Raw genomic sequence first — 55,200 nt, 5'->3', positions numbered from 1 at the left:
CGACCTGGTGAAGGTGCAGGAGGGTGTCGACAAACTGAAGACCGACCTCGGCGGGGCGAGCCGGGGCCCTTCGGAGGACTGGATCAACGGGCTGTGGCAGATCGCCGACGGCGCGGGCGGCACGACGGTGTTCCGTGACGGGTCGAGCCCGGTCGTGGTGCTCGTCGGGGACGCCTCCAGCCACGCGCCCAGCAACGGCCACACCATCGACGACACGATCTTCGCGCTCCAGGACAAGGGCGTACGGGTGATCGGCGTCGATGTCGAGAGCACGATCGGCGACGGCCTCAACGGCAACGGCGACGCCGGAAACCCGGACTACGTCGAGGACCCGCCCACCACGCCGGGCCAGGCCACCCGCATCATCGAGGCCACCGGCGGCCGACTGCTCGAAGGCATCGACGGGGACCGGGTCGCCGAGGCGATCATCGACGGGTTCGACAACCTCCCCACCTCCGTCGGCTACCGCCTCGACGCCTGCGATCCGCATCTGACCGTCGCCCTCGCCCCGCCCACCCGCCAGCTCACCAGCGGGGAGACCGCGCACTTCGCGGAGACCGTCGATGTGTCGGAGGACGCCCCGCAGGGCACGACGCTGACCTGCACCGTGCAGTTCCTGCTGGGCACCCAGGTGCCGGGGACGGACACGGTCGGGCCGGCCGCGGTGCCCGACCCGGATTTCCAGCAGCAGATCAGCATCGCCGTGAACGACGTCGACGTGCCCGTCGTCACCGTGGACGACCGTACGGCCAGGGCACCCGACGACGACGGCGTCCGCATCGACTACACGGCCACGGCGACGGACCCGCAGGACGGCGCACTGCCGGCGACCTGTACCCCGTCGTCCGGATCGCTCTTTCCGGTCGGAACGACGACGGTCACCTGTTCCGCCACGGACTCGGCGGGCAACACGGGGGCGGACACCGCCCGGTTCGAGGTGCTGGAACCCGTCGTCCCGCCGGACCCGCCCGCTCCGCCGCCGCCTCCCCCGCCGCCGGCTTCCGACCTCGCGGTCCGGGCCGATGTCAGCCCGGACCGTACGTACGTGGGGCGGCCCGCCGCCGCCCGGTTCACGATCACCAACGCGGGCCCGGACACGGCGACCGGTGTCGTCCTCGGGGCAGCCTGGCCGAGGACGGGCGAGTCGAAGGACCGGAGCCTGTCCGGCCTGAGCCGGTGCACGGCGGCGCGGCCTTGCGCGATCGCCGCCGGGGACCGGGTCGTGGTGACGCAGACGGCGACCTACCGGGCGGCGGTCACCGGTGACGTACGGGCCACGGTGCGCGGCACCCTGCCCGACGGGCGGTCGGCGAACAACCGGGACATGGACCGGCTGAGGGTCCTCAAGCCCTCGCTGACGGTCACCCCGCAGGTGGCGAAACCGGGGCAGCCGGTACTCGCCCGGGGCAAGGACTATCCGCCGGGCGAGACCGTACGTTTCACGTGGAACATCGGCATCACCGCGGACCGGTCCGGCGTACGGGTCGGCCGGGACGGCACCTTCGAGGTGCAGGTGCTGGTCCTGCGCAAGGACACGCTGGGCCCGCGCGTCCTGCGCGCCGAGGCCCGCGATCTCCCGCGCCTCCGGAAGCCGGTGCTGGTCGTCCAGCACAACCTCCAGCCCCCGGACTTCGCGGGCCGGTCATGAGCGGGCTCTTCGCTTCGGAGGCGGTCACCGGATGATCCATGAGGTGGACGACGTCCTGCGCGCCCTGATCCGGGCCGAGGTGCTGGAGGGCCGCCAGATCGCGGTGGTCTTCGACGCTCCGACCCGGGAGTGGGCAGCCAAGGTCAACGCCCCGATGGTCAACCTCTACCTCTACGACATCCGCGAGGACATGCGGCGGCGGGAGCGCGGCCTGCACAACGAGTACGACGAGCACGGGGCGATCGTCGCGCGCCGCCGCCCACCCCGCTTCTTCAAGCTGTCGTACCTGATCACGGCGTGGACGAAACGCCCCGAGGACGAACACCGGCTGCTCTCCTCCCTGCTGGCCTGTCTGCTGCGGTACGAGGCGCTGCCGCCGGAGCGGCTGGCGGGCTCGCTCGCCGAGGTCGGGGCCGCCGTCCCGATGTCGATCGCGTTGCCTCCCCCGGAGGACCGGTCGTTCGCCGATGTGTGGAGCGCGCTCGGGGGCGAGCTGAAGCCCTCGCTGGACCTGGTGATCAGCGTTCCGGTGACGGCCTCGCCGGTCTACGCGGCGGGCCCGCCGGTGGGCGACGAGGGGCTGCGGGCGCAGTTCGGGGACGTACCCGCGATGGTTTCCGGGGAGCGGGCGGGCGTGGGTGCCACGGAGGCGCAGCCGGGCCGGCCGGGGCTGCCGGTGTACGGGTCGCGTCCCGGGCGGCCGGCCCGGGAGCCTTCCTCCGCGCCCTCGGGCGGGGCGCACGGACGGGGGGTGTCGCTGCGGATCACGGAACGGCGGGGCACGCCACCCGGGAGACGGGACACGCCACTTGAGAGACGGGGAACGCCATCTGAGGAAGGGGACGTGTGACGGCGCGGGACGTCGCCGTCCTGGACCTCCGCCATCTGCTCTCCCGGGCGGCGGCCGTGGAGCGGCGCATCCGGGACGCGGTGGAGCTGCGGCGGAGCACCGATCCGGACCCGGACGACGACTTCCGGGGGCTGTACCTGACGGACGAGAACATCGTGCGGCTGCTGGACGAGGAGGGGGCGAGGGGGTTTCCGGCACTGGGCGGCCCCCCGGTCGAGGGTTCGCCGGCCGGGGAGGAGACGGGCTCCCGACTGGCGTCGCTCGCGCGGGAGTTCGGCCTCACACCGCTGGACACGGAGATCCTGCTCATCGCGCTCGTACCGGATCTGGACGACCGCTTCGAGGCGTTCTACGGCTATCTGAACGACGACGTTTCCCGGCGTCGACCGTCCATCGGACTGGCCCTGGGCCTGTGCGGCGCGGCCCTCTCCGATCCCGCCGCCCGTGCCCGGCTGGCCGCGGGGGCGCCGCTCCGGGCCGGCGGGCTGCTCCTGGCGGAGGACCTGCACCGCCCGTTCCTGAGCCGGGCGCTGCGGGTGCCGGACCGGGTGGCCGCGCACCTGCTGGGCGACGACACCCCGGACCCGCGACTGGCGGACCTGCTGGCCCCGTGGCAGGCCGTGCCCGGGGTGGGCGACCCGGCCCCGCTCGCCGCAGTCCTCGCCGACGGCGTCCGGCTGGCCTACCTGAGCGAGGACCAGGGCGGCGCGGGCACGGCGCTCGCCGCGTCGGCCCTGACGCGGGCGGGCCGGGGGGTCCTGGGCCTGGACCTGGCCCGGCTGGCGGAGGACCCGTCGCCCGCCGAGGCGGTGAGCGCCCTGGTCCGGGAGGCGCGGCTGACGGGGGCGGGCCTGGTCTGCGCGCCGCTGGACGCGGTGTCCCGGGAGCGCCCGGGGCTGCTCAGGCTCCTCACGGCCACCCCGGTCCCGACGGTCCTGGTGGGCCGGGCGCCCTGGGACGCGTCCTGGTCGGTCGCCCCGCCCCTGCTGCTGCACGCACCCCGGGTGGAGCCCTCGGCGCGCGGGGCGCTGTGGCGGGACGCGTACCGGCTCAGGGAGGACGCGCCGCTCCCGCCCGCCATCGCCCCGGACCAGCTGCTGGCCCCGTTCCTCCTCACCCCGGAACAGATCACCGGAGCCGCCCGCTCCGCCGCCCAGGCGGCCCGGCTGTCGGGCGGCGAGCTCACCGCGGACCATGTACGGCGGGGGGCCCGCGCCCAGAACGCGGCGGGCCTGGACCGGCTGGCACGCCGCATCGAACCCACGGTGACCTGGGACGACCTGGTCCTCCCACCGGACACCCACACCCAGCTCCGCGAACTCACGGCCCGCGCACGGCACCGCGACCGGGTGCTGGGCGAATGGGGGATGCGGCCCGGCGGGGGCCGGGGCCGGGGGGTGTCGGCGCTGTTCGCAGGCGACTCCGGCACCGGCAAGACGATGTCGGCGGAGGTGATCGCCGCCGACCTGGGACTGGACCTGTACACGGTCGACCTGGCGACGGTGATCGACAAGTACGTGGGCGAGACGGAGAAGAACCTGGAGCGCATCTTCACGGAGGCGGCCGGCGTGAACGGCGTGCTCCTCTTCGACGAGGCGGACGCGATCTTCGGCAAGCGCTCCGACGTGAAGGACGCGCACGACCGCTACGCCAACGTGGAGAGCGCGTACCTCCTCCAGCGCATGGAGTCCTTCGACGGCCTGGCCATCCTCGCCACCAACCTCCGCGCCAACCTGGACGACGCCTTCACCCGCCGCCTGGACCTGGTCATCGACTTCCCGGTCCCGGACCCCGAACAACGCCTGCTCCTCTGGGACCGCTGCCTGGGCCCGACCCTCCCGCGCGGCACAGACCTGGACCTGCCCTTCTGCGCCGAGAACTTCGAGCTGGCGGGCGGCAACATCCGCTCGATCGCGGTGACTTCGGCGTACCTGGCGGCGGAGGCGGGGGGCGCGGTGACGATGGAGACGGTGATCCACGCGATCCAGCGGGAGTACCAGAAACTGGGGCGGCTGACGCTGGCTTCGGAGTTCGGGCCGTATCTGGGGCTGGTGACCTGAGGGCGGGAACGGGGGCCCGAGGGCTGGGATCAGACTTTGACGATGCGCACGCGGTCGCCGCAGAGCGTGGTCAGATCCTCGGGGTCGGATGTCAGGACCACGGTCGGCTTCGGGGCGTGGAGCGCGGTGGCGGCGACCACGGAGTCGATGGCGTACTTGTGCCCGTGCAGGCCCGCATCGACGAGCAGGGCCATCGCCGTACGCCCGATTTCCTCGGTGACCGGCTCCACGTTCAGCCGGGACACGGCCCAGTTGAAGCGGGCTGAGTTCACTCGCGCGTGGTGTGCCTCGATGAGGGTGAGGATGCTGGTCACGACCCGCATGTCCTCCTGCTCGGCCCCGCGCACCAGGGCCATGACGTGGCGGTCGTCGGCGACCACCTTCGACAGCCCTTCGCTGTCCAGGACGAGGGTGCCCGGCCGGTTCATCAGGCCGCGCTCCCCACGCCGCCGTTGGCGTCTCCGCGCAGCAGGGCGCGGGCGGCGTCGATCTCCGCCTGGCTGAACTCACCGTGCTCCGCCTCGTGGGCGGCGGTCAGCTCGGCGAGGTTGTCCCGCTCGATCTGCCGCTGCACGGCGGCGTCCACGTACGCGGAGAACCCCCGCTTCCCGACCCGCGCGCGGACGGCGGCGATGTTGCCGGAGTGCAGGCTGACGGAGACGTTGGCGGTGGGGCCTTCGCCTGGTCGATAGATGGGCTCTTCGCTCATGGGCTCATTCTAATACTCTCTCTAGCAGAGGGGCTGCCCGGCGATGGACACGGGGATGACGCTGATGCAGAGCCGTGGATCCAGCCCGTAGGCCGGCAGTTGAGCCAGTCGGTGTCCGCTTCGGAGTCGGGCCGGGCCCTGCTTTCGGGTTGGTGCGGGCGTGAGGTGTGACGTGCAGTTTCAGGGGCCGGTCACGGAGTCTCGCAGGCCCTCCCAGTCCTCTTGGTGGGCGGCCTGCCCCGTCGGCGCTTCGAGCGGACGGACGGCCACCGGAGCGCCGGAAAGATTGATTTCCGCGCCTTGGGAGTGACGCCAATGAACCGGCGGAGACGCCTTGTCGAAGTCCTCCTTGTAGGATGCGACGATCTTCAACTCGCCCTCTACCTCGGCTGCATGCAGTAGGCCGCCGTAGGACTGGGTTGTCCTGGTCCTGTCACCGCTCGTGAAAGCGGCATAGAGGGTTTCTCCATCAGGCCTTCGGTATTCTGCGACCATAAACAGTGTCCGCCGTGCCAGATTCACGCTGCGAGCCAAAGTCGCAAGCTGATCGGGATGCATTCCCATGGGTCGCCCAAAGCTTGGCGACAGAGTTGTACCTGGCGATGCATGCCAGAACCCCATGCTCTTGGTTCGGAGTTCGTTCACCACCTCGTCCGACGCCGAGTAAGTGGCTACACTTCCCTCGTGCTCGATGTCCAAGTAGGCGTTGAAGAACTTCACGGCATCTTCCATAGGTGTCACAGTTGTGCGCTCCTTTTTATGAAAAGATGGTCATCGGACTGAATGAGTCGCGAGTCGCCCTCGGGTGGTATGTCTGAAACCCTGGACGTGAACGTGTACTCGTAGACGGCGCCCATGACGCGCCTCACCGGTGGATTCATAAGTATGTTTATGAGCTTCTTCAGTTGGGCCTCCGACGTAGCCTCACCGGGTGTATACCATTCCTGATTCTGGATGTTTCTCAAGAAGACGTCCTTGAGTAGCTCTCCGAAGGTGACAGTGACCTTGAGGTTCATGGAGACCTGTGATCGAGTCAGGCCATGCTTGGTGGCGAATGCCACCACTTCCCCTGCGATGTCGGATTCGGCGTCACCCATGATTCGCTTGTTGTAGTGATCGCTCGCTGTCACCAGATTCAAGGCGTCCCGGTAGCCAGATCCTCCGAACCAGTCGGCGATCACATGGGAACGATTGAGCTGCTGATTCGCAATGAATCCCGGGGAGTCCTGGGTTACTCCTCGTGGGTCGCCAGGCTCCTTGAGATTCAGATCTTTCCCTTCCACGGTGAGCTTCAGGCCGGACTTGATGTCCTGGGTGACGGTGAATTTCTTTCCTGCGGCCGTCGTCACCGTGGTCACCCTCGTTTCTGCCGTACTTCTTCCTTCATCCAGATCCATAGAGACGGGGCGGAAATCAGTGTGCTCGCTCTCGGAGGCAAACTCGGGGAAAGGGTCATATTTGCCATAGGTTTCCTGCTCGGAATGGAAGCTCATTGAGTTAAGAGTATTGAGCGTATCGGGAATGTCGTGGGCGGCTGCTATTCCTTTTGTTTTGAGCTCTTTCAGGGCCCCCTCGCCGAGGAGCTTGATGAGCTCTTTCCGTAGGCCGCTGTTCACGCCGAAAACGTGACCTTTGAATGCATCGGCATTGATCTTGCGATTGTTTCCGTCGTAAAATTCTCTCTTCACATCGAGTGCGGTGCTTTCTTTTTCCAGATGGTTTTTGGCCTGGCTGTCGGTCTGGTTGAGTACGGTGTCGTCCCACAGTTGTCCGGACGCGATTTTTGGTCGCCTGATCTGCGATTCCCACCAGTGAGTGTGTACCTTCTTTATGAAATCCGGCCCGAACTTCCTCAGTTGATTCCTTATGGCCTCTGTCTCGCTGTAAGGTCCCAGTGGGTGGTGACTGGCTCTCATGGAAAAATTTGATCCGGTTGCCGACCTCGTCGTATTAAAGCCCTTGATCCAGGAGAATCTTTTCCGCAGTGTCATCAATTCTGCGGTAACCGCTTCGGCTGGTGAGTTACTCTTCTCGTGCTGATCGATGATGGACTTCGCCTGATATATTGCATCGGGTAGCTCTTTCTTCTTTCGTTCATCCTTTGCTTCTTTGCTCTCTTTTTCCTTTCTGTCGGTGCCCTTGCTCTTGAGTTTCCGCCACAGCGCCCTCCCCTTCTTCGCTATGAAGTCGACGATCTTGTCGATCGCCCGGGTGACGGGCCGTGACACCGACTGGAAGACCGACTTGACCTTGTTGGCGAGGCCGCCGATGCCCAGCAGGGCGGCGAGGAAGCCGATCAGGAGCGGGATGCTGGTGGCGAGGGCGGCTTCGATGAGTTTGGGGACGCCGGCCTGGCCGCCGTTGGCGATGGCGATGACCGCGTCCAGGACCGCGTTGACGAAGTCCGCGATCTGGGCGCCCTGCGTCACGATGAACGTGACGATGTCGATGATTCCCTTGACCGCGCGGACGAACGCTGAGGCGGGGTTGAGCAGGGAGATGATCCAGGTGATGCCTGCGATGAGGACGGTGGGGATCAGGTAGGTCGTCAACTTGCCGAGGATGGTGGCCTTGAGGTCGCCCGCTTCCGCCTGGATCTCCTTGACCGCGCCGGCCGGACCTTCGGCGGCGAGGTTCTTTGCCACCGGGACCGAGGTTTCGACCGCGCTCATCGCTTCGTCGGGGACGCCCTTGCGGGCGACGCGGGTGCGGATGTTGTCCCAGGTCAGGCCGAGCATCGAGCCGATGAGCTGGATGATGCCCTTGAGGTCGAACTTGGCCGGCAGGTCCAGGCCCGCCTTCACCGCCGTGCCCAGCAGCCAGGAGACGACGCCGGTCTTCAGGTGGTCGGCGATGTTCGTGATGAAGAGGTTGAGGCCCGCGCCGACCGCTTTCACCAGGTTGCCCAGGAACCCGATCGGGTCCTTGATGATCTTCATGATCGCGGAGGCGGCCTTGGCGAGGATGCCCAGGAGCAGGTTCTTCAGCTCGTTGATCGTCTTGATGACGCCGACGATGGCGTCCTTCGCCTTTTCGATCAGGCCCTTGTTGGCCTCCTGGAGTTTCTTGATCTCCTCGTCGATCTTGTTGAGGGCGGCCGTGTACTTCTGGGCCAGGTCCTGGACCAGCTGTTCCGACTTCTCGTTGACCGTGGCTTCCAGGTCGTCGAACTTGCCCGCGAAGTCTTTCGCCGCCTCCTCGCCGAACTGGCGGAGGTCCGCCGGGAGTTTGTCCACCTCCGCCTTCAGCTCGGTGCGGCCCTTGGCTATGCGGGCCTTCGCCTTGCCGAGTTCGGCGCCGATGATGTCCGCGACCGAGGAGATGACCGTCTGCATGCGGGAGACGTAGAGCTTGCGGGACTCCTGGTAGAGGTCGTTCGCCGCCTTCGGCAGGCCGGCGAACTTGTCCTTGATCCAGCGGCCCTTGCCCATGAGGCCCGAGTACCGCTTGTCCTTGTACTTCTTCATCCGGCTCTTGTGGTCGGCCGTGAACGCGTCCCGCGCTGACTTCTCGCCCGACGTGAACGCCGAGTCCACCTTCTTGTCCAGGCCGGACAGGGTGTCCTCGACGTCCTTCTTCGTGCCGTCGTAGACCTTCTGGAGTTCTGCCGTGACCTCGGCGCGCTTCTTCTCGTCCTTCGACTTCGTGTCGTTCTTGCCGCCGTCGACCTGTTTGCCGGCTGTGGCGCGCGTCGCCGTGAGTCCCGCCATCGCCTGGGCTCCGGAGGCCGCCGCGTTCTGTCTGGCGGTGGAGAGCTGCTGGTCCTCCGCCGCCTTCCCCTTCGCGGGGGCCTTCGCCGCGTCCGCCTCCGACGTCTTCTTCGCCGACAGTGCCTCGTTGAACTCCGGTTCGTTGCCCTTGGCCAGCTGTTCCTCGGTGACCTCGGCGTCCGCCATCGCCTTGTCGTTCTCGGCCGGCCCCTCGGAGAAGTCCGTGACGGCCGCCGGCTGCTTCTCGGGGACCGCGTCCGTGGCGGACGGTGCGCCCGGGTTGCCGGGAGCCTGGTCGGGGGTGAGCGGGGTGACCTCCTTGTCCTTGGCGGCCGAGGTGTCGGGCGGGGCCTTGGTGGCGGTGTCGATGTCCTTGGCGGAGGACTCCTTGCCGTCGGTGACCTTGCCGTCGACCTCCGCCTTGACCTGATCCGCCTTGCCGGACTTGGCGAACTTGTCGGCCTCGTCGAGGTTCTTGGGGGCCTGGGAGTCGATCGCCTTGTTCACCGCGTCGATGAACGCCTTCTTGTCGAACTCCCCGGGCTTCGCCGCGTTCATCTTCTCGGCGTTGGCCGCCTTGCCCTGGGCCTCCTTGTCGTCCGGCGGGGCTACCGCCGCGTCCTGCGAGGCCTTCGACTCACTGGCCGCCGGGGCGTGCGCGGCGAGCCGGGTCTTCTTCCCCGCCACGTCGGCCTTCACCTTGCGGAAGCCCGCCGACTGAGCCGGGGGCGGCTTCACCGGTGCCGTGTACCGCTGGGCGACCAGCCGCGAGACCGCCCCGTTCCCCGCCATCCGCTGGAGCCGTTGGATGGAGCGGCGGTCGGGGCGGCGGTCAGGGCGGGGGTCGGGGGGCGGGGCTGTGGCCACCCGCTCCGTGCGCGGCGCTTCCGAGCGGGAGAGTTCGAGGGCCGGGGGGACTGAGGAGGAGGAGGAGGAGTCGAGGGCCGGAGTGTGTGCCGTCCCGTGGTCCGGGGCGTGTACGGCGTGGGGGTTCGGGGTGCGTGCGGCGTCCTGACGCGGTGGCGTCGCGGAGGGCTTTTCCGGAACCGTCTTCATCCGCCCTCCCGCCCCTTCCGCCCCTCCCGCCCCCGCCGGCCAGGAGGCCGCCCGGATGACCCGGACGGCCCGGATGGGGGGCATGCGTGGTGGTCGCCACCGTGCCGGGGAATCCGGGGACGTACACAGCGCGCGCGGACCGCGTACGGGGCAGGGCGGGGCGGCACCCGTGGCGCGGTCGCGTTGCCTCATCGGGCAGCCCTCGATGCGCGGCGGGGCGGCCGACCGTCCGTTCCCGGTGATCGCCGCAGTGGCGAGAATGACCCGCGTCCCACGGTCGAGCAGTGCGTCCAGGAGTGTGTCGAGGAGAGGCCTTATGCCGTCGTACCTGTCCCCCGGCGTCTACGTCGAAGAGGTCGAGTCCGGATCCCGGCCGATCGAAGGGGTGGGCACCTCGGTCGCCGCCTTCGTCGGCTTCGCGCAGAAGGGGCCGTTCGACGAGCCGACGCTGATCACCAACTGGAGCCAGTTCGTCGCCACGTTCGGCGACTTCGTCGACGGCGCCTACCTCGCGTCCGCCGTCTACGGCTTCTTCGCCAACGGCGGCGGCGTCTGCTACATCGTGCGGGTCGACGACGGCACGGCGGACGCGGAGGACGGTGAGCCGGGCGAGGGCGCCGGCGGCGGGGTCGGGGCGGCCGGGGAGACCGGCGAACTGCCCGTCGGCGCCGAGGTCCCGGTCGGGCCCTACGCCGTACGGCCCCGGCCCGGCGTGAGCGGCGAGATCAGCGTGGAGGTCGCCCCGGTGGAGGGCGACGATCCGCCCGCCGACGTCTTCCGGTTCCTCGTGAAGCGCGACGGACAGGTCGTGGAGACGTATCCCTCCGTCACCACCAAGCGCAGCAAGGACAACGTCGCCACCCGCGTCAACGCGAAGTCCGGGCTGATCGAGGTACGGGAGTCGGGGCGCGGCGCCGCCCCCGCCCCGCCCGCGCCGCAGACGGTGATCCTCGCGCCGGCCGCCCCCGCCGCCGGCAGCTCCGGTGCGATGGCCCCCGAGGTGTACGTGGGCGACGCCGACCGCCGTACGGGCCTGGGCGGCCTGGAAGCGGTCGACGAGGTCACGATGATCGCCATGCCCGATCTGATGAGCGCGTACCAACGCGGGCTGCTGGACCTGGAGTCGGTCGTCGCCGTCCAGCAGGGGCTGATCTCCCACTGCGAGCTGATGGGCGACCGGGTGGCCATCCTCGACCCGCCGCCCGGACTCACCCCGCAGCAGATCCGTGGCTGGCGCACCGGGCAGGCCAACTTCGACTCCAAGTACGCCACGCTCTACTACCCCTGGATCAGCGTCGCCGACCCCGCGTCCGGCCGCGCCACCCTCGTACCGCCCAGCGGGCACATCGCCGGGGTCTGGGCGCGCAACGACGATACGCGCGGGGTGCACAAGGCCCCGGCGAACGAGGTCGTCCGGGGAGCCGTCGCGCTGGCGACCCAGCTCACCAAGGGCGAGCACGACCTCCTCAACCCGATCGGGCTGAACTGCATCCGCGCCTTCCCCGGCCGGGGTATCCGGGTGTGGGGTGCACGGACGCTGGCATCCGACCCCGCCTGGCGGTACCTGAACGTCCGGCGGCTCTTCAACTACCTGGAGGAGTCGATTCTCGCCGGTACGCAGTGGGTCGTCTTCGAGCCGAACGACGACGCCCTGTGGGCCCGTGTCCGGCGCACTGTCTCGGCGTTCCTCGTCAACGAGTGGCGCAAGGGCTCGCTGTTCGGGCTGACCCCGGAGGAGGCGTTCTACGTGAAGTGCGACCGCGAGACGAACCCGCCGGAGAGCATCGACGCCGGTCAGGTCATCTGCGAGATCGGGGTCGCCCCCGTCAAACCGGCCGAGTTCGTGGTGTTCCGGCTCTCCCAGCTGACCGGCGGCAGCGGTGGTGTCGACGAGTGACGACCTGCCGAGGACGCGTTGACCGCCCCGACCGTTGACAGCCCGTTCCTGAGTCCGGCGTAAGGAGTCTGCTGTGCCACTTCCCGATCTCGACAGTTCCGTCGGGCATTCCTTCGGCCTCGAATTCGACAGCGTCATCATCAAGCAGATCACCGAGGTCAGCGGTCTGAAGATGGAGCAGGACGTCATCGAGCTGAAGCAGAACACCTTCGACGGCAAGTACGCCATCAAGAAGCTGCCCGGCCGCCCCAAGGCGGGTGAGGTCACCGTGACGCGCGGGCTCACCGAGGACAACAGCTTCGAGCGGTGGATCAAGGACTCGCGGTTCGGCCGCATGACGAACGCCCGCCGCAACGGCGCCGTCATCGTCTACGACTACGAGGGCCTGCCGATCAAGCGCTACAAGCTCATCAACGCCTGGCCGAAGTCCCTGGAGATCGGCACCCTGAAGGCCGGCGACACCTCGGTGCTGACCGAGAAGCTGGCGATCACCTACGAGAGCATGGAACTCGACTGATGCGCCGCTCGGTCCAGTTCCAGAGCCCGGAGCAGGTCGAGGCCGGGGCGGCCGGAGCGAGGGGCGGTGCGGCGCGCCAACAGGAGACGTTGCGAACGGAGTTCGGCTTCGAGCTGCCGCGCGGTTACGTCGACGAGTCGGGGACCGTCCACCGTACGGGCGTGATGCGCCTCGCCACCGCACGCGACGAGCTGGTCCCCCTGCGGGACGACCGGGTCAGGGAGAACTCCGCCTATCTGTCGGTGGTCCTCATCTCCCGGGTCGTGACGCGCATCGGCACGGTCGAGGACATCCACCCCGGTGTCATCGAGGATCTGTTCGCCTCCGACCTGGCCTTCCTCCAGGACTTCTACCGCCGGATCAACGCCGAGGGCCACACCCGCGCCGCCGTCACCTGCCCGTCCTGCGACGAGGAGTTCGCGGTGAATCTCGCCGGTGGCCGCCTGGGGGAATCGTGACGTACGCGGCCGACCTGCTCTACGAGGAGGTCGCGTACCTCGCCTACCACTTCCACTGGCCGCTGGACGACCTGCTGGACCTGGAACATCCGGAACGTCTGAAGTTCGTCGCGCAGGTCGCCCGCCTCAACGGGCACTAGCCGGCGGCCGGGCGGGACACACCGTGCAGGGGAGGACGAGGAGCTCATGGGGTTGATGTCCTGGCTGCGGGGCGGCCGCGGCGGTGCGGACCGCTCCGGCGATGCACCCGCCCCCGCGCCTCTGTTCGTGGCCGATCGTGGCGAACGGGTTGACGTGAACCGGCTGGAGCCGATCCAGCGGGTGGTGTCCGGGCAGCAACTGACGGTGGGGCCCGCGGAGTTCGAGGCGTCGCTCACCACCCGCCAGGACCCTGCGCTCGGGACCCCGCTCGGGCACCTGGTGAGCCCTGATGCTCCGGCCGGGCTGGTGCGTGGTGTCGGGGTCGGGGTCGGTGTCGCGGAATCCGCCGCGTCGCCGTCGCCGTCGCCGTCGCCGTCGCAGTCGCAGTCGTCGGTCGCGGCTCAGCGGTCCGTGGACATGCCGGTGCGGGGGTCGGTGACCCACTTCGGGCGGGCGGGTGGGCCTGTGGCCGTACCCGGGACGGTGTCCGCGCCCGTACCCGTACAGCGTCTGTACGGCGGCGAGACCTCCGCCATGACGTCCTCCGCCGGGGCGGAGAGCGGTCGCGGGGGCGGGGAGGAGCTGCCCGTACGGCGGCTGGTGGGGGAGCGGCCCGTCGTGGCGGAGCCCGCACCTCTGGTTCCGTCGCCCGACCCGCCACCCGCCCCGGCCTCCGGCAGCGTCGGCGTTCAGCGGGCTGCGCTGCCTCCGGCGGGGGAGCGGCCCCGGCGGGCCCCCGGGCTCGGTGCGCCTCTGCCCGGTCTGCCGCCGACCGCCCAGCGTCGGGCCGCCTCCGGCCCGGAAGCCTTGGGGGGCCAGGTTCCGCCCGTGGCCCCGGCTGTGCCCGGCCTGTCCGATGACGTCCGGCCGGGGGCAGCGGACCAGCCCACCGCCCCCTTGCTCGGTGACGATCCGCTGGTGGGGGAGGTGTCCCGGAGCCGTCCCGATGACCTGGCAGGGGGAGCGCCTGCTTCTGCCGGTGGGGCGAGTGATGTCGGTGGGGCGAGCGATGTGGGTGGGGCAGGCGATGCGGGTGAGGCCGGAAGTACCAGTGATGCCGGGAGTACCGGTGATGCCGGGGGTATCGCAGGTTTCGTGCAGCGGTCGGACGGTCCGCCTGCCCTCTCCGGTCGGTCCCCCGCCCTGCCCGCCCCGTCTGCCCCGGCTGACAGCGGGCCCGTCGTCCCCCTCCTGGGCGATCGGCCCCTGGTCCCGCGGAACGTCGACGTACAGCGCGCCGCGGAGCCGCGTTCCGGGCCCGCCGGGGGGTCCGCGCCGGACCCGGGCGGGTCCGCCTCGCCCCCCGAGGGCGTACCGGTCCGGTGGACCGGGGCGGAGGGCGGGGGGCCGGTGGCCGGTCCCGGTGTCTCCGTGGGGCCCGCGCCCGCGTTGTCCGTCCCCGCAGGTCCGCCCTCGGCGGCCTCCGGGCCCTCCGCGTCCCTTCAGCGGCGGGCAGTTGCAGGGCCTCCGGTGCCGGGCTCGGTGGCGCGTTCCCTGCCGGGTTCCGGCAGTGTGCGCCGGTTGCCCTCGGCCGGGGCGGTGGCGGTGGCGGCCGGGGTGGCGCAGCGGATGGCCGACGGCAGTGTCGTCTTCGCGGGCGCGCCGGTCTCCGGTACCTCGCGGCCGGTCGTCCAGCGGGACTCCGTCGTCGCCGAGGTCGCCGAGGAACCGCCGCCGCCCGAGCCCGACCCCGTAACGGAACCGGAGGACGGCGTGGTGCCCGGGCCCGGCCCCGGGACGGAGACGGAGGGTGGAGCCGGGGCTGCCCCGAAGGACGGCAGGGGGGCTCCCGTCGTCACGGACGAGCTGGTCCGGGCCCTGTACGCCCCGCTGAGCCGGCTCCTGAAGAACGATCTCCGGCTGGAACGCGAACGCGCCGGTCATCTCATCAACACCCGCCACTGAACGCCCGATCGCTGAACAGCCCGACCGAACTGAGAGGTACGTGTCATGGCCACCGCCCAGGACAGCGACCCCGCCGTCAGCGTCTGCTTCGTCGTGACCATCGACGACATCGAGCTCGGGTCGTTCAACACGTGCGAGGGCCTCGGCTGCGAAGTGGTCCTCGAAACCCGGGAGGAGGGCGGCAACAACGGGCATCTGTGGCAGCTGCCGACCCGGCTGAAGTACTCCAACGTGAAGCTGTCGCGGCCGCTGACCCGGGAGACGGAGAAGGTGGCGCGCTGGTTCGCCACGATGACCACCGGGTTCAGCCGGAAGACCGCGCACATCGAGGCGCGGACCGGGGACGGCCAGAAGGTCGCCCAGTGGGGGCTGCTGGAGGTCGTGCCGGTGCGGTGGACCGGGCCCTCGTTCACGCCCGAGTCGCCGAAGGTCGCGATGGAGACCATCGAGATCGCCCACCACGGTTACGTGATGGAGGGCTGAGGACGATGAGCGGTGCGGGTCCCATCGCGTTCAGCGCGGCCGGTACGTCGGGGGTGGCCTCGGCGGCGAAGGGCGGCTCGGCGCGGCCCAAGCTGGAGCACGCCTACCTGGAGCTGCGGACCCCGCCGACCGGCGGCGGGCTGACGCCCGGCGGGCCGTGCGGGCGGATCGACTTCCAGTTCAACCCCAAGGAGCTGAGCCTCACCAAGGCGGCTTCCTGGAAGCGGAGTCCGGCGAAGGGGGCGAAGAGCTCGGGCCCGCCGGAGTACCAGGGATCCCAGCCCAGCAAGCTCACCGTCGAGATGTTCTTCGACGCCAGCGACACCCAGGACACCCGGGTCGTCACCTCGGTGGAGCAGCTCTTCGCGTGCTGCGTGCCGACGGACGAGACCCGGCAGCAGCAACGGTCGTCCCCGCCGTGGGTCGTCTTCCACTGGGGCGGACTGACGGGCTTCCCCGGTTACGTAAGTCAAGTCGCCGCCAAATACACGTTGTTCACGACCTCCGGCGTGCCGATCCGGGCGGTCTGCCAGGTCACCATGGAGGAGATCAGCGGCGAGACCCCCGGCCAGAACCCGACCTCGGGCGCGCTGGCCGCGCGGCGCGTCCACCGCGTCGACTCGGGCGACTCGCTGCCCTCGCTCGCCCACCGGGAGTACGGGGACCCCGGGGCCTGGCGGGTGATCGCCGAGGCGAACGGGATCGACGATCCGATGCGGCTCGCCCCCGGCACCCAGCTCCTGCTGCCCGCCCTGGACGAGCTGGCCCGGCTCAGGGACAAGGGCAGGGGCAGGGACTCCTCGGACCGGGACGCCGCCAGGGCCGGCCGGGGCAGGGGGCGGGGCTGATGGCGCAGCAGGGCGTATCCACGGCGCTGACGGTGGAGTTCGGCGGTACGCCGCTGCCCGCGAAGTTCGTGAACACCCTGGTCGAGGGCTATGTCGACGACAGCCGTACGCTCCCCGACCTGTTCCTGCTGCGGTTCCGGGACCCCGACCGGGTGCTGCTGGAGCAGGCCGGGCTGAAGATCGGCACCGAGGCCAGGCTACTGGCCCGCGCGGGTGGCGACACCGCCCCGAAGCCACTGCTGGAAGGAGTCGTCACCGCGCTGGAGGTGGAGCTCGACGAGTCCGGCACGTTCACCGTCGTCCGGGGGCTCGACGAGTCGCACCGGCTTTTCCGGGGCCGCCGGGTGGCCAGCTACCAGAACATGACCCTCGCCGACATCTGCGGCCAGGTCGCCCAGCGTGCCGGGCTGAAGCCGGGCCCCGTCGACATCGCCGGGCCCGTACTGGAACACATCGCCCAACCCAACATCACCGACTGGGAGTTCGTGCGCGGCCTCGCGGAGGAGGCGGGCGCGCAGGCGTACGTACGGGACGGGCAGCTGCACATCACGAAGCCGGCGGAGGCGGGTGGAGCGCCCGACGCCTCGGCGCGCGCCGACCGCGACCCGCTCGTCCTGGAGCTGGGCAGCAATCTGCTGCGCTGCCGGGCCGGGGTGTCGGCCGCCGAGCAGGTCTCCGAGGTGGAGGTGCGCGGCTGGGACGTCCAGGCGAAGCAGCCGCTGGTGGGCCGGGCCCCGGCGGGCTCGTCCCCGACGCTGGAGCTGGGGGTGACGGCGGCGGAGGTGTCGGCCCCGTTCGGCGAGGCCCGGTTCGTGGTGACCGACACGGCGTACGGGGCGCAGGCCCAGGTCGACCAGGCGGCGAAGGCGCTGGCGGAGCGGATCGCCGGGTCGTTCGCGGAGCTGGAGGCGGTGATCCGGGGCAATCCGGAGGTGCGGGCGGGCAGTGCGGTGGCGCTGAACGCGGTGGGCGCGCCGTTCGAGGGCCGGTACACGGTGACGACCTCGCGCCATGTCTTCGACGCCGTACGCGGGTACGAGACCTGGATCACCGTCTCGGGGCAGCAGGAGCGGTCACTCTTCGGGCTGACGGGCGGCTCACCGGCGGCGGCGGGCGGTTCGCGGTGCGCGGGGCTGGTCAGCGGGACGGTGACGGACACGCAGGATCCGGAGGGGTCCGGGCGGGTCAAGGTGCGGTTCCCGTGGCTCTCCGACGAGTACGCGAGCGACTGGGCGCGCACGGCGCAGTCCGGCGGTACGGGGGGCGGCGAGGCGTTCATCCCGGAGGTGGGCGACGAGGTGCTGGTCGGCTTCGAGCACGGGCATCTGGACCGGCCGTACGTCCTGGCGGGGCTGTACAACGGGCAGGACCGGCCGGGGGGCGGGGGTGGGGGCCCATCCGCTGGTGCGCCCGGCGCGTCAGGTGCCGCCGGTGCTCCCGGTGCCTCTGGGGGCTCGGGAGGTGCGGGAGGCGGGGATGAACTCGTCGATCCCACCACCGGAGCGGTGAACCGCCGCGCCTTCGCGTCGAAGAGCGGAAACCAGCTGGAGCTGCTGGACGCGGCGAACGGACCGCAGGGCGTCCGGCTCCGTACCGGTGACGGCAAGCTCACGATCGACCTCGACCGCAAGGGCACCGCCATCGTCATCGGCAGCGACGGCAGCGTGACGATCGAGGCCAAGGAGCAGGTCTCCATCCGGGCGGCCGACGGCGTCGCCCTGGAAGCGGGGCGCGGGGCGCTCGAACTGAGCGGCGAGAGCGTCACGTTGACCGCGCGGAAAGGCGTGTCCGTGGACGGCGGCACCGGGAAGGTCGGCATCGCGGCGCAGGGCCCGGTGGAGGTGCGGGGCGGCGAGGTCACGGTCGACGGCAGCCGCCGCACGGAGATCAGGAGCGGGGGTTCGGTGAACGTCAACGCGCCGATGGTCAAGCTCAACTGACGCGACGTCAGTCGGGGCGGGGCGTCATCCACGTCATCCCCGTCGTCCACGTCATTCGCGTTATGTGCGGGAGGAGTACACAGCATGTCCGACGCAACAGCCGCTCCGGCAGCCCGGGTCGGCGACCCCACGGCCCACCCCGGCACGGTCGGGCCGCCCGGCGTCCTGTCCGTGCTCATCGGCGGGAAGCCCGCCGCCACCGTCGGGACCGCTCACCTGTGCTCCTCGCCCGCCGCCCATCCGCCGACCGTCCTCGCGCCGCCCGGCAGCTCGACCGTGTTCATCGGTGGGCAGCCGGCCGCCCGCGTCGGTGACCTGGCGGGCTGCGGCTCCCCGGTGCTCTCCGGCTGCCCGACCGTACTGATCGGCGGGTGAACCGGACCCATGGGACAGCAGTTCATCGGCGCGGGCTGGGCGTTCCCGCCGCGCACCGACGCCACCGGGTCCATCGCCCTGGTGCGCGGAGAGCACGAGCTGGAGGAGTCGATCCGGCTGATCCTGGCGACCTCGCCGGGGGAGCGGCCCATGCGGCCGGAGTTCGGCTGCGCGGTCAACGACTACGTGTTCGCCCCGGCGGACGCGGGGACCGCCGGGCAGCTCGCGTACGAGGTGCGGCTCGCGCTGGAGCGCTGGGAGCCCCGGATCGAGGTGACCGAGGTCGTCGTCCGGTTCGACGAAGCGGACAACGGCGTCCTCTACATCGACATCGGCTACACCGTGCGCGGCGCGAACGACCCCCGCAACCTCGTCTTCCCGTTCTACGTGATCCCGCAGCACGCCGATTCCACCGAGGCATCGGCCGACGACGAGGAGGCGGGCGCGTGACCCTGCCCGGCCCGCACGAAGGCCCGCACGAAGGCCCGCACGAAGGCCCGCACGAAGAGGAGGCGAGGGCGTGACCCTGCCCAGCCCGCATCTGGACGACCGCACCTTCCAGGGCCTGGTCGACGAGGCGAAGCGCCTGGTGCAGCAGCGCTGCCCGGAGTGGACCGACCACAACGTCTCCGACCCCGGGGTGACGCTGATCGAGGCGTTCGCGACCATGGTCGACCAGCTCGTCTACCGGGTGAACCGGGTCCCGGAGAAGAGCTATCTGACCTTCCTCGACCTGATCGGGGTACAGCTCCACCCACCGACCGCCGCCCACACCGAGGTGACGTTCCGGCTCTCCGCCCCCCGCCCCGAACCGGTGCTGGTGCGCGCCGGCACGGAGGTCGCCACCGTCCGTACGGAGACGGAAGAGGCGGTCGTCTTCACCACCTCCGAACCGCTCTCCATCGTGCCGTGCGCCTTCGCCCACCTGGCCACCTGGCCCTCGCCGGGGGAGGCCGTCGACCGGACCGAGGAGCTGACGCTCGGCCGGGACGTGCCCGTCTTCGGAGCCACGCCCGCCCCCGGCGACTGCCTGTACGTCGGCCTGTCGGCCGCCGTGCCCGCAGGCGTACTGGCGCTCCGGCTGGACTGCACGGTGGACGGCGTCGGGGTCGACCCGGCACGGCCGCCGATCCTCTGGGAGGCCTGGGACGGGCGGAGTTGGGCGGTCTGCGAGGTGGAGAAGGACGACACCGGCGGCTTCAACCGGTCCGGCGAGCTGATCCTCCACCTCCCGCGAACCCATGTCCCGGCAGCAGTCGTCCGCCGCACCGGGGGCTGGCTGCGCTGCCGGCTGATCGAGGCGGAGCCGGGCCAGCCGACGTACATGGCCCCGCCCGTCGTGCGCGGCATCACCGCGTTCACCATCGGCGCGACGGTCGCCGCCGAGCACGCCGAGACCGTCACCGACGAGGTGCTGGGCCAGGCGGAGGGCGTCCCCGGGCAGGTGTTCCGGCTGGCCAGGCCGCCGGTGGTGCCGGGGGAGTTCGTGGTCGAGGTGACCGACCCGGCGGCGCCCGACGCCGTCGCCGGCTCGGACGTCACCCGCTGGAGCCGGGTCGACGACTTCGCGCACTCCGGCCCCGAGGACCGGCACGTCACGCTCGACCCGAACGCGGGGCGCGTCGAGTTCGGCCCCGCCGTACGCGAACGGGACGGCTCCGTACGCCACTACGGCCGGGTTCCGGTCAAGGGCGCCACCGTCCGGGTCCGCTCCTACCGCAGAGGCGGGGGGCTGCGCGGCAACGTCGCCCGCTCCACGCTCCGCGTCCTGCGCAGCGCGATCCCGTACGTCGCCCGGGTCGAGAACCGCCGGCCGGCGCTCGGGGGCGTGGACGGCGAGAGCGTCGACAGCGCCCGGGTGCGCGGGCCCATGACCCTGCGCACCCTGCACCGGGCGGTCGTCCCGCACGACTACGAACTCCTCGCCCGGGAGATCGCCCCGGACGCGGCCCGGGTCCACTGCATCCGGGCCGGTACGCAGGACGGCGCGGAGGTCTCCGACCCGGGCGGGGTGCGGCTGCTCGTCGTCCCCGCCGGGAGCGGCGACGAGCAGGGCCGGATCGAGTTCGACGAACTTATCCCGCCTGCGAACACGCTCGCCCTGATCGCCGGACACCTGGACGCCCGGCGGCCGATCGGGGCCCGGCTGGTCGTCGAGCCGCCGTTCTACCAGGGCGTCACCGTCGTCGCCCTGGTCCAGGCGGAGCGCGGGGCGGTCGCGGAGAAGGTCCGGATGAGCGCGCTGGCCGCGCTGTACGGGTACTTCAACCCGCTCACCGGCGGGCCGGCCGGGGACGGCTGGCCGTTCGGCAGGCCCGTCCAGTCCGGGGAGGCGTTCGCCGTGCTCCAGCGGGTGCCGGGGGTCGACCTGGTGGAGGACGTCCGGCTGTACCGGGCCGACCCGGTCACCGGCGAACGCACCGACGCCACCGCGAAGATCGCGCTGGACCCGCACGCGCTGGTCTTCAGCTACGAGCACCAGCTCCGGGTGAGGGGGGCCTGATCCGATGCGCAGTGGAATCCCGGGGCTGCCGACCCCGCACCCCCTGATCGACCGGCTCCCCGCCGTCTACCTGGAGCAGGACTTCCTCCAGCGCTTCCTGGCCGCCCTGGACGACGTCCTCGCCCCCGTCCTCCTCTCCATCGACAACCTGCCCGCGCACCTGGACCCGCGCAGCGCCCCCGACGACTTCCTCGACTGGCTGGCCCAGTGGGTGGCCGTCGACCCCCACGAGGGCAGCCCGCCGGAGCTGCGCCGGGCCGCGGTGCGCGGCGCGGTCGCCCGGCATGCCCGGCGCGGCACGGTGGGCGGCCTGGCGGAGGCGCTCCGGCTGGAGACCGGTACGGAACCGGAGATCGTCGAGAGCGGCGGCACCGCCTGGTCGACCGGGCCCGGCACCCCGCTGCCGGGTCAGGACCGCCCCTGGGTGACCATCCGGATCCGGGCGTCCGGAGGCGGAGGAGACGGAGGCGGTGACCGGGAGGGTTCCGGTTCCGGTTCCGGGCCCGGCGTGCGGCAGCCGGACCGGGTGCGGCTGGAGGAGTTGATCGGCGCGGAGGTCCCGGCGCACGTCGGATTCACCCTGGAGCTGCTGTGATCTGCGACGAATGCGGACACCGGAACCCGCCGGGGCGGGAGTTCTGTCCGGCGTGCGAGGCGTTCCTGGGGTGGGAGGAGGGGGAGGGCTCACCCGGGCCGGGCAGGGCCCCTGGGTCGCCTGCGTCGCCCGGGCCGAGCGCGTCTGCTGGGCCGCACGCGCCGCCTGCGTCGCCCGGGCCGAGCGCGTCTGCTGGGCCGCACGCGCCGCCTGCGCCGCCTGGGCCGAGCGCTTCTGCCGGACCTGCTGCTTCCACCGGGCCTGGCGGTTCCGGGCCCGGCGCATCCATCGGGTCTGGCGGTTCCGAGCCCGGCGGTTCCACCGGGCCTGGCGCTTCCGGCCGGCCCGCACCTGGTCTGCCGCCACCCGGCCGGCCCGCGCCCGCGTCCGGTTCCGGGACGTCGGCCGCGTCTCCCTTCGTGACGCCGCCCGCGCCCGCCCCCGTGGCGTCACCCGCGCCCATGCCCGTAACGGCCCCGCTGCCCCCGGCCCCCACGACGCCCCCCGGACCGCCGACGCCTCCGCGGGCAGCGGCCCCCCGGCGCCCGGGCGAAGGCCCGCCCGGTCCGGCGCCCGGGCCCGACGCGTGGCCGGACGCCGGGCCGGGGCCCGCCACCGAGCCGCCCGGACCGGAGCCCGTCGGCGCGCCGGTCGTCTGCCCCAACTGCCGTACGGAGAACGCCCCGGGCCGCACCCTGTGCATCCGCTGCGCCCTGCTCCTGGACCCCGGGCCCGCCCCCGAGGGCCGGTTGCCGTGGTGGCGGCGGATCCTGCGCCGCCGGCCCCGGCAGGCGCGCGTGGCGGGGGCGCGTCCGCGGCGCGGGTGGCGGCGGCCGAGGGTCGGGCTGCCCATCGTGCTGATCCTGCTGGCGGTGGGGGTCTGGTTCGCGCTGCCGCATCTCTCGGGCCTGTTCGGCTTCGCCAAGGAGGAGACCGGGACCCCGGAGTCCGTGCCGCCCGCCGTCTGCCGGGGTTCCAGTGAGGCGCGCGGGCACCCGGCGGCGGCGGCGGTCGACGGGTTCAACAACCGTTACTGGGCACCGGAGAAGACCGGCGAAGGGGTCGGGGAGCACCTGGAGTGCGACTTCGCGCAGCCGGTGCGGATGATGAAGATCGTGGTGTTCTCCGGGACGTCGGCGCGCCAGAACGAGTTCCTGACGCAGGGCCGCCCGGCGCGGCTCACGGTGGAGCTGACGTCGAAGGACGGGGAGAAGACCGACCGGACGATCCGGCTGCGCGACCAGGCGGGCCAGCAGACCTTCGACGTACGGGGTTCGGACACCGTCAAGGCCCGGCTCACGGTCGAGTCGGCGTACGGCTCGGGGAAGGACCGGCGTACGGCGGTGGCGGAGATCGAGTTCTTCGGCCGACGGGAGTGAACAGGCGTTGGCCGGAAGGCGTGGCCGGAAGGGCTCCTACGGATCCAGCCGGTCCGCGCGCATGCGCAGATAGCGGGCCTCGGGTTCGCTGAGCGTGCCGTCGGCGGCCGCGCGGTAGGCGGCACGGGCGGCGGCCGGCTCCCCGGCCCGTTCCAGGAGATGCCCGCGTACGGCGTCGAGGCGGAAGAGCGGCTCCACCGTTCCCGTCAGGGCGTCGACCGCCGCCAGCCCCGCCCGGGGCCCGTCCACCATGGCCACGGCGACCGCCCGGCCCAACGCGGCGGCGGGGTCGGGGGTGCGCCGTACGAGGAGGTCGTAGAGGGCGAGGATCTGCGGCCAGTCGGTGTCCTCCGCGCGCTGCGCCTCGTCGTGGAGGGCGGCGACGGCGGCCTGGAGCTGGTAGTCCCCGGCCGGGCCCTGGGCGAGCGCCTCCTCGGCCAGGGCGGTGCCTTCCGCGATGGCCGTACGGTCCCAGAGCGCCCGGTCCTGTTCGTCGAGAGGGATCAGCTCACCGTCCGGCCCGGTGCGCGCCGGGGTGCGCGCCTCGGTGAGGACCATCAGCGCCAGCAGCCCGGTCACGCGCCCCTCGTGGGGCAGCAGCCGGCGGACGGCGCGGGTCAGCCGGATCGCCTCGCGCGCCAGGTCCGTGCGGGTGAGGTCGGGGCCCGCGGTGGCGGTGTAGCCCTCGTTGAAGATCAGGTAGAGGACCTGGAGCGCGGTGCCGAGCCGCTGGTCGAGGTCCTGGGCGTCCGGCCGCCGGAACCGCGTACCGCGCAGCGTCCGCTTGGCCCGGCTGATCCGCTGCGCCATCGTCGCCTCCGGCACCAGATGGGCGCGGGCGATCTCCGCCGTGGTGAGACCGCCGACCGCGCGGAGGGTGAGCGCGATCTGGGCGGCGGGGGAGAGCGCGGGGTGGCAGCAGAGGAAGAGCAGGGTGAGCGTGTCGTCCTCGGAGGGGGCCCGGCCCAGGCCGGAGGGGCCTTCCCCGGGCGGCGGCGCGACGAACGCGTCCGCGGGGGTGAGGGCCGCCGCCGTCTCCTCCCGCCTGCGACGGGCCTCGTCGCTGCGGAGCCGGTCGGTGAGGCGGCGGGAGGCGACCCGGATCAGCCAGCCGCGCGGGTTGTCGGGGACTCCGTCCCGCGGCCACTGCTCGGCGGCCGCGATCAGGGCCTCCTGGACGGAGTCCTCGGCCGGGTCGAAGTGCCCGTACCGGCGCACGAGCGCGCCGAGGACCTGCGGCGCGTGGCGGCGCAGCAGGTCCTCGATGATGACGTCGGCCGTACGTTCCATCCGCGTCCTCGGGTGGTGCGTCAGTCGTCGATCCCGCCGTCGACGGGCCGGATGAGCACCGGGTAGTCGGGCGCCCCGGCCGGCTGCGGACAGCGTGCCACGCGGGCCGCGATCTCGGTCACCCTTTCCAGGCTCTCGCAGTCGAGCACCCAGAACCCGGCGAGCAGCTCCTTCGTCTCGCTGTACGGCCCGTCCGAGACCACCGGACGGCCTTCGGCGTCGAGGCTGACGGCCCGGCCCGACGCGGGCTCCCGCAGCCCGTAGCCGGTGACCAGCTCGCCCGACTCGGCGAGGTCGTCGTTGATGCTGCCCATGTAGGCGAACATCTCCTGCATGGCCTTCTTGTCCCAGGCCGGGCTGTCCGCGGTGCCCTTGCCGGTCTGCGCGTCGTAGTCCGCCTGGCTGCCCTGGACCATCACCAGATACTTCATGACCGTCGCCTCCTGGTCGCTCGTTCGCTCGATTCCGTTTCTTCCTCTTGCACAGGGGACGTCGGGGCCGGTGCGGGGTTCTCGACACCACGCGCGAAGTCTTTTGGGATTCACCCGCTGGAGGGGGCGGAACACGAGGTTCAGTAAAGTTCGGCAGCGTCGCCCAGCGCCTCCTACCACCCCTTCCTCCTGATTCTTTTCTGCCGCGCCGAACGAGGTCCCGACCGTGTCTGCCGCCCCTCCCCCCGCTGCCTCCCCGCATCCCGTCTCCGTCGTGGGGATCGGCGCGGACGGCTGGCCCGGCCTGTCCGGTACGGCCCGCGAGGCGCTGCGGGAGGCGGAGGTGCTGATCGGCGGGGCGCGCCAGCTGGAGCTGCTCCCGCCGGAGTGCGCCGGTGCCCGGGTGGCCTGGCCGTCCCCGCTGAGGCCCGCCGTCCCCCGGCTGCTGGCCGAGCACCGGGAGCGCCGGATCGCGGTGCTGGCGAGCGGGGACCCGATGTTCTACGGGATCGGGCGGGCGCTGGCGGAGGAGCTGGGGCCGGAGGGGCTGCACGTGCTGCCGCACCCGTCCTCGGTCTCGTACGCCTGCGCGCGCCTCGGCTGGCCGCTGGAGGACACGGAGGTCGTGACGCTGGTGGGCCGTCCGGCGGCGCGCCTCGCGGCGTCGCTGTACGACGGCCGGCGCCTGTTGGTCCTGAGCGCGGACGCGAGCACCCCCGCGACGGTCGCCGCACTCCTCACGGAGCGTGGCTTCGGCCCGAGCGGGCTGCGGGTGCTGGAACAGCTGGGCGCCGAGGACGAGGGTTGCGTGGACGGCCTCGCGGAGACGTGGGAGCACCCCCCGGGAGACCGCCTGAACGTCATCGCGATCGACTGCCGGGCGTCGGCGGAAGCGCTGCGGCTGGGCACGGTCCCCGGGCTGCCGGACGAGGCGTACGAGCACGACGGCCAGCTCACCAAGCGCCACATCCGGGCGGCCACGCTCGGGACTCTGGCGCCCGCGCCCGGAGAGCTGCTCTGGGACGTGGGCGGTGGCTCCGGCTCGATCGCGGTCGAGTGGCTGCGGGCGCATCCGTCCTGCCGGGCGGTGAGCGTGGAGCGGGACCCGGTACGGGCCGAGCGGATCACCCGTAACGCGGAACGCCTGGGAGTCCCCGCGCTGAAGGTCGTCACGGGTCCGGCCCCGACGGCCCTGGCCGAACTGGAAGCGCCGGACGCGGTGTTCATCGGCGGCGGCCTGACCGCGCCGGGCCTGCTCGACGCGTGCTGGGAGGCGTTGCGGCCGGGGGGCCGGCTGGTCGCGAACACGGTGACGCTGGAGTCGGAGGCGCTGCTCGCCGAGCGGCACAAGGCGCACGGCGGCGAGCTGGTGCGCCTCGCGGTGGCCCACGCCGTCCCGGTCGGCGGTTTCACCGGCTGGCGCCAGGCCATGCCCGTAACGCAGTGGTCGGTAATCAAGCCCCCGGGTTCCGGGGCACGTTCGCACAAGGGAGATCGATCATGACGGTGCACTTCATCGGCGCGGGCCCCGGCGCGGCCGACCTGATCACGGTGCGCGGCGCCCGGATCCTCGCCGCCAGCCCGGTCTGCCTGTACGCGGGCAGCCTGGTCCCGGTGGAACTGCTGGCCGAGTGCCCGGAGGACGCCCGCCTGATCGACACGGCGAACCTGGACATCGAGCAGATCACCGCCGAGCTGGTCCGGGCCCACGAGGACGGCCACGACGTGGCGAGGCTGCACTCGGGCGACCCGTCGGTGTTCAGCGCGGTGAACGAACAGATGAAGCGCCTGGACGAGGCGGGGGTCCCGTACGAAGTGGTTCCCGGCGTCCCCGCGTTCGCCGCGGCGGCGGCGGCCCTGAAGCGCGAACTGACGGTCCCGACGGTCGGCCAGACGGTGATCCTGACCCGCATCGCGCAGCGCGCCACGGCGATGCCGGAGGGCGAGGACCTGGCGACACTGGGCCGCAGCGGCGCCCTGATCGTCCTGCACCTGGCGGCGCGGTACGTGGACCGGGTGGTCGACGAACTGCTCCCGCACTACGGGGCGGACTGCCCGACGGCGGTGGTGGCGATGGCGTCCCGCCCCGACGAGATCATCCTGCGGGGCCCGCTGGACTCGATCGCCGAGCAGGTGAAGGCGGCGGGGGTGATCCGGACGGCGGTCATCATGGTGGGGCGGACACTGGGCGCGGAGCAGTTCCGGGACAGCCACCTGTACGCGGTGGGGCGGGACCGGGGGGAGTGCTGAGGGATCTGCGGAGCGCGGGCCACGAGGCGGGGCGTCCCCCGTCCGACGCGGACGACACGAACGCGGGGACGAACCGGAGGATGAGCCGTGACGAGGCGCTGTCTCTCGTGCGGCGTCTGCTCGACGGTGCCGACGAGGCGGAGGCGGACGAGATCCTCGACGCCCTGGAACGCGGGCTGGCGTGCCCGCACATCAGCGACTACATCTACTGGGGCCCGGACCCCGGCCCCAGCCCGGAGCAGATCGTCGACCGAGCACTGGCCTACCGGCCGATAGCGCTCTGACCCGAGCACCGGTGCATGGGCTCCTTTCGGCATTCGGCAGGGGCCCGTCGCTGTGCCTTGTCGGCCTCGCTCCGGAGGGACAGCCGGCCCGGGATGTCTCAGCGCTCAGTCGCAGCGCTCAGTCGCCGCCCGACGAGCCACCACAGCCGCCACCAAAGCCGGTGCCTCCGCCGGGGGCGGCCTCCGTGGATGAGCTGTGGTCGTCGTCGAGGGCCTTCCCCATGCGGCGGAGGGTACGGCCGAGGCTGTCGGGAATCGGGTGGGCACTGAGCAGTCCGTGCCGGACGGGGCCAGTGGCGAGAGCCGCCGGTCCGTCGAGTACGTACGTGGGCAGAGTTCCTTCTGATGCGGCGGCAGCCAGGAGCCGCCGCCCTGCGCGGGTGGTTCGCTGCCGCCTCCCGCTCAGCAGGCCGAGGCACACCAGGTGTCGGGCGATGTCATCGACCGGCTGGGAGCGCCCGACGGTATCGATCACTTCCTCGACGCGCTTGCTGCGGGGGCAGGCGGCGATGACCGCGCGCTCGACCGCATGCGTCGACCGGACTTCGCCCGTGGGACGGAGCCGAGTCGCCCGCAGGGACAGCGTCCCCTGCTCGGTGAGCGCCACGACGGCGCTCTCGACCACGCGCCGCCGACCACCCGCGAGGAACGTGTACGCGTACCGGTCCAACGCTCCGCCGGCGAACTCTGCCCCGGGTCGCCCCCATGACCGTGTCATACCGTTTCCCCCTCGACCCGGCACACCTTGTTGCGGTCATCGTTCCCCGACACGGTCCCCCCGCCCCGGAACCGGCAGAAGTCAGAGCCTCATTTGAGGTAGCAGAACAGGCACGTTGCTGTCGGTGTCCTCCCCGCCGACACCACCTGCGCGATGGCACCCGCGAACGGCGGTGATCTTGTTAAGACACCCCTTGTGCGGGTGAGAGATCAGTCGAGTCGCCCGTGCACACAGAATTCGGAGGGCCATGCCATGAAGTACACCGTCTCGATCGAGATCGCCCTGCCTCGGGAGAGGACCGTCCAACTGCTCGCCGACCCGGCGAACATGCCGAAGTGGCTGAGGGGCCTGGTGGTGCACGAGCCGCTGAGTGGCCCGCACGGGCAGCTCGGTACCACTTCACGGGTCGTGATGGAGATGGGGCAGCGGACTTTCGAGGCCACCGAGACCATTACGCGCCGGGAACCGGCAGACCTGCACGGAATCCCGAAAGGGAGCGTTGTTCACTTCGACCGCGAGATCAGCGGCGAGGGCATGTGGAGCGTTACGCGCGACCGGCTGACGGAGGCCGGTCCGGAGACCACCCTCTGGGTGAGCGAGAACGAGTACCGGTTCGACGGCTTGCTGATGCGACTAGTGGGGCTCCTGATGCCCGGCACCTTCCGCAAGCAGTCGCGACAGCACATGCAGGACTTCAAGGCCTTCGCCGAGCAGGGGAAGGACGTCCGCGAAGCGAAGGGCTGATCTGCCGTGCCGGGTGTGTGCTCATGCGCTCCTCGCCTCATGACAGCTGAGGTGGTCAGGGTGCTCGGCTCAGCGGATGGTTGTCGCGGTCAGGAACGGGTCGGTCGGCGGTACCAGTTCTGCCGTGGCGACTTCCACCAGGTTTGCCGGAGCGTCGCCGCGTTGCAAGGCGGTCACGTACTCGATGGTCTGGGTGTGGGAGAGCTTCGGGACTCTTCGGCGCAGGATGTGCATGGCGTGAACCCTGCCGCGCGTGTCTGCCACCGCCCGGACCTCGTCGTGCAGTTCGTCCACCGCGGTCCGCGTGTCCTGCCCTCGGATGCGGGACCGGTAGTCCGTCTCCCACGCGTCGGTCACGGCCGAGACGACGCCGATCCGGTGCAGGCTTCCGTCGACGCGGTCAACAAGGTACGGCCCGTTCCCGGCCAGCATGAGGTCCGGGTCCCGGGTGCGCAGGTACTCCTCGGATGTCCAGGAAACGATCCACACCAGCTCGTGCCGCTCTGTATGCGACACCGCCATGCGCATCGGGTCCAGCCCGGCCGACAGCTGCTGTCGATAGTCGCGTTCCAGCTCTTCCTCAACCATGTGAACCGCGGCATCTCGCTCAATCACTCGATCAGCATCCTTCGGGGCCTTCGGGGCCTTCGGGGCCTTCGGGGCCTGCGGGGTCGCCGGGATCTTCGGGGCTGTTCAGGGCGCGTGCGAAGTCGGTGAGGGTGCGGAAGTCGGTCTCGCGCAGGCCGATTCTCGGGTTGACGTGGTGGAGAAGCGCCGGGCCCTTGTGGTGCGTGGCCACGTAGGCGTGGTCTGGGGCGCTCTGTTCGTCGTCGATCCAGGCGAAGGGGCGGCCGGCGGCGTAGTCCACCAGGGGGCCCGTCTTCCAGTGGACTCCGTCGGGGCGTTCTCGGAACAGGGCGTCGCCGAAGTCCACGAAGGGGAGTACGGGCAGGCCGAGTGTCGGGGCGATCCACCGGTTCGCCTCGGCCATCCACGTGGTGGCCCAGCACAGTTCGTAGCCGAGTCGCAGCAGGGCGGGCCCGTGTTCCGGGTTGAGCCAGACCCGCAGGGTCCGTCGTCGTCCCGAGAGGCCGTCGCCGGCTCCCGGCAGCCCGTCGCCCAGCGGCACCCTGAGCGTGATGTAGCCGTCGGGGCGGCGCTCGGGCTGCGCGGCATAGGGGTTGAGCGGGCCGTCCACGTCGAGGAAGAGCAGTGGTCGGGTCATCGTCGGCCCCCCTGGTAGAACATCCATTCTGCCGGGGGAGCGTGGTCAGCCGCCCCCACACGCCCGTGCCCGGCGGCGAACAGGTCGCTGCCGGGCACGGGTGACGGGAGCGCGCTCAGCCCCTGAGAGAGGCCTCGCGCGTCAGCCCTTGATCTCGATCTCGCCGTTCTTCGAGGTCGACGCGTCCGCCTCCGGGGCGCCCGAGGTCGCGGGGGCGGGCACCGTACCCACGCGGCCCTTCAGATTCTGGAGGAGGGACGCCATGTCCACGCCCGTCGTCGAGGTGAGCAGTTCCATGCCCTGCGCGACGTTGTCGGTGACCGTGCGGGCCAGCTGGCTCGCGCCGTCCGTGGAGATGACCGTCATCTTGTCGATGGCGCTCAGCGGCTCGGAGGCCTTCGCCACCACGCTCGGGAGCACCTCGACCAGCATCTGGAGGACGGCCGCGTCGCCGTACTGCGCGAACGCGTCGGCCTTCTTCTGCATGGCCTCCGCCTCGGCCGCACCCTTGGCGGCGATCGCCGCGGCGTCCGCCTCACCCTCGATGCGGACCGCGTCGGCCAGCGCCGAACGGTGCAGCTTCTCGCCCTGACCGGTCAGGCGCGAGCGCTCCGCGTCGGCCTCGGCCTCCTTGACCTGGGCGATGCGGCGGGCCTCCGCCTCCTGCTCGGCCTGGTAGCGGGCGGCGTCTGCGGGCTTACGGACCTTCGTGTCCAGCTCGCGGTCGGTCAGCGCGGCCTGGCGCTCGGCGACCTTCTCCTGCTCGGCCAGGACTTCCTGCTGGCGGGCCGCCTCGGCGAGCGGGCCGGCGGCGTTGGCCTTGGCGGCCGCGGCTTCCGTCTCGGCCTTGATCTCGGCCTGCTTCAGGTAGTACGTCCGCTCGGCGATGGCGATCTCCTCGGCCGCCTTCAACCGGGCCTGCTCCGAGGCCCGCTTCGCGATGGCCTCGGCGATGTCCGCCTCCTGCTTGGCGCGGGCGGCCTCCGGGCGGCCGAGGTCCTCCAGGTAGGAGCCCTCGGTGGTGATGTCCTGGATCTGGAAGGCGTCCAGGATCAGGCCCTGGCCGGAGAGGCTGGCCTCGGCCTCCTCCGCGACCTGCCCGGCGAACGCGGCCCGGTCCCGGATGATGTCCTCGACCGACATGCGGCCGACGATCGCGCGGAGCGCGCCGGAGAGCACTTCCTGGGTGAACCCGACGATGCCGTCCTGCTGCTGGAGGAAGCGCTGGGCCGCGGCGCGGATCGCGTCCTCGCTGCCGCCGACCTTGACGATCGCGACGCCTTCGAGGTTCGACTTGACGCCGCGCAGCGTCACCGCGCCGCGCACGGCGATCGGGATGTGCCGGCTGGACAGGTCGAGGGTGAACTTCTGCTGGACGAACGGCACGACGAAGACGCCGCCGCCCACGACGACCTTCTGGCCGCTGTTGTCGATGCTGGTCTGTCCGGTGACCGGATCCGTCGACTTCTTGCCGCGGCGGCCGGTGATGATGAACGCCTCGCTGGGCCCGGCCACCTTGTAGCGCGTGATGACGACGAGGCCGAGCAGAACGAGGAGTACGACGATGCCGATGACGGCGATGACTACTGGACTCATGTGATGTGTCCCCCCTGCCTCCCGTGGGGGACGGCAGATTGTTGTGGAGCGTGGCGGTGCTGTGGAGTTGACCGGTGCGGTGTGCCGCGTAACGGTGGGTCGTCAGTGTGGATCAGGGTGGATACGTGGTCAGCGCTCCACCGGGCGGACCGCGACCGACGTGGTCGACAGTGCCTCTTCCACCCAGATCTCGGTCCCGCGCGCGACGGGCGCGGCCGACTTGGCCGAGTACTTCACGGGCTGACCGCCCAGTCGCAGCAGCACCTCGCCGTAGCCCTCGGCCGGGATGGCCGTCACGACGGACCCCGAGGTGCCGATCAGGTCGGAGCCGCGCGGGGTGGCGTCCGTCTGGTCGCGCATCAGGGCCTTGCTGAGTTTCCAGGTGAGCCAGGCCGCGACCAGGCCGGCGGCGACGCCGATGACTGTGGCCACGAGCGTTCCGGCGCTCGTCGAGCCGAGCACGATCGCTCCGCCGAAGCCGAGCATCGAGATGAAGCCGGCGATCACCGGAAGCGACAGCAGCCCGTCGAAGAGGCCGTCGAGCACACCGTCGAAGAGCCCTTCGAGGATCCCGCCGAAGATCAGGGAGAGCGCGAGCAGCACGATCCCCGCAATGCCGAGACCGAGAAAAATGGTCACGCGATCACTCCCCTGTTGCTCCTGCTGCCGACTTCCCCCGAACGTTTTCCGTCGATCTGGCTGGATGGTCCCATACGGCACCTCCTTCGGTCACTGCCGGATTCCGGCAATCTTTACGCGTCTTTGATGCCGGACAGGTGGTCCGTGAGCGTGGTGAGCGACTGGAACGTCGCACCGAGCAGGGCCACGTGCTTCCAGCGCAGGATCCCGTCCGGGCCGATGAGGAAGACCGCCCGCCGCACCCCGATGCCCGGCGCGGAAACCCCGTACGCCCTGGCGGTCTCCCGGCTTTCGTCGGCCAGCAGGGGCATGCGCAGCCCGAAGGAGCGGGCGAACGACTCATGGCTGTCCACACCCTGTGGACTGATTCCCCAGACGTCGGCGTCGAGGCCCTCGAAGGCTTCCATGCCCGAGGAGTACGAGCACAACTGCTTCGTGCAGACGCTGGTGTTGTCCCCGGGGTAGAACGCCAGCACCACGGACCGGCCGCGGGCGGACGACAGCCGGTAGTCGGCGCGCTCGAAGGCGTCGCCCGACAGGACTCCGCCCGGGAGAGTGAAGTCCGGTGCGGCGCTGCCGAGTTGAGGGCCTGATGCCATGGGAGGCTCCTTCGCTGTCGTATACGGGGATGGTGCCGAGGGCGCGGATGGTTCCGCGATCGTGACCGTACAGTGGGGGGACCGGGCCCCCGGTCGAGCCGTTGGCCCGCTGGCCCGCTGGCCCGCTGGCCCGCTGGCCCGCTGGCCCGTCGAGTCGTTGGCCCGTCGACGGCGATCCTTCGATCCGGCGATCCGTACGCCCATCCGGAGCGGCCTCGGCGCCGAATACGGGGAGAGGGGGCAGCATGCCCCGCACCCGCACCTGGAGGTACGCGTGGCCCAACGACCGCCGTCGGCAGCGGTTCTCGTTCTGCACGGGGGGCGCGAGAGCGGTACGGGCCCCCCGCCGTCGGGGCTGCTGAATCTGCCCGGTACCCGGATGCGCCCCTTCGCCCGTGCCGTCGCCCGGGCCGCCCGCACGGCCGGCGACGACATCCTCGTGACGCAGGTGCGGTACGTCCACCGGGGCTGGAACGGCACTCGCGCGGACCCCTTCCACGACGCCGTGGCCGCCCTCGACGCACTGCGGGAGGAGGCGGGCGAGGAGCTGCCGGTGGTGCTCCTGGGTCATTCCATGGGCGCGCGCGCCGCCCTCCGAGCCGCCGGGCATCCCCTGGTGCGGGGCGTCGTCGGGCTCGCCCCCTGGTGTCCGCCGGGGGACCCGGTCACCCAGCTCGCGGGCCGTGACGTCGTCCTCGTCCACAGCAACCGGGACCGGATGACGAGCCCCCAGGCCAGCCAGTCCCTCACCGCGCGGGCCCGCCGCGCCGGAGCCCGTAGCTGCATGGTCACCGTCCGGGGCGGCGACCACGCCATGATCCGCCGGGCCGCCGCCTGGCACCGGCTCACCACCGCGCTGGTCACCGGACTGCTCGGTTCCGGCAGTCTGCCGGGCCCGGTGGCCGAGGCCCTCGCCCTGCCGCCCACCGCCGAGGCCACCGCAGGCACCCTCGACCTGGACGCCGATCTCGGCCTCGGCCCCTTCCAGGACCGGACGGGCGCCCGAGGCTGACCGGCCGCGCTGCGGATGCGGTACGGGAGCGGGCGGCCGACGATGGAGGACCGGAGGAGCCGACGACGGCGGGAGGCGTGCTCTTGCAGGCCGACACGTGCGACGACGGGATGCCGTCGTTCTTCGACCCGAGGACCGTCGCGGCCCTGTTCGACGGAAACCCGGCCGCCGTCGCGGTCCTCGACCACGATCTCCGCTACACCTACGTCAACCCGGCCCTCGAACGGCTCAACGGCCTCCCCGCCGACTCCCACATCGGGCGGACGTTCTCCCAGGTGCTGCCCGGGCTGCGCGGTCAGGCCTCCGCCCTGCGCGAGGTCCTGGCCGACGGAAGACCCCGCGAGGAGACGATTCACGGGCAGACCTGGGCGGCGACCGGGGCGGACGGGGCGGCCGGGGCGGACCAGCGGTTCTGGCGTGCCACGTACAGTCGGCTGGACGCGGACGGGGCGGCGTGCGGTCTGATGGCGATCGTCGTCGAGATCACCGACCTCACCCGCCAGCGCGAGGAGCTGGAGGAGGCCCGCGGTCACATCGCCCTCCTCAGCACCGCCGCCGTCCGGATCGGCACGACGCTCGACATGGACACCACCTGCCGGGAGCTGGTCGCCTTCGTCGTGCCCGACTTCGTCGACGTCGCGGCGGTCGACGTGTTCCCGGCAGAAGTGGGGCACTCCGTACGCCGTCCGGTGCCCGGCGTCGTACGGCTCCGGCGCGCCGCGGTGCGGGGTGATGGCGAACTCGACGAGCAGGTGCAGCGGTTCGGCCATCCCGGGGAGTACGTCGACTTCGCGGCGGACTCCGCGGTGACCCGCTGCCTGGCGGAGAACGAGCCGGTCCTCGACCACTGGGAGGACCACACCAGAGGGCGCAGCGTCGTCACCGCGGACCGGATCACCGCCTCCCGGGCGCTCGGGCTGCGCGAGGCGCTCGTCGTCCCGCTCACCGCCCGCGGCCGGCCGCTCGGCGCGCTCACCCTCGTCCGGGCGGAGGGCTCACCGGCCTTCAGCGATCAGGACGTGGCCGTCGCCCGCGAAATCGCCGTCCGGGCGGGCGTCGACCTCGACCACGCCCGCCGCTACGACCACGAGCACAGCATCGCCCGCGAACTCCAGCGCTCCCTGCTCTCCGAGCCCTGGGGACCCCACCCGCACGTCGAGACCGCCACCCGCTACCTCCCCGCCGACGAGGGCGTCCTGGTCGGCGGCGACTGGTTCGACGTCGTGCCGCTCAAGGACGGCCGGCACCTCAAGGCGATGGGCGACGTGATGGGCCACGGGGTGGAGGCGGCCGTCGCCATGAGCCAGTACCGCTCCCTGCTGCGGCTGCTGGCCGGGGACGACCTGCACCCCCACCAGATCCTGGAGCAGCTCGACGGCATGGTCGAGCGGTCCGGCCTGGACCGGGCGGCGACCTGTCTGCTCGCCGTCGTCGACCGGTTCGGCGGGGTGTGCGAGGTGGCCAGCGCGGGCCATCTCCCCCCGGTCTTCATCGACCCGGGCGCCGGCGGGGCCCGGGTCGTGCCGGTGCCGGTGGGGCCGCCGCTCGGCACCGGGTTCGGCGGGTACCGGACCGCGTCCGTGCCCTGCGGCCCCGGGACCGTGCTGTTCATGTACACCGACGGGCTGGTGGAGCGCCGGGGCGAGGACATCGACGTGTCCGTGGGGCGGCTGGCCTCGCTGACCCTGCCGCCGGGCGGGCATCTGGAGGATCTGCTGGACCAGGTGCTGGACCGGTTCGGCGAGGACGCGGAGGACGATATCGCCGTGCTGGCCTCCCGGATCCGCGAGGGCCCGCCGGTGGTGCGGCCGACCCCTCCGGAGTGACGAGTGACGAGGGGCGGGCGGCGAGGGCCGAGGGCCGAGTGGCCGAGTGACGGCCCGGCCTGCCGCCCGAGACCGGTCCCGCTTGCCGCCCGAGACCGGTCCGGCCTGCTGCCCGAGACCGGAACGGCCTGCTGCCCGGGGCCGCTGCGCCGGGTCAGCCCAGTTCGAGGCTTGTGATGCCGTACAGGCCGGTCCGGTCGATGACCGGTTCCGGGCCGCTGTACATCCGCGCGGTGTCGAACGACGGGGTCAGGCCCAGCTCCCCCGCCAGCCGCACCGCCGCCGGGTTGGCGTCGGGCACGTCGATCGCGACCGGGGTGTCCGGGGCGGTGGCCGCGAGCGCGCCGACCAGGGCCGCCGCCACCGCGGGGGACGTGGCGTACAGGGGACCGATCCGGGACGCGGCGCGGCAGGCCCGCAGCACCCCGAGGCCCTGGAGCTCGCCGTCCCGGACCGCTGCCAGGGCCGTGCGGCCCGGAGCGGCGATCCAGGAGGCCAGGAAGGTGTCGCGTGCGGCCGGGAAGTGCCGGCGGTCGTAGGCGGCGAGCAGGTCGAACGGCACGCTCCTGGCGTCGACCAGTTCGGTGCCCGGCGGCGGCGCGACGTCCTGCGGGGGCGGGGGCGTGCCCTCGTACCGTGCGTTGCTCCAGCAGGTACGGAAGCCGGAGCGGCGGTAGTTGTCCTGTTGCGCGGGCACCCCGTCCAGCCCGACGGTGCGTCCGGCGAGCCGGGCCGTGCCGGCCTGCCAGGTCCGCAGCCCGTAACCCTGTCCGCGCAGGTGGGGGCGGGTCAGGTAGAAGCCCAGGAAGCCGTGGTCGCTGCCGTAGCGGACGACGGAGACGGAGGTGACCGGTTCGCCGTCCAGCCGGCCGAAGAGGAAGCCGCCGGGGTCGGTCGCGAAGAACACCCCGCCGTCGTTCAGGCCCGGGTTCCAGCTCTCCTCGTGGGCCCACTCGCCCAGCGTCACGATGTCCTCGGCGCGGGCCGCGGTGATCTCGAAAGGTTTCGGCACGGCACAGTCGTACCCCGGCGGGTGGCTGTTCAGTGGCCCGGGGGCAGGGCGATTTCCGGCCTTTCGGGCGGCGTCGGCGCCCGGTCGGTGCTCGGGTCGGCTCCGCCCGAAAGGCCGAGCCGGTGCTCAGGCCGCTTCCGGGTTCTCCCGGCGCCGGCCGCGCAGTTGACGCAGTACGAGGGCGGCCGAGGTGATCAGCGGCAGCAGCCCCGCCACCGCGTCGGCGGTGTTCAGCCTGTCGTGCGAGCCCTTGGCCCGGCGGACCTGCTTGGTCGCCCTGATGACCGCGAGCGCGCTGCTGCCCAGGCTCAGCACGAGCCCGGCCTTGCCGCCGCGCGGGCCCTTGGCGGGCGCGGACCGGTTCTTCGCCATCGGAAGTACCTCCAGCCTGCGGGCCGCCCCGTTCGCGGGCCGCCCTCCCCGTACACGTAACCGGGTGTCCGCCGCCCCCGCAAACGGGACGGCCCGCGCGGACGCCGCGCCGGCCCCGTCCCACCGTGGCACCCCGGCGCCATCCCTCGTTCACTCCACGGCCAGCTGGTGTGCTCCGCCAACCGGCCGGGCGTGGACGACACGGGCCGCGCCAACGCCGTGAGCGGACCGCGCACCGGGCAGTGCGCCGCGCCAACGCCGTGAGCGGACCGCGCACCGGGCAGTGCGCCGCGCTCTGACCCGGTAGCGCCGGCCCACGTCGCCCCGGTCGCCCTCAGACGAACACGTACGCCACCGTCGTCGCCGCGCCCAGGCCCGCGCCCGCCACGGTCTGGGCGACGGTGTGGTAGCCGAGGGCGACCCGGGACCAGCAGACCGCCGTCGTCACCGCGTAGGCGGCGATCCACCAGGGGGAGTGCACGACGGCGAGGAGGGAGACGGCCGCCGAGGCCACCGCCGAGTCGACCGAGATCTTCCACACCGTGTTGACGGCCAGCAGGCCGATCGTCATCACCCACAGCGCGAGCATCGCGACGAGGATGCCGGTGGGCGCGTTGCCCAGCACCATCACCACCGAGCCGGCGCCGATCGAGCCCAGGATCACGAAGAAGATCGGCGCCCGCTTGGTGCGGTCCACCACATGGCGGTCGCCCCAGGTGCCGCGCCCGCGCTCCCACTCGATGTACCCCGCCGGTATCAGTCCGGCGCAGAGTGCCCCGAGGAAGCCCCAGAGCAGTCCTGTCCAGTTACCCGCCGCCGCCAGGCCGATGCCGAGCATGCCCGCCAGCAGGACGTTGCGCGGCTGGAGGACGTCGGTGACGGTGCGCGCCACGGAGGCCGTGCGGGCGGAGGCGGTGGGGATCCCCTCGCCGGTCGTGGTGCCGGTCATGCGCTCGTCTCCGTCGTGCGGGTGGTTTCGGCCGTCGCGGCCGCGAGGACGGCGCGGGCGCGCTCCTCGTCGACCGTCCGGTAGGCGGCGGCGACCCGGACCAGCCGGGCCACCTCGCCGTCCTGGTCCGCCGCGTGCTGGGCGGCGACCGTCGCGGCTCCGCCGGCGGGCGCGCCGGAGTCCTTCGCGAGCAGGGCGGCCCGGATCCAGTAGGCGTCCGTGAGCGACTCGGCCCGGCGCGGGTCGTCCGTGTCGCGGGCGGCGGCCCTTTCGGCGGCGGCGAGCAGCCCGTCGGGCACGTAGTGGCGCAGTTTCTCGGCGGCGTCCGCGATGTCGGCGGCCCAGCGGTCCACCCGCAGGTCGGCCGGGACGTTGAACCGGGTCAGCTCGCGGGCCAGCGAGGCGGGCGGGTCGAACGGCTGGTCCGGGAACGCGGCCATCAGCTCGTACCAGAGGGCGTGCAGTCGGACCTGGGCCCGCCACAGCCGGGCCCGGCGGGCGCCGGCCGCGAAGGCGGGGACGGACGCGCCGAGGGCGAAGAAGGCGAACAGCACCAGTTGCGCGGCCTCGGTGACCTGGTCGAACCGCAGGGCGAACGCCTCGCTCGGCTCGTCCACCACGCTGATCCACAGGAACAGGGTGCGGCTGACGGTGTAGCCGACGCCGATGAACATCGCGAACGTCATCATCCCGAGCCCGATGCGCAGATGGCGCCGCCGGGTGTCGAGGGTGGCCAGCGCCCACTGGAAGGCGCACACGGCGGACGCGGCCCCGAGGTAGAGGTAGAAGACGCTCATGTAGAGCGTGGCGCCCCACTCCCCGGCGTGGTCGGAGACGAAGCGGTCCGACGGCTCGGAGCGGTCGACGACGGTGAAGAAGAGGACGGTCAGCAGGATCAGCGTGGCGACGGAGGCCTTGGCCGCCAGCTTCTGGACGAGCCGCGCGAACCGTACGTGCCGGGGGACCGCGCCCTCTTCGGGGTAGCTGCCGTAGATGGCCACGATGTAGCTGAGGATGGCCAGAATTGCCACCGTGGCGGTGTAGTGCTTGATGAGGACGGCGAGGTCGGTGATCGCGCTGTTGTTGAGGCCGATGCGCACCACCTCGGTCTTCGTCCACAGGGCGACGGCGAATCCGGCGTAGCAGCCCCACAGGGCCCGCCGTCTGCGGTCCTCCTCGTCGCCCCACAGGGCAGCGGGCATACGCCACAGGGCAACGGCCGTCATCAGGCCGGCTATCAGGTAGCCGGCGAGATCGAGGGGGGTCACGGCGGTGTTCGTCCTCGGGGTCGGGAGCGCGGGGCGGGGGCCCGCGGGTGGGTCGGTGGCACGTGTCAGGCGTCGCCTGACCGTCTTCCGGGGAAGAGGCCGCGCCGTCGGTGGGCCACCGGGCGGGACAGGGAGTTGTCCAGCCGCCCCACCATGTCATCGGTGGTGAGATCCCGCGCCATCCGGGGGATCAGCGAGGCACCGAATTCGGCCATGCGTTCGTCGTGGGTCGCGTACTGCGCACGGGCCTGGACGGTGCCACCGCCGGAGGCGAAGGACGCGGCGGCGGCCGGGGAGATCATCCGGGCGATCAGCGAGGTGTCGAAGACCGGGAGGAGCGCCCGGAGTTGTTCCGCGTCGAGCGTCGTCCCGTGGTCGAACCACTCGTGGCACAGCTCGTGCAGGATCACGTGCTGGGTCTGGTAGGCGGTGGGCCTGCGGCGGTAGAGGACGAGGCTGGTGCCGCCCGCCTTCAGGCGCAGTCCGCAGGCGGCGTTGACGCGGGCGAGGCGGTCCGGCATCTCGTGCAGCCGGATCGTGCGCCCGCTCGCCTCCTCCATGTTGGCGACGAGCTTGTCCAGCGTGAAGGGAACCGGGATGGGCAGGTCGGCGAGCCCGGCCTCGCACTCTTTCCGCAGTTTCCGCAGGGACATGACCAAGACGCTACGCTGCCGGACCCGCCGGGCGGTGGTTCGCGGCGGAATCGTTGCCGCCGCTTTCCCCCTCCGGCCCGTCCTTCTCCCGGGCCGCGTCCTCCAGCAGGGACAGGGCGAACCGCAGCAGTTCCGGCGGCAGCCCGTCGTCGTCCAGTCCGCGGCCGGCCAGGCCGCTGATCTCTCCGGTGCGGCGCTTGGCCAGGAACTGGAGTCCGGCCACGACGTCGTCGACGACCTCGGACTCCTGCTTGAAGAAGCGCCAGTCCACGCCGAACCCCAGGCCGAGGGCTTTGAGGATGTCCTCGGAGGGCTGGGTGACCTTGCCGGCCAGGATGTTGGAGAAGTAGCTGTGCGACAGCGAGCCGCCGCGGTCGCGGACCAGCTCGGCGAAGACCCGGCCCGAGATCTTCTGGCCGGGGAAGGTCTTCTCGACCATGTACTCGACCTTTTCCCGCAGGGAGTCGAGGCGGGGAAGCTCGTCCGGACCGGGGGGTTCGACGGGTTTCGGACCGCGTTCGTCGCCGTCGTCCATGGCCATCCGGGCCTCCACGATCACCTCGGAGTCGGAACTGAGCTTGCGCAAACACTCTACGTCACTGTTAACTCGAAAAAACACGGGCAGGGGACCACGAGGGGAGTCCCTTGCCCGTGAATGATCCTGTGCCCCACGGCGCCCGGAGCGGGCTCCGGACAGGGGTGTAGCCCTTCACGACGGGGGATGCGTGAAGGGCTACGCGTGCATTATGGCCCCACGGTCCTCCCGGCGACAACTGACCGGTCGGTCAGTGATCCATGGGGGTGGGTCCGCCGTGTCCTTCCCGGTGGCCCGAATCTGTTCCGGCCGCGATAGACATGACCTTGCCCGGCGATTAGGGTTTCTTGTGCAGTCACGTGAAACAGGTGTACGCAGCAGAGGCGCACCCCGCAGGCGTACGGCGCCCGGCTCCTCCGGTCGCGCGTGACGGAAGAGGTGCAGATGCCCCCGGAGCCCCCCTCGCACGCCACCGACCGGCTCGACGACGACGATTACCCCGCCTACACGATGGGGCGAGCCGCCGAGATGATCGGTGCGACGCCGGGGTTCCTCCGGGCGATCGGCGAAGCCCGGCTGATCACCCCGCTGCGGTCCGAGGGTGGCCACCGCCGTTACTCCCGCTACCAGTTGCGCATCGCCGCCCGCGCCCGCGACCTGGTCGGCGCCGGCACGCCCATCGAGGCCGCCTGCCGCATCGTCATCCTGGAGGACCAGCTGGAGGAGGCGCTGCGCCTCAACGAGGAGCTGCGCGGCCGGTCCGCCCGCTCCGGCGGCCCCGCCGAGCGCTGACGGGCGCCGCGCCGCAGGTCGCGCGGGGTGCCGAGCGACCCCGGGGAGATATCTGCATTCGTCAGCACAGAATTTCGCGCAATGCGCGATGAGGCTTTTCTCTTCCCGGTCTGTTCCGACACGGCCGGTGATATTAGGCACCCACCTCTCCCGGCCCCACCGTGCTAGTGTTGATCTCAGTTGCAGTTGTGGTTCCCAAAAACTTCAAGTGTTCTTGCCGGTCAGATGTCGGCGGGCACACTTTTGTATTTCCGGTGTTCTTCCGGACGGGGTAATCATCGCGGCGACGTGGGGTCCGCACAGTGTGGGCCCGCGGGCTCTGCCCCTAAGGAGATATGACATGGCTACTGGCACCGTGAAGTGGTTCAACGCGGAAAAGGGCTTCGGCTTCATCGAGCAGGACGGCGGCGGCGCTGACGTCTTCGCCCACTACTCCAACATCGCCGCCTCCGGCTTCCGTGAGCTGCAGGAGGGCCAGAAGGTGAACTTCGACGTCACGCAGGGCCAGAAGGGCCCGCAGGCCGAGAACATCACCCCCGCCTGATCACTCAGGTAGTACTGCGCAGCTGGGGCCCGCACCTTGGGGTGCGGGCCCCGGCTCGTTGTCGTTTCCGGGGCCCGCTCTGCGCGCCCCCCGACGAAGCCGCGTCCGGTGCACTGTTTCCCGGCGGCCGGGCTTCGTTTTCTTTTGTCATTTCATCGGCTCGTTCTTGCGATTCTGGGTGCCGTTCACGGTCGCTTCCCGAAAAAGAATCCCTCGATACGTGCCCCATCGAGGAAAGGTTCTAGATGAACCGCGAACGCACGCCCCGCTCGAACGACCGATTTTCCCGCACCCGCTCCGGCGGTGCCCCCCGTTACTCCGGTGGCGGCGGCGAGCGCCGCGCCGCGGGCTTCGGCGGCGGACCCAAGCGCTCCGGCGGTTCCGGTGGCTCCGGCCGGTCCGGTGGCTACGGCCGCCGCTCCGCCTCCGGCCTCAAGGGCGAGTTCGCCCTGCCGGTGACCGTCACCCCGGCCCTCCCCGCCGTGGAGACCTTCGGCGAGCTGGAGATGCCCGCACCGCTGAAGGCGGCGCTGGTCGCCGAGGGCATGACCGTGCCCTTCCCGATCCAGGCGGCCACCCTGCCGAACTCGCTGGCCGGCCGGGACGTCCTGGGCCGCGGCCGCACCGGCTCGGGCAAGACGCTCGCCTTCGGCCTCGCGCTGCTGGCCCGCACCGCCGGCCGCCGCGCCGACGCCAAGCGCCCGCTCGCCCTGGTCCTCGTCCCCACCCGGGAGCTGGCCCAGCAGGTCACCGACGCGCTCACCCCGTACGCCCGGTCGCTGAAGCTGCGCATCGCCACCGTGGTCGGCGGCATGTCCATCGGCCGCCAGGCCAGCGCGCTGCGCGGTGGCTCCGAGGTCGTCGTCGCGACGCCGGGCCGCCTCAAGGACCTGATCGAGCGCGGCGACTGCCGGCTGGACCGGGTCACCATCACCGTCCTCGACGAGGCCGACCAGATGGCCGACATGGGCTTCATGCCGCAGGTCACCGAGCTGCTCGACCAGGTGAACCCGGACGGGCAGCGGATGCTCTTCTCGGCCACCCTGGATCGCAACGTCGACCTGCTGGTGCGGACGTACCTGAAGGACCCGGTCGTGCACTCCGTCGACCCGGCGGCCGGCGCCGTCACGACGATGGAGCACCACGTCCTGTACGTCCAGGGCACGGACAAGTACGCGACCACGACCGAGATCGCGGCCCGCGACGGCCGCGTGATCATGTTCCTGGACACCAAGCACGCGGTGGACAAGCTCACCGACCACCTCCTGCACAGCGGGGTCCGGGCGGCCGCACTGCACGGGGGCAAGTCCCAGCCGCAGCGCACCCGCACCCTGGAGCGCTTCAAGACCGGGCACGTCACGGTGCTGGTCGCCACCAACGTCGCGGCGCGCGGCATCCACGTCGACAACCTCGACCTGGTCGTCAACGTGGACCCGCCGAGCGACCACAAGGACTACCTGCACCGCGGCGGCCGTACCGCCCGCGCCGGGGAGTCCGGCAGTGTCGTCACGCTGGTGCTGCCGAACCAGCGCCGCGAGATGACCCGGCTGATGGCGGACGCCGGGATCACCCCGCAGATCGCCCAGGTCCGCTCCGGCGAGGCCGAGCTGAGCCGGATCACCGGTGCGCAGACGCCCTCCGGCGTCCCGGTCGTCATCTCCGCCCCGGCCAAGGAGCGCGGCAGCAGCCGCGGCGGCGCGTTCATGGGCCGCGGCACCAAGCGCGGCGGCAGCGGGGCCCCGGCCCGGGGCCGTCGTCCCGGCGTGCCGACGCCCGAGGCCCGTGCGGCCGCGACGCAGCGCCGGAACAACCGCGCCGCGTGATCCGTGCGGCCGGCGGTCCGCCGCCGGCCGCCCCGTACGCCCGGCGATCCCCCCGCCGGCGCGTGCTCCGGGCCCCTCGCCCGGGCTCCCTTACGTCCCCTCCGTGCACTCGACACGTCCCCCGTGCACTCGACCCCTGTTGAGGAACCATGCGCTGTGTCATCGCCCGCTTCCCCTTCGATCTGTTCAAGAACGAGGTGGAGGACTCGATGAAGGGCATCAAGCCCGAACCCGTCACCGGCGACGCGGTGGTCATCAGCCGCCGGGTCTACCCCGTCAAGCAGGTGGGTGAGGTCATCACCCGGCAGGACCGCCGGGACTTCAGCTCCGCCGAGGTGGTCCGGGCGCTGTCCAAGCTCGGCTTCACCTGCCGTACCGCCGAGTCGGCCGTGCCCGCGCCGGCCCCCGCCCGGACCCCGCTGGAGACGGCCTCCGCGCTCCTGGGGACTCCGGCGGAGGCGCGGAGCGAGGCTCCCGGAGCGGTGTCCGCACCCCGGGCCGACGGGGTCTGAGACCTGCTTCCCCGCCCCGCGACGCCGACTTCGGGCGTCGCGGGGCGTGCGATGATCGCCGCCATGATGAGGAAGCTGACCGCGTTAGGCGTGGCTTTGGTGGCGTTCATGCTGCCCGCCACCGCCGCGCACGCCGACGAGACGCACACCGACGCTCACAACGGCCCGCAGGTGGCCCTGATCTCGACGGGCCAGATCGACGATCCGCTGGAGGACGTGCTGGAGCACGTCGCGGTCCTCGGACACAACATCATCGTGGACTGAACCTCTCCCCGGCTCCCGGCCGTTCGGCGTCTCAGGACGCGCGCGCGGCCGGTGGTTTCTGCCGGGCCCACGTCATGCGCGGCTCCAGCAGCGGACGCAGCAGCCACCGGACCGGGGGCCTGCAGAGCAGGGTCATGATGACGACCGCGCCCAGGGTGACGGCGACCGTGCCCATCGTGGTGTCGAAGAACGGGTCGTCGTAGAAGCCGCCGTACCGCAGGCCCCGGACGACGAAGCCGTGGAGCAGATACCCGTACAGCGTGCAGGTGCCGAGCGTGGTCATCCAGCTGCGGCCCTTGGGCACCCAGGCGAGGAAGCACGCGCCCAGCACGATCGCGGCCGCGAACAGCAGGAGCGTGGCGGCCGGGCCCGTCCACTCGGAGACGCTGAGCTCCTCGGTGCTGTTCTTCCGGAAGAACCACGAGGTCGAGGTCCGGGGCACCAGCCAGTACGCCAGCAGCATCCCGGCCACGAACACCGGCACCGAGGCGACCCGCACCCAGGTGGAGCGGAGAGCCGTGAAGTGCTCCGGGCGCAGCCGCAGGCCGAGTACGTAGAACGGCAGGAACTGCAGGATGCGCTGGATCTGGAGGCTTCCGTCGGCGGCCGGTGACACCGTCGCCAGGGCGGCGATGGCGAGGGAGACCAGCACGGGGAAGCGCACGGTCTGCCAGAGCGGGGTGGACAGCCGCCAGAGGAACAGGGCGGGCAGGAACCACAGCAGCCAGTAGGGCTCCAGCAGCGAGAGGGCGAAGTCCGGGTCGCGGGTCGCCCGGTGGAAGAGCGTGTAGAGGATTTCGAGCAGGACGTAGGGCACCAGCAGGCTGGTGACCAGTTTCCACACCCGGTCCGGCCGCAGTTCGAAGTTCCGAGAGAAAAAGCCCGCTATCAGGATGAACACCGGCATGTGGAACGTGTAGACGAAGGTGTACGCCGCTTCCACGAGGCGGCCGGGGGGCAGGGGCTCCCACGCGTGTCCGATCGCCACCAGGACGATCGCCAGGTACTTCGCGTTGTCGAAGAAGTGGTCACGGCCGTCGGGCGGTGGCGTTCCGGTCGCCGGGGCGCCGGCAGCGGCGGTGGGGCGCGGCTGCTCGGAGGTGAGGGGGGAAGGCATCCTGACACCCTAGAACGCGGAGGCGTTCCCTCCGACCCCTGTGGCGTGCATCACTTCCGGTCGGCCCGCTCGGGCGGCTCCGCGCTGCCCTCGGCGGCCGGGTGCGGCAGGATCCGGTCCGGGGTGCTGCTCGGGGCTGAACCGGAAGGCTGTCCTGGGGGTGACCCTGGGGGTGGTCCTGGGGGTGTCCCCACCTCGGTCCACCGGGCTCCCGTATGGGCACCGCGTCCCGGCTCGACAAGGCTGTGTCCATGACTACGTGGACCCGAAAGGCCTTACTCCTCACCGTCTCCGCCGCCGCCGCGGCCGGCACGCTGACCGCTGTCGGCGCGCCCGTGGCGCACAGCCGCCCGGTGGGCCCCGCCGCGCCCCCGCTCAGCTGGGGGGCCTGCGACCCGATCCCGGGGACGCCCGTCCCCGACGGGCAGCAGTGCGCGACCCTCCGCGTCCCCCTGGACTACCGCGTTCCCGGCGGGCGCACCGTCGACGTGGCGGTCACCCGGCTGCGCACCGACCGACCCGAGGCCCGGCGCGGGGCGCTGGTGGTGATCCCCGGCGGCCCCGGCTCCTCGGGGGTGCAGCGCCTCGCGCAGAAGGGCGAGGCGCTGCGGGCGGCGACCGAGGGGGCGTACGACCTGGTCAGCCTGGACCCGCGCGGGGTCGGCCGGTCCACCAGGGCGAGCTGCGGGATCCCGGAGGCGGACCGGCAGCTGGTGACGCTGCGCTCCTGGCCCGCGGCGGACGGCTCGATCACGGAGAACGTCGAACGCGCCCGCCGCACCGCCGCGTCCTGCGCCCGCGACGGCGGCCCGGAGCTGCGCTCCTTCACCACGCGGAACGAGGTCCGCGACATCGACCGGCTCCGTGCCGCCCTGGGCGAGCGGAAGGTGTCCGTCTGGGGCTCCTCGTACGGGAGTTACGTCGGGGCCGTGTACGCGCAGGAGCACCCGCGCCGCGTCGACCGGCTGGTCCTGGACAGCACCGGCGACCCGGACCCGGCGCGGGTGGCGTACGGCTGGCTGTCCAACATGGCGCCGGGCGCCGCGGACCGCTTCCCCGACTTCGCGGCGTGGGCGGCGGACCCCGCCCGGGACGCCGAAGGGCTCCGGCTGGCCCGGCACGCCGAGGGTGTGGAGCCGGTGTTCCTCGCGCTGGCCCGGGAGCTGGACCGTGCCCCGAAGGAGTCGGACGTGCCCGGCGTCCCGCTGACCGGGATCCGGCTGCGGCAGGCGCTCCAGCTCGCCCTGTACAGCGACTCCGCGTTCGCCCCGCTGGCCCGGCTGATCCGGTCGGCGCAGGACCCGGAGGCCCGTCCGGCGCTCCCCCCGGAGCTCGCGGGCGCGCTGCCGGACGAGGACGCGGCGCTGACGATGGCGGTGGTCTGCAACGACGTGCGCTGGCCCGGTCCGGCCTCCGGGTACGCCGGCCGGGTCGCCGCCGACCGGGCGCGGTATCCGCTGACGGCCGGGATGCCGGTGAACATCACCCCGTGCGCCTTCTGGAAGTACGACGAGGAGCCGCGGCCCACCCGCATCACCGACAAGGGCCCCTCGAACGTCCTGATGATCCAGAGCCTGCGCGACCCGGCCACCCCGCTGGCCGGGGCCCTGAAGATGCGGGCGGCGCTCGGCGAGCGGGCCAGGATGGTCACCGTCGGACAGGGCGGGCACGGGATGTACCTGGGCAACGGCAACGCCTGCGGCGACCGGGTGGTCAGCGACTTCCTGGTGACCGGGAAGCGGCCCGCCCGGGATGCCCACTGCCCGAACTGAGCAGCGTCCGACAGGGTGTCATAACGGCCGATTCCGGGGTGTTCCTTGCTATACACGAGCGATGGAGTACCCCGGGACCCTCGTCCTGATCATGGCCCTGGCGGTGCTCGCCCCGCTGCTCGGTTACGCGACCGGGCGGTGGCTGCCGGTCCCCGTCGTCATCTTCGAGATCGTCCTCGGGATCCTGGCCGGCCCCGATGTGCTCGGCTGGGCCCACCACGACCAGGTCATCGACACCCTGTCCGACCTCGGGCTCTCGATGCTGATCTTCCTGGCGGGCTACGAGATCCGGTTCGCCGAGGTCCGCGGCTCCACCCTGCGCCGGGCCGGCGGGGCGTGGGTCCTCTCGTTCGCCGCCGGGCTCGGCGTCGCGCTGCTGCTCAGCGGGGCGGACCTGGCGAAGAGCCTGGTCATCGGCACCGCGCTCACCAGCACGGCGCTGGGCGCGGTGCTGCCGATCCTGCGGGACTCGGGGCGGCTGGAGGGACGGTTCGGGTCGGTGGTGATGGCGTTCGGGTCGGTCGGGGAGTTCGGTCCGATCATCGCGATGGCCCTGCTGTTCAGCGGCCGGAGCCCGGGGGTGGCGGGCGCGGTGCTGGCCGTGTTCGCGGTCGTCACGGCGGGCGCGGTGTTCTGGGCGATGCGGCCCCGGCCGCCGTGGTTCGCCCGCATCGTCGCCGTGACCCTGCACTCCAGCGGCCAGTTCGCGGTCCGCTTCGTGATGCTGCTGCTCGCCGGGATGCTGGGCCTCGCCCACGTCTTCGGCCTGGACACCCTGCTCGGCGCGTTCGCCGCCGGGATGCTGACCCGGCTCGTCCTCCAGGGGGCGGTGCCCGAGCGCAGCGGGGAGATCCTGGAGCGGATCGAGGCGATCGGTTTCGGTTTCCTCGTGCCGTTCTTCTACATCGTCACGGGCATCGACTTCGACCTCGCGGCGCTCCTGGACGGCGGGCGCCCGCTGTTGCTCCTGCCGGTCTTCCTGCTGCTGTTCCTGCTGGTGCGCGGGGTGCCGGCGTATCTGCTGGCCCCGCGCGACCTGACGGGGCGTGCCGCGCGGTCCGCGCTCGGGCTGTTCGCGTCCACCTGTCTGCCGCTGGTGGTCGCGATCACCGCGATCGGCCTGGACGAGAAGGTGATCGGGGCGGGTGAGGCCGCCGCCCTGGTCGCCGCCGCGATGGTGTCGGTGCTCGTGTTCCCGCTGCTGGCGTTCCGGCTGTTGCGCCGGGAGGAGGGCGACGGGGGCAGGGCCGTGCCGGGCCGCACGGCGGAGACCGGTGAGGCCTGGTGAGGTCCCGCGCCTCCGTGGTGACGCCCCGTGCCTCCCGGGGCCGGTACTAGGGAGTGTCCGCAAAGTATCGTCGTCCGCCCTCTGGGTGGGCCAGACGAGACTTTGCGGACACGACCTAGAGCGTGCCGTCCTCCGTCGGTACGCACAGGACCGGGATCGGGGACATGTGCAGCAGCTTGTGCGGGGTCGAGCCGAGCAGGGCCCCGCGCATCGGGCTCTCGCCCCAGGTGCCGACCACGATGACCCGGGCCCCGTGCCGTTCCGCGGCCTCCAGGAGGGCCTGTGCGGGGCTCTCGTCCAGGACCTCCACGCTCGCGGGTACGCCAGCCTCCTCGGCGGCGGTGAGCGCGTGCTCCAGGCCGGTGCGGCCTGCCTGCCGGATCGCTTCGTAGTGGCTGCGGTACTCCGCCCCGTCGCGCAGCCCGGGGGCGGCGGCCCCGTAGACGAGCACCAGCTCCTCCCCGTACGCCGCCGCCACCTCGATGGCGATGCGCAGGGCACGGGCCGCGCCGGGGGACTCGTCGTAACCGAGGACGACCGACATCTCAGCGTTCCTTCCGGGCGGGGGCGTGCACCAGGTCCGGGTCCGCGACCCCCGGCCGCTCCTGCCAGAACACCGCGTCCCGCAGCCGCCACACCACCATCAGGACCACGCCGGCCAGGGAGATCACGATGCCGATGACGAGCGGCGGGCCGAGGCCGAACCAGGAGGTGCCGCTGTAGGAGTTGGCCGGGTCGGACATGTCGATGACCGAGCGCACCAGCAGCCAGGTCAGCAGCGCGGCCCCGGCCACCGGGCCGAGGCCGATGAGCAGGAAGTTGCGCACGCTCTCGGTGAGGTGGCGCCGGTAGTAGACGGCGCAGGCCACTCCGGTGAGCGCGTAGTAGAAGGCGATCAGCAGCGACAGCGCGGTGAGCGAGTCGAAGAGGGCGTTGGTGGAGATCTGGTTGACCACCACGTACCAGGCGATGGCGATCCCGGCGACCCACCACGTACTGACGTCCGGGGTGCGGAACCGGGGGCTGATGTGCCCGAAGTGCCGCGGCAGCGCCTGGCGGCGGGCCATGGACAGGGCGGTCCGGGACGCCGGGATGATCGTGGTCTGGGTCGAGGCGATCGCGGAGGTGGCCACCGCCAGCAGCAGGATCCAGTCCCAGCCGCCCAGGACGTCCCCGGCGAGCTGGGCGAAGACGAACTCCTCCTCGCCCGCGTTCTCCGCCAGGAACGCCGTGCCGGCGAAGGCGACGACCGCGATGGCGACCGCCAGATAGGTCACGAGGAGGACGACGGTGGACCAGAGGCCCGCCCTGCCCGGGGCGCTCGCCGAGTCCTCGGTCTCCTCGGTGAGGTTGACCGCGGACTCCCAGCCCCAGTAGATGAACACCCCGAGCAGCAGCCCGCCGGTCAGCGCCGCCCCGCCCGCGCCGAACGGGTTCAGCCAGCCGAGGGAGGGTTCGATCGAGTCGAAGCCGGTCGTGCCCGCGTACACCCGGTAGAGCGCCACCACGACGAAGACCAGCAGGAACGCGATCTGGAGGAGGATCAGCACGTTCTGCACCTTCGCCGACAGCTCGGTGCCGATGACGCAGAGCCCGGTCATCACGACGATCAGCAGCACGGTGAGCGACTGGCGTACGAAGTCGTTGTCGACCCAGCCGTCCAGGCCCACCGCCAGCAGCGCGAAGCTCACCGCCACGTCGGCCAGCGAGCCCACCACCAGGACACCGGTCATGGTGATCGCCCAGCCGCCCAGCCAGCCCGCCCAGGGGCCCATCGCCCGGGTCACCCAGGAGAACGTCGTGCCGCAGTCCTGGTCGACCTTGTTCAGGTAGTAGAACGCCGAGGCGATCAGCAGCATCGGCACGAACGAGGCGAACATGACGCCCGGGGCGTAGATCCCCACCAGGGCGACGATCGGACCGATCACGGCGGCCAGCGAGTACGCCGGAGAGGTCGCGTTGAGACCGATGACAAGGGCGTCGACGAACCCGATCGCGTCTCGCTTGAGGCCGACCGCCGGTTCGTCCCGCACACGGTCGTGGGCCATGGTTCCTCGCTCCGCCGGGCTCCCCCGCCGGGAGCGGGCGATGATCCGGATCTCAGCGTAGGAAGAACCGGCGATACTCGCATTCCGGGCGAAACGCCCCTACCGGTGACCTGTCACCCGAACGGCCCGCTCCTCTGCGAAGCCGGAGGCCGGGCCGCAGGGTGGAGTGCATGTGGTCCCGCCGACTCGTCCTGGGCGCTCTGCTCCTGCCCCTGGCCCTCCTGGTGTTCGGGGACGGCCCGGCGTTCCGCGCGTTGGGGCCGGAGCTGGCCTCCGGACCCCGCCCGCCGCGCGGGCTGCCGCAGCCGGCCGTCGTCAGCCGCCGGGAATGGCACGCGGACGAGGAGCTGGTCCGGGAGGGGCCGCACTACACGGGCGCGGCGCGGGCGGTGTTCGTCCACCACACCGGCAACCCCAACGACTACGACTGCGCGGACGCCCCCGGCCTGATCCGGGCCGTCCAGAGCGACCACATCCGGCAGGACGGCTGGGACGACATCGGCTACAACTTCCTCGTCGACCGCTGCGGCACCATCTACGAGGGCCGCGCCGGCGGCGTCGGCCGCTCGGTGCTCGGGGCGCACACCAAGGGGTTCAACACCGACACGGTCGGCATCGCGGCGATCGGGAACTTCGGCGCGGGGGCCGAGGTCCCGAAGCCGATGATGGACGCGCTGGTGGAGCTGGCCGCCTGGAAACTGCGGCCCGGGGCGGATCCGCTGGGCATGGTCGACCTGGTCTCGACGAACGACGAGAGCCGCTTCGACGAGGGCCAGGTGGCCCGGCTGCACGTCATCTCCGGGCACCGCGACAGCTTCGAGACCCGCTGCCCCGGCGACGCGCTCCACGGGCTGCTGCCCGAGCTGCGGGAGCGCGCCGCGAAGCTGCGCGCCGCCGCCCCCGGGCACTCGGCGTCGGCCCGGCTGCGCCCGTACGTCTGAGCCCGGACGGCTCGGCTACCGGGCGACGAACTGGGTCAGTATGGCCTGCACCTCGTAGATGTCGACGCCCTTCGTGAACGTCTTCTGGAGCGGGGTCGCGCTGCCCGAGATCCAGATCTTCAGCTCCGCGTCGAGGTCGAACGTCCCGGCCGTCTCCACGGAGAAGTGCGTGATGCTGCGGTACGGGACGGAGTGGTACTCCGTCTTCTTGCCGGTGATGCCCTGCTTGTCGACGAGGATCAGCCGCCGGTCCGTGAACAGGATCGTGTCGCGGATCAGCAGGAAGGCGGCGTGCACCTGCTCGCCCTGCCCGAGCAGCCGCGCGTAGTCCTGCTGGGCGGTGGCCGGGTTGATCGTGTGGGCGTTGCCGAACAGTGCCATGGGGTCCCCGTTTCTCCGTGTTCTCCGTCGCGTGTTTCTCTGTCGCGTGGTTCTCCGTCGCGTCGTACTGGAGTACGTGTGCGGTGGGGTTCTGGTTCCCGGACCGGGCCGGCCGACACCTCCCGCCTACAGCGGGACGACCGTCACCTCGGTGGCCTTCACGCTGCTCCAGACGGTGCTCCCGTCGGCGATGCCCAGGTCGGCGGCGGCCCCCGGGGTGATCTCCGCGACCAGGTCCGGGGCCTCGGCGGAGGTGATCAGCAGCCGCAGCCGGCTGCCGCCCGAGGTGATCTCACGGACGGTGCCGGGCCAGACGTTGCGGGGGGAGCCGGTGGGCCTCTCCCGGTGTACGGAGACGGCTTCCGGCGCGATGACCGCGAGGGCGTCCGTGCCCGCCGGGAGGGGTTCGGCGACCACGAGGTGTCCGCCGCCCGCCAGGGCCAGGCCGTCGGCCGTGGCGGTGCCGGGCCAGGCGTTGCGGCCCAGCATCCGGGCCACCCACGGCGAGCGCGGGTGCCGGGTGACCTCGGCGGGCGGCTCGTCCTGGAGGACCCGGCCGTCCTCCAGCACCAGGACCCGGTCGGCCAGCGAGACCGCCTCGACCGGGTCGTGGGTGACGATCAGGCAGACCCCGCCGAAGTCCGCGAGGTGCCCGCGCAGGGTGTGCCGCACCCGGGCCCGGGTGGTCTGGTCGAGGGCGGCGAGCGGTTCGTCCAGCAGCAGGAGGCGGGGGCGGGCCGCCAGCGCGCGGGCCAGGGCGACCCGCTGGGCCTGGCCGCCGGAGAGCTGGCCGGGCTTCCGGTGGGCGAGGTGGCCCACCCCAAGACGGTCCAGCCAGCCCTGGGCCTCGCGCCGGGCCGCGGCGCGGGGCACGCCGTGGGCGCGGAGCCCGTACGCCGTGTTGGCCAGGGCGCTCAGGTGCGGGAAGAGCGCCCCGTCCTGGGGCACCCAGGCGACGCCCCGGCGGTGCGGGGGGAGTGCGGTGACGTCGCTGTCGCCGAGGCGCAGGGTGGCGTACGCGCGGGGCGTGAGGCCGAGGAGGGCTCGCAGGAGAGTCGTCTTGCCCGCGCCGTTGGGGCCGACCACCGCGATGGTGGTGGAGCCCGGGGCGTCCAGCGTGAGGTGCGTGAAGCCGGTGACGTCGGCGTGCAGCGGCCAGGGTTCGGACGGCGCGGGCGTCTTCGTCGTACGGGGGGACTCCTCCGTACCGCCCGTCCCGTACGCGCCGGTCGCCCCGTCCGTACCGTCCGAGCGGTCGGGAACGGACCGGCGGGCGGGGTCCCGGTGGTCGCCCGGGGTGCCGGTCCAGCGGCCCCGGAGCGCGATCAGGACGACCATCGCGATGGCCAGGAGCAGCAGGGACACCGAGGTGGCGGCCTCCGGCGAGTCCTGGAGCAGCAGATAGACCTGGAGCGGCAGGGTCTGGGTGGTGCCGGGGAGGTTCCCGGCGAAGGTGATGGTCGCGCCGAACTCGCCGAGCGCCCGCGCCCAGGTCAGGGCGGCTCCGGCGATCAGCCCGGGGGCGACCATCGGCAGCGTCACGGTGAGGAACACCCGGACCGGCGAGGCCCCCAGCGAGGCCGCGGTCTCCTCGTACCGGGGGCGCAGCCCGCCGAGCGCGCCCTCCAGCGAGATGACCAGGAACGGCATCGCGACGAACGTCGCCGCGAGCACGGCCCCCGAGGTGTGGAAGGGGAGGGTGACGCCGAAGGTGTCCTCCAGCCAGGGGCCGAGCAGCCCGCGCCGCCCGAACGCCAGCAGGAGGGCGACGCCGCCGACCGTGGGCGGCAGGACCATCGGCAGCAGGACCAGCGAGCGGACGAACGCCTTGCCGGGGAACGGCACCCGGGCCAGCAGCCAGGCCAGCGGCACCCCGAGCAGCAGGGAGAGCCCGAGCGCCCACAGGGAGACCAGCAGCGAGAGCCGCAGCGCCTCGGTGGTGGCCTCGGCGGTGAGGTGGGCGCCGAGCTCGCCCCAGGAGGTGCGGGCCAGGATGCCGATGAGCGGCAGCATCAGGAACGCCACGGCCAGCAGGGCGGGCACCGTCAGCAGCAGGGGTGCGCGGGCCCCGGGCGTACGGCGGCGCGCTGGACGTTTCATCGGTGACCTCGTGGGGCTCGAAGTGCGGTTCCCGGCAAGCCCGTTGGATCATGCGGTACGGGCCTGCCGGTACGGGCCTGCCGGGCGGGGCGCGGTTACGGCTGCTGGAAGCCCGCGCCCTGGAGGATCTTCTGCGCGGCGGGCGTGGAGAGCCAGGCGACGAACGCGGCGGCGGCCTCGCTGTGCTCCGACGTCTTCAGCGTGGCGGCCGGGTAGGAGGCGATGGCGTTCTGCTCGTCCGGGATGTCGATCGCGTCGACCTTGTCGGTGGCGGTCGCGGCGTCGGTCCTGTAGACGAGCCCGGCGTCGGCCTCGCCGAGCGAGACCTTGGACAGGACCGCGCGGACGTTGGGCTCCTGGGAGACCGGCCGCACCTCGATCTTCTGCGCGTCGAGGATCTGCGCGCTGTAGCGGCCCACCGGCACCTCGGGGGCGGCCAGGACGACCTTCAGCTTCGGGTAGGCGAGGTCCTTCAGGCCCCCGACCTTCTCCGGGTTGCCCTCGCCGGTGGCGATGACGAGGCGGTTCCTGGCGATGACGGTCGGCTTCCCGGTGTCGCCGGAGAGGCCGTCCATGGTCCTGGTGTCCGCGGTGACCAGCGCGTCGGCGGGGGCGCCCTGCTTGACCTGGGCGGCCAGTTCCTGGGAGCCGGCGAAGGAAAACGTCACCTTCGTGCCGGGGTTCTCCTTCTCGTACGCGGCCCCCGCCGCCTTGAAGACGTCCGTCAGGGAGGAGGCGGCCAGCACGGTCAGGTCGGCCTTCGGGGCGCCCGGCGCGGCCGCCGAGCCGCTGCCCTCGCCCTTGTCCTTGGCCGAGCCGGAGTCGTCGCCGCAGGCGGCGAGCGGGACCAGGAGGGCGGTGGTCAGGACGGCGGCGGCCGCACGGCGGGGGTTGATCACGCGGCGGGGGTTGATCACACGGCGGTGGTTGATCAGCGGGGACATGAGGGTCGGGCTCCTTGGATTCTCGACGTCGGCCGGTCTCAGACGCGGTCGATGTGCACGCTGGTCGACTTCACCCGGGCGGTCGCCTGCATGCCGACCTCAAGCCCCAGCTCCTCCACCGCCTCCCGGGTCAGGAGCGAGACGAGCCGGTGCGGACCGGCCTGGATCTCGACCTGGGCCGCGACGTCGCCGAGTTT

55 protein-coding genes (2 of these 55 cut by a window edge) are annotated in these 55,200 nt (G+C 72.0%); 30 read left to right on the top strand and 25 right to left on the bottom strand.

All coding sequences use genetic code 11. The features are described 5' to 3' along the window. The 3 genes in view from ACIQRW_RS07935 to ACIQRW_RS07925 are tightly spaced (at most 31 nt apart) and all read left to right on the top strand, a layout consistent with a single transcriptional unit that may run on beyond the window. Positions 1-1,648, top strand: the 3' portion of a protein-coding gene (locus ACIQRW_RS07935) for an HYR domain-containing protein (RefSeq protein WP_403756003.1). It extends 419 nt beyond the left edge of the window; only the last 1,648 of its 2,067 coding nucleotides appear in the window; its start codon lies beyond the left edge, outside the window; its stop codon occupies positions 1,646-1,648. A 31-nt stretch (positions 1,649-1,679) separates the two neighbouring features. Continuing rightward, positions 1,680-2,498: a DUF4255 domain-containing protein gene (locus ACIQRW_RS07930; protein WP_403756000.1), complete on the top strand. Its 819-nt coding sequence runs from the start codon at positions 1,680-1,682 to the stop codon at positions 2,496-2,498. Continuing rightward, positions 2,495-4,558: an AAA family ATPase gene (locus ACIQRW_RS07925; RefSeq protein WP_403755997.1), complete on the top strand. Its 2,064-nt coding sequence runs from the start codon at positions 2,495-2,497 to the stop codon at positions 4,556-4,558. The genes ACIQRW_RS07930 and ACIQRW_RS07925 overlap by 4 nt, the downstream gene beginning before the upstream one ends. Before the next feature lie 29 nt (positions 4,559-4,587). Here the strand turns inward: ACIQRW_RS07925 and ACIQRW_RS07920 are convergent, their stop codons facing one another. The 4 genes from ACIQRW_RS07920 to ACIQRW_RS07905 all read right to left on the bottom strand — a co-directional run bounded on the left by ACIQRW_RS07920 (position 4,588) and on the right by ACIQRW_RS07905 (position 10,033). Beyond that, positions 4,588-4,986: a DNA-binding protein gene (locus tag ACIQRW_RS07920; RefSeq protein WP_403755994.1), complete on the bottom strand. Its 399-nt coding sequence runs from the start codon at positions 4,984-4,986 to the stop codon at positions 4,588-4,590. Then, the gene (locus ACIQRW_RS07915) at positions 4,986-5,267 is read right to left on the bottom strand and encodes a hypothetical protein (RefSeq protein ID WP_403755991.1); all 282 of its coding nucleotides are present in this window, start codon (positions 5,265-5,267) and stop codon (positions 4,986-4,988) included. Before ACIQRW_RS07915 ends, ACIQRW_RS07920 begins: the two co-directional genes overlap by 1 nt. Positions 5,268-5,447: 180 nt before the next feature. Beyond that, on the bottom strand, positions 5,448-5,987 hold the full coding sequence (locus ACIQRW_RS07910; protein ID WP_403755988.1) for a hypothetical protein: 540 nt from the start codon (positions 5,985-5,987) through the stop codon (positions 5,448-5,450). Between the two features lie 17 nt (positions 5,988-6,004). Next, positions 6,005-10,033, bottom strand: coding sequence for a hypothetical protein (locus tag ACIQRW_RS07905; protein WP_403755985.1), 4,029 nt, complete (start codon positions 10,031-10,033; stop codon positions 6,005-6,007). A 316-nt stretch (positions 10,034-10,349) separates the two neighbouring features. Here ACIQRW_RS07905 and ACIQRW_RS07900 point away from each other — a divergent pair, with 316 nt between their 5' ends. From ACIQRW_RS07900 to ACIQRW_RS07840, 13 genes are all read left to right on the top strand, one after another. Beyond that, on the top strand, positions 10,350-11,930 hold the full coding sequence (locus tag ACIQRW_RS07900) for a phage tail sheath family protein (RefSeq protein ID WP_403755982.1): 1,581 nt from the start codon (positions 10,350-10,352) through the stop codon (positions 11,928-11,930). Between the two features lie 73 nt (positions 11,931-12,003). Further along, entirely contained in the window at positions 12,004-12,447 is a 444-nt protein-coding gene (locus ACIQRW_RS07895; protein WP_398612671.1) for a phage tail protein, read from the top strand. After that, the gene (locus ACIQRW_RS07890) at positions 12,447-12,905 is read left to right on the top strand and encodes a hypothetical protein (protein ID WP_403755979.1); all 459 of its coding nucleotides are present in this window, start codon (positions 12,447-12,449) and stop codon (positions 12,903-12,905) included. The genes ACIQRW_RS07895 and ACIQRW_RS07890 overlap by 1 nt, the downstream gene beginning before the upstream one ends. Further along, entirely contained in the window at positions 12,902-13,045 is a 144-nt protein-coding gene (locus ACIQRW_RS07885; protein ID WP_007457431.1) for a DUF6760 family protein, read from the top strand. Before ACIQRW_RS07890 ends, ACIQRW_RS07885 begins: the two co-directional genes overlap by 4 nt. Positions 13,046-14,528: 1,483 nt before the next feature. Next, the gene (locus tag ACIQRW_RS07880) at positions 14,529-14,951 is read left to right on the top strand and encodes a hypothetical protein (protein WP_403755976.1); all 423 of its coding nucleotides are present in this window, start codon (positions 14,529-14,531) and stop codon (positions 14,949-14,951) included. A gap of 45 nt (positions 14,952-14,996) precedes the next feature. Then, the gene (locus ACIQRW_RS07875) at positions 14,997-15,434 is read left to right on the top strand and encodes a phage tail protein (RefSeq protein ID WP_018488496.1); all 438 of its coding nucleotides are present in this window, start codon (positions 14,997-14,999) and stop codon (positions 15,432-15,434) included. A gap of 5 nt (positions 15,435-15,439) precedes the next feature. Further along, the gene (locus tag ACIQRW_RS07870) at positions 15,440-16,282 is read left to right on the top strand and encodes a peptidase M23 (RefSeq protein WP_403755973.1); all 843 of its coding nucleotides are present in this window, start codon (positions 15,440-15,442) and stop codon (positions 16,280-16,282) included. After that, on the top strand, positions 16,282-18,222 hold the full coding sequence (locus tag ACIQRW_RS07865; RefSeq protein WP_403755970.1) for a VgrG-related protein: 1,941 nt from the start codon (positions 16,282-16,284) through the stop codon (positions 18,220-18,222). The genes ACIQRW_RS07870 and ACIQRW_RS07865 overlap by 1 nt, the downstream gene beginning before the upstream one ends. Positions 18,223-18,306: 84 nt before the next feature. Beyond that, positions 18,307-18,597 carry a PAAR domain-containing protein gene (locus ACIQRW_RS07860; RefSeq protein ID WP_403755967.1) on the top strand — a complete coding sequence of 97 codons (291 nt, stop codon included), beginning with the start codon at positions 18,307-18,309 and terminating at the stop codon, positions 18,595-18,597. 9 nt (positions 18,598-18,606) lie between these two features. After that, positions 18,607-19,047, top strand: a complete 441-nt coding sequence (locus ACIQRW_RS07855) for a GPW/gp25 family protein (RefSeq protein ID WP_403755964.1) — start codon at positions 18,607-18,609, stop codon at positions 19,045-19,047. A gap of 70 nt (positions 19,048-19,117) precedes the next feature. Next, the gene (locus ACIQRW_RS07850; protein WP_403755961.1) at positions 19,118-21,100 is read left to right on the top strand and encodes a putative baseplate assembly protein; all 1,983 of its coding nucleotides are present in this window, start codon (positions 19,118-19,120) and stop codon (positions 21,098-21,100) included. A gap of 4 nt (positions 21,101-21,104) precedes the next feature. Further along, positions 21,105-21,695 (top strand): phage tail protein, encoded by a 591-nt coding sequence (locus tag ACIQRW_RS07845; RefSeq protein ID WP_403755958.1) that lies wholly within the window; start codon positions 21,105-21,107, stop codon positions 21,693-21,695. 461 nt (positions 21,696-22,156) lie between these two features. Next, on the top strand, positions 22,157-23,074 hold the full coding sequence (locus ACIQRW_RS07840) for a discoidin domain-containing protein (protein WP_403755955.1): 918 nt from the start codon (positions 22,157-22,159) through the stop codon (positions 23,072-23,074). A gap of 36 nt (positions 23,075-23,110) precedes the next feature. Here ACIQRW_RS07840 and ACIQRW_RS07835 read toward each other — a convergent pair whose 3' ends face one another. Next, positions 23,111-24,364: an RNA polymerase sigma factor gene (locus ACIQRW_RS07835; RefSeq protein ID WP_403755952.1), complete on the bottom strand. Its 1,254-nt coding sequence runs from the start codon at positions 24,362-24,364 to the stop codon at positions 23,111-23,113. A 20-nt stretch (positions 24,365-24,384) separates the two neighbouring features. Then, positions 24,385-24,795 (bottom strand): YciI family protein, encoded by a 411-nt coding sequence (locus tag ACIQRW_RS07830; RefSeq protein ID WP_403755949.1) that lies wholly within the window; start codon positions 24,793-24,795, stop codon positions 24,385-24,387. Positions 24,796-25,021: 226 nt separating this feature from the next. On the opposite strand from ACIQRW_RS07830, the gene cbiE reads away from it, so the two are divergent. From cbiE to ACIQRW_RS07815, 3 genes are all read left to right on the top strand, one after another. After that, entirely contained in the window at positions 25,022-26,299 is a 1,278-nt protein-coding gene (gene cbiE, locus ACIQRW_RS07825) for a precorrin-6y C5,15-methyltransferase (decarboxylating) subunit CbiE (protein ID WP_403755946.1), read from the top strand. Continuing rightward, positions 26,296-27,045, top strand: a complete 750-nt coding sequence (gene cobM, locus ACIQRW_RS07820; protein ID WP_403755943.1) for a precorrin-4 C(11)-methyltransferase — start codon at positions 26,296-26,298, stop codon at positions 27,043-27,045. The genes cbiE and cobM overlap by 4 nt, the downstream gene beginning before the upstream one ends. Before the next feature lie 80 nt (positions 27,046-27,125). Further along, entirely contained in the window at positions 27,126-27,329 is a 204-nt protein-coding gene (locus tag ACIQRW_RS07815; protein WP_403755941.1) for an e9imm peptide, read from the top strand. Between the two features lie 118 nt (positions 27,330-27,447). On the opposite strand, the gene ACIQRW_RS07810 is transcribed toward ACIQRW_RS07815, so the two are convergent. Then, positions 27,448-28,047: a TIGR04222 domain-containing membrane protein gene (locus ACIQRW_RS07810; protein ID WP_403755938.1), complete on the bottom strand. Its 600-nt coding sequence runs from the start codon at positions 28,045-28,047 to the stop codon at positions 27,448-27,450. 252 nt (positions 28,048-28,299) lie between these two features. On the opposite strand from ACIQRW_RS07810, the gene ACIQRW_RS07805 reads away from it, so the two are divergent. After that, complete coding sequence (locus ACIQRW_RS07805; protein ID WP_403755935.1) at positions 28,300-28,791, top strand: SRPBCC family protein; 492 nt, start codon at positions 28,300-28,302, stop codon at positions 28,789-28,791. 69 nt (positions 28,792-28,860) lie between these two features. On the opposite strand, the gene ACIQRW_RS07800 is transcribed toward ACIQRW_RS07805, so the two are convergent. The 5 genes from ACIQRW_RS07800 to ACIQRW_RS07780 all read right to left on the bottom strand — a co-directional run bounded on the left by ACIQRW_RS07800 (position 28,861) and on the right by ACIQRW_RS07780 (position 32,850). Then, a complete protein-coding gene (locus tag ACIQRW_RS07800) occupies positions 28,861-29,379 on the bottom strand; it encodes a YrhB domain-containing protein (RefSeq protein ID WP_403755932.1) in 519 nt (172 codons plus the stop codon). A 31-nt stretch (positions 29,380-29,410) separates the two neighbouring features. Beyond that, positions 29,411-30,016, bottom strand: coding sequence for a hypothetical protein (locus ACIQRW_RS07795; RefSeq protein ID WP_403755929.1), 606 nt, complete (start codon positions 30,014-30,016; stop codon positions 29,411-29,413). A 141-nt stretch (positions 30,017-30,157) separates the two neighbouring features. After that, positions 30,158-31,612, bottom strand: coding sequence for a flotillin family protein (locus ACIQRW_RS07790; RefSeq protein WP_403755926.1), 1,455 nt, complete (start codon positions 31,610-31,612; stop codon positions 30,158-30,160). A 129-nt stretch (positions 31,613-31,741) separates the two neighbouring features. Continuing rightward, positions 31,742-32,251 carry a hypothetical protein gene (locus tag ACIQRW_RS07785; protein ID WP_018960813.1) on the bottom strand — a complete coding sequence of 170 codons (510 nt, stop codon included), beginning with the start codon at positions 32,249-32,251 and terminating at the stop codon, positions 31,742-31,744. A gap of 113 nt (positions 32,252-32,364) precedes the next feature. Beyond that, positions 32,365-32,850, bottom strand: coding sequence for a peroxiredoxin (locus ACIQRW_RS07780; RefSeq protein WP_403755924.1), 486 nt, complete (start codon positions 32,848-32,850; stop codon positions 32,365-32,367). 274 nt (positions 32,851-33,124) lie between these two features. Between ACIQRW_RS07780 and ACIQRW_RS07775 the strand changes: the two genes are divergently transcribed. After that, the gene (locus ACIQRW_RS07775; protein WP_403755921.1) at positions 33,125-33,862 is read left to right on the top strand and encodes an alpha/beta hydrolase; all 738 of its coding nucleotides are present in this window, start codon (positions 33,125-33,127) and stop codon (positions 33,860-33,862) included. Between the two features lie 110 nt (positions 33,863-33,972). Then, positions 33,973-35,688 carry a SpoIIE family protein phosphatase gene (locus ACIQRW_RS07770; RefSeq protein WP_403756416.1) on the top strand — a complete coding sequence of 572 codons (1,716 nt, stop codon included), beginning with the start codon at positions 33,973-33,975 and terminating at the stop codon, positions 35,686-35,688. A 154-nt stretch (positions 35,689-35,842) separates the two neighbouring features. Here the strand turns inward: ACIQRW_RS07770 and ACIQRW_RS07765 are convergent, their stop codons facing one another. The 6 genes from ACIQRW_RS07765 to ACIQRW_RS07740 form a co-directional block, all read right to left on the bottom strand. Further along, a complete protein-coding gene (locus tag ACIQRW_RS07765) occupies positions 35,843-36,700 on the bottom strand; it encodes a GNAT family N-acetyltransferase (protein ID WP_403755918.1) in 858 nt (285 codons plus the stop codon). A gap of 126 nt (positions 36,701-36,826) precedes the next feature. Continuing rightward, complete coding sequence (locus tag ACIQRW_RS07760) at positions 36,827-37,072, bottom strand: hypothetical protein (RefSeq protein WP_403755916.1); 246 nt, start codon at positions 37,070-37,072, stop codon at positions 36,827-36,829. 334 nt (positions 37,073-37,406) lie between these two features. Then, positions 37,407-38,021, bottom strand: a complete 615-nt coding sequence (locus tag ACIQRW_RS07755; protein WP_403755914.1) for a hypothetical protein — start codon at positions 38,019-38,021, stop codon at positions 37,407-37,409. Continuing rightward, positions 38,018-39,289, bottom strand: a complete 1,272-nt coding sequence (locus ACIQRW_RS07750; RefSeq protein ID WP_403755912.1) for an MAB_1171c family putative transporter — start codon at positions 39,287-39,289, stop codon at positions 38,018-38,020. The genes ACIQRW_RS07755 and ACIQRW_RS07750 overlap by 4 nt, the downstream gene beginning before the upstream one ends. A 65-nt stretch (positions 39,290-39,354) precedes the next feature. Further along, positions 39,355-39,942 carry a toxin gene (locus ACIQRW_RS07745; RefSeq protein WP_403755910.1) on the bottom strand — a complete coding sequence of 196 codons (588 nt, stop codon included), beginning with the start codon at positions 39,940-39,942 and terminating at the stop codon, positions 39,355-39,357. Between the two features lie 10 nt (positions 39,943-39,952). Continuing rightward, positions 39,953-40,528 (bottom strand): hypothetical protein, encoded by a 576-nt coding sequence (locus tag ACIQRW_RS07740; protein ID WP_403755907.1) that lies wholly within the window; start codon positions 40,526-40,528, stop codon positions 39,953-39,955. 393 nt (positions 40,529-40,921) lie between these two features. On the opposite strand from ACIQRW_RS07740, the gene ACIQRW_RS07735 reads away from it, so the two are divergent. From ACIQRW_RS07735 to ACIQRW_RS07715, 5 genes are all read left to right on the top strand, one after another. Beyond that, positions 40,922-41,269, top strand: a complete 348-nt coding sequence (locus ACIQRW_RS07735; protein ID WP_403755904.1) for a MerR family transcriptional regulator — start codon at positions 40,922-40,924, stop codon at positions 41,267-41,269. A 340-nt stretch (positions 41,270-41,609) separates the two neighbouring features. Then, positions 41,610-41,813: a cold-shock protein gene (locus ACIQRW_RS07730; RefSeq protein ID WP_015609674.1), complete on the top strand. Its 204-nt coding sequence runs from the start codon at positions 41,610-41,612 to the stop codon at positions 41,811-41,813. 245 nt (positions 41,814-42,058) lie between these two features. Continuing rightward, positions 42,059-43,636: a DEAD/DEAH box helicase gene (locus tag ACIQRW_RS07725; protein WP_403755901.1), complete on the top strand. Its 1,578-nt coding sequence runs from the start codon at positions 42,059-42,061 to the stop codon at positions 43,634-43,636. A gap of 149 nt (positions 43,637-43,785) precedes the next feature. Beyond that, complete coding sequence (locus tag ACIQRW_RS07720) at positions 43,786-44,148, top strand: SCO5918 family protein (protein WP_056702005.1); 363 nt, start codon at positions 43,786-43,788, stop codon at positions 44,146-44,148. A gap of 51 nt (positions 44,149-44,199) precedes the next feature. Then, positions 44,200-44,412, top strand: coding sequence for a hypothetical protein (locus tag ACIQRW_RS07715; RefSeq protein ID WP_403755898.1), 213 nt, complete (start codon positions 44,200-44,202; stop codon positions 44,410-44,412). Between the two features lie 31 nt (positions 44,413-44,443). Here ACIQRW_RS07715 and ACIQRW_RS07710 read toward each other — a convergent pair whose 3' ends face one another. Further along, positions 44,444-45,529, bottom strand: coding sequence for an acyltransferase family protein (locus tag ACIQRW_RS07710; RefSeq protein WP_403755895.1), 1,086 nt, complete (start codon positions 45,527-45,529; stop codon positions 44,444-44,446). A 251-nt stretch (positions 45,530-45,780) separates the two neighbouring features. Between ACIQRW_RS07710 and ACIQRW_RS07705 the strand changes: the two genes are divergently transcribed. After that, positions 45,781-47,301: an alpha/beta hydrolase gene (locus tag ACIQRW_RS07705; protein ID WP_403755893.1), complete on the top strand. Its 1,521-nt coding sequence runs from the start codon at positions 45,781-45,783 to the stop codon at positions 47,299-47,301. A 61-nt stretch (positions 47,302-47,362) separates the two neighbouring features. Beyond that, positions 47,363-48,589, top strand: coding sequence for a cation:proton antiporter (locus ACIQRW_RS07700; protein ID WP_403755891.1), 1,227 nt, complete (start codon positions 47,363-47,365; stop codon positions 48,587-48,589). Positions 48,590-48,704: 115 nt separating this feature from the next. Here ACIQRW_RS07700 and ACIQRW_RS07695 read toward each other — a convergent pair whose 3' ends face one another. Together ACIQRW_RS07695 and ACIQRW_RS07690 are read right to left on the bottom strand one after the other, a co-directional pair. Further along, complete coding sequence (locus tag ACIQRW_RS07695) at positions 48,705-49,133, bottom strand: universal stress protein (RefSeq protein WP_403755889.1); 429 nt, start codon at positions 49,131-49,133, stop codon at positions 48,705-48,707. 1 nt (position 49,134) lies between these two features. Then, the gene (locus ACIQRW_RS07690; protein WP_403755886.1) at positions 49,135-50,637 is read right to left on the bottom strand and encodes an APC family permease; all 1,503 of its coding nucleotides are present in this window, start codon (positions 50,635-50,637) and stop codon (positions 49,135-49,137) included. Between the two features lie 170 nt (positions 50,638-50,807). On the opposite strand from ACIQRW_RS07690, the gene ACIQRW_RS07685 reads away from it, so the two are divergent. Next, positions 50,808-51,578, top strand: a complete 771-nt coding sequence (locus ACIQRW_RS07685; protein ID WP_403755883.1) for a peptidoglycan recognition protein — start codon at positions 50,808-50,810, stop codon at positions 51,576-51,578. 15 nt (positions 51,579-51,593) lie between these two features. On the opposite strand, the gene ACIQRW_RS07680 is transcribed toward ACIQRW_RS07685, so the two are convergent. The 4 genes from ACIQRW_RS07680 to ACIQRW_RS07665 all read right to left on the bottom strand — a co-directional run. Further along, positions 51,594-51,959: a PH domain-containing protein gene (locus ACIQRW_RS07680; RefSeq protein ID WP_007447979.1), complete on the bottom strand. Its 366-nt coding sequence runs from the start codon at positions 51,957-51,959 to the stop codon at positions 51,594-51,596. 126 nt (positions 51,960-52,085) lie between these two features. Further along, on the bottom strand, positions 52,086-54,059 hold the full coding sequence (locus tag ACIQRW_RS07675; RefSeq protein WP_403755880.1) for an ABC transporter permease: 1,974 nt from the start codon (positions 54,057-54,059) through the stop codon (positions 52,086-52,088). Between the two features lie 95 nt (positions 54,060-54,154). Next, positions 54,155-55,003, bottom strand: a complete 849-nt coding sequence (modA, locus tag ACIQRW_RS07670) for a molybdate ABC transporter substrate-binding protein (protein WP_403755878.1) — start codon at positions 55,001-55,003, stop codon at positions 54,155-54,157. 38 nt (positions 55,004-55,041) lie between these two features. Next, positions 55,042-55,200, bottom strand: partial view of a molybdopterin-binding protein gene (locus tag ACIQRW_RS07665; protein ID WP_003967638.1) — the end only. The gene runs 237 nt beyond the window's last position; 159 of the gene's 396 nt are visible here — the last part of the coding sequence; the start codon falls outside the window, past its right edge; its stop codon occupies positions 55,042-55,044.

Source organism: Streptomyces sp. NPDC091287, from assembly GCF_044768525.1.
GTDB lineage: Bacteria > Actinomycetota > Actinomycetes > Streptomycetales > Streptomycetaceae > Streptomyces.
This window is presented reverse-complemented; position numbering and strand designations above follow the sequence as displayed.

What these genes read in the sequence shown, in the direction of transcription:
- ACIQRW_RS07930 (WP_403756000.1), top strand. Translation starts at nt 1,680, where the DNA reads ATGATCCATGAGGTGGACGACGTCCTGCGCGCCCTGATCCGGGCCGAG.
- ACIQRW_RS07920 (WP_403755994.1), bottom strand. Translation starts at nt 4,986, where the DNA reads ATGAACCGGCCGGGCACCCTCGTCCTGGACAGCGAAGGGCTGTCGAAG.
- ACIQRW_RS07915 (WP_403755991.1), bottom strand. Translation starts at nt 5,267, where the DNA reads ATGAGCGAAGAGCCCATCTATCGACCAGGCGAAGGCCCCACCGCCAAC.
- ACIQRW_RS07905 (WP_403755985.1), bottom strand. Translation starts at nt 10,033, where the DNA reads ATGAAGACGGTTCCGGAAAAGCCCTCCGCGACGCCACCGCGTCAGGAC.
- ACIQRW_RS07900 (WP_403755982.1), top strand. Translation starts at nt 10,350, where the DNA reads ATGCCGTCGTACCTGTCCCCCGGCGTCTACGTCGAAGAGGTCGAGTCC.
- ACIQRW_RS07890 (WP_403755979.1), top strand. Translation starts at nt 12,447, where the DNA reads ATGCGCCGCTCGGTCCAGTTCCAGAGCCCGGAGCAGGTCGAGGCCGGG.
- ACIQRW_RS07875 (WP_018488496.1), top strand. Translation starts at nt 14,997, where the DNA reads ATGGCCACCGCCCAGGACAGCGACCCCGCCGTCAGCGTCTGCTTCGTC.
- ACIQRW_RS07870 (WP_403755973.1), top strand. Translation starts at nt 15,440, where the DNA reads ATGAGCGGTGCGGGTCCCATCGCGTTCAGCGCGGCCGGTACGTCGGGG.
- ACIQRW_RS07865 (WP_403755970.1), top strand. Translation starts at nt 16,282, where the DNA reads ATGGCGCAGCAGGGCGTATCCACGGCGCTGACGGTGGAGTTCGGCGGT.
- ACIQRW_RS07860 (WP_403755967.1), top strand. Translation starts at nt 18,307, where the DNA reads ATGTCCGACGCAACAGCCGCTCCGGCAGCCCGGGTCGGCGACCCCACG.
- ACIQRW_RS07855 (WP_403755964.1), top strand. Translation starts at nt 18,607, where the DNA reads ATGGGACAGCAGTTCATCGGCGCGGGCTGGGCGTTCCCGCCGCGCACC.
- ACIQRW_RS07845 (WP_403755958.1), top strand. Translation starts at nt 21,105, where the DNA reads ATGCGCAGTGGAATCCCGGGGCTGCCGACCCCGCACCCCCTGATCGAC.
- ACIQRW_RS07840 (WP_403755955.1), top strand. Translation starts at nt 22,157, where the DNA reads ATGCCCGTAACGGCCCCGCTGCCCCCGGCCCCCACGACGCCCCCCGGA.
- ACIQRW_RS07835 (WP_403755952.1), bottom strand. Translation starts at nt 24,364, where the DNA reads ATGGAACGTACGGCCGACGTCATCATCGAGGACCTGCTGCGCCGCCAC.
- ACIQRW_RS07830 (WP_403755949.1), bottom strand. Translation starts at nt 24,795, where the DNA reads ATGAAGTATCTGGTGATGGTCCAGGGCAGCCAGGCGGACTACGACGCG.
- cobM (WP_403755943.1), top strand. Translation starts at nt 26,296, where the DNA reads ATGACGGTGCACTTCATCGGCGCGGGCCCCGGCGCGGCCGACCTGATC.
- ACIQRW_RS07815 (WP_403755941.1), top strand. Translation starts at nt 27,126, where the DNA reads ATGAGCCGTGACGAGGCGCTGTCTCTCGTGCGGCGTCTGCTCGACGGT.
- ACIQRW_RS07810 (WP_403755938.1), bottom strand. Translation starts at nt 28,047, where the DNA reads ATGACACGGTCATGGGGGCGACCCGGGGCAGAGTTCGCCGGCGGAGCG.
- ACIQRW_RS07805 (WP_403755935.1), top strand. Translation starts at nt 28,300, where the DNA reads ATGAAGTACACCGTCTCGATCGAGATCGCCCTGCCTCGGGAGAGGACC.
- ACIQRW_RS07800 (WP_403755932.1), bottom strand. Translation starts at nt 29,379, where the DNA reads ATGGTTGAGGAAGAGCTGGAACGCGACTATCGACAGCAGCTGTCGGCC.
- ACIQRW_RS07795 (WP_403755929.1), bottom strand. Translation starts at nt 30,016, where the DNA reads ATGACCCGACCACTGCTCTTCCTCGACGTGGACGGCCCGCTCAACCCC.
- ACIQRW_RS07790 (WP_403755926.1), bottom strand. Translation starts at nt 31,612, where the DNA reads ATGAGTCCAGTAGTCATCGCCGTCATCGGCATCGTCGTACTCCTCGTT.
- ACIQRW_RS07780 (WP_403755924.1), bottom strand. Translation starts at nt 32,850, where the DNA reads ATGGCATCAGGCCCTCAACTCGGCAGCGCCGCACCGGACTTCACTCTC.
- ACIQRW_RS07770 (WP_403756416.1), top strand. Translation starts at nt 33,973, where the DNA reads ATGCCGTCGTTCTTCGACCCGAGGACCGTCGCGGCCCTGTTCGACGGA.
- ACIQRW_RS07760 (WP_403755916.1), bottom strand. Translation starts at nt 37,072, where the DNA reads ATGGCGAAGAACCGGTCCGCGCCCGCCAAGGGCCCGCGCGGCGGCAAG.
- ACIQRW_RS07755 (WP_403755914.1), bottom strand. Translation starts at nt 38,021, where the DNA reads ATGACCGGCACCACGACCGGCGAGGGGATCCCCACCGCCTCCGCCCGC.
- ACIQRW_RS07745 (WP_403755910.1), bottom strand. Translation starts at nt 39,942, where the DNA reads ATGTCCCTGCGGAAACTGCGGAAAGAGTGCGAGGCCGGGCTCGCCGAC.
- ACIQRW_RS07735 (WP_403755904.1), top strand. Translation starts at nt 40,922, where the DNA reads ATGCCCCCGGAGCCCCCCTCGCACGCCACCGACCGGCTCGACGACGAC.
- ACIQRW_RS07730 (WP_015609674.1), top strand. Translation starts at nt 41,610, where the DNA reads ATGGCTACTGGCACCGTGAAGTGGTTCAACGCGGAAAAGGGCTTCGGC.
- ACIQRW_RS07725 (WP_403755901.1), top strand. Translation starts at nt 42,059, where the DNA reads ATGAACCGCGAACGCACGCCCCGCTCGAACGACCGATTTTCCCGCACC.
- ACIQRW_RS07720 (WP_056702005.1), top strand. Translation starts at nt 43,786, where the DNA reads ATGCGCTGTGTCATCGCCCGCTTCCCCTTCGATCTGTTCAAGAACGAG.
- ACIQRW_RS07715 (WP_403755898.1), top strand. Translation starts at nt 44,200, where the DNA reads ATGATCGCCGCCATGATGAGGAAGCTGACCGCGTTAGGCGTGGCTTTG.
- ACIQRW_RS07710 (WP_403755895.1), bottom strand. Translation starts at nt 45,529, where the DNA reads ATGCCTTCCCCCCTCACCTCCGAGCAGCCGCGCCCCACCGCCGCTGCC.
- ACIQRW_RS07705 (WP_403755893.1), top strand. Translation starts at nt 45,781, where the DNA reads ATGACTACGTGGACCCGAAAGGCCTTACTCCTCACCGTCTCCGCCGCC.
- ACIQRW_RS07700 (WP_403755891.1), top strand. Translation starts at nt 47,363, where the DNA reads ATGGAGTACCCCGGGACCCTCGTCCTGATCATGGCCCTGGCGGTGCTC.
- ACIQRW_RS07695 (WP_403755889.1), bottom strand. Translation starts at nt 49,133, where the DNA reads ATGTCGGTCGTCCTCGGTTACGACGAGTCCCCCGGCGCGGCCCGTGCC.
- ACIQRW_RS07690 (WP_403755886.1), bottom strand. Translation starts at nt 50,637, where the DNA reads ATGGCCCACGACCGTGTGCGGGACGAACCGGCGGTCGGCCTCAAGCGA.
- ACIQRW_RS07685 (WP_403755883.1), top strand. Translation starts at nt 50,808, where the DNA reads ATGTGGTCCCGCCGACTCGTCCTGGGCGCTCTGCTCCTGCCCCTGGCC.
- ACIQRW_RS07680 (WP_007447979.1), bottom strand. Translation starts at nt 51,959, where the DNA reads ATGGCACTGTTCGGCAACGCCCACACGATCAACCCGGCCACCGCCCAG.
- ACIQRW_RS07675 (WP_403755880.1), bottom strand. Translation starts at nt 54,059, where the DNA reads ATGAAACGTCCAGCGCGCCGCCGTACGCCCGGGGCCCGCGCACCCCTG.
- modA (WP_403755878.1), bottom strand. Translation starts at nt 55,003, where the DNA reads ATGTCCCCGCTGATCAACCACCGCCGTGTGATCAACCCCCGCCGCGTG.